This window comes from Pseudoalteromonas sp. BSi20429 (genome assembly GCF_000238895.1).
In the GTDB taxonomy this organism is placed as follows: Bacteria; Pseudomonadota; Gammaproteobacteria; order Enterobacterales; family Alteromonadaceae; genus Pseudoalteromonas; species Pseudoalteromonas arctica.
This window is the reverse complement of sequence record NZ_BADV01000036.1, coordinates 57672-115342: the sequence shown is the minus strand read 5'-3', so window position 1 is coordinate 115342 and position 57671 is coordinate 57672. Positions and strand designations below refer to the sequence as shown.

Here is a 57671-nt window from a genome sequence, read left to right as displayed (position 1 = left end):
AACTTACGTGAACGTTTCTTAAACGGTACGTCTGGTTTTAATACAGTTGCCGATCCATGTGTTGTTCCGGAAGATGCTCGTAATATAGACCCATTGAACCCAGGTTCAGCAGCTACATATAATGCAGCTGAAGAAACACGTGATACAGCGGTACTAAACGCTTGTCAAGCATCAGGTATTGATCCAACCACTCTTGGTTTAGGTCAAGGTGGGACTGATTCATATACTGCTACTTATAGCGCTGAGATTGAAACTGGCGGTACAACTGAGCTTAGTGCTGAAACATCAGTGGCTAAAACATACGGTTTTATCTTTGAACAACCGTTCACTGATGCATTTGATTTAACAATGTCATTAACTCGTTTTGATATTGAAGTAACAAATAGTATTGCAGAGCCAAGCGCTGGTTACAGTATTGGTCAGTGTTATTCTGCTGATGGTAATGATGCTTTCTGTAGCCGTATCGGCCGTGACGAAAATGGTCAAATTGATTTAGTTGATGCTAGCTTTATCAATATTGGTTTAATCTCTTCTAAAGGTTTTGATTACAATATCTACTTTGAAACAGATACGGTAATTGCAGAAGAAAACTTAGGTATTACACTAGACCTTCAAGCTACGCGTATGACAGAGCAAGTTTTTGATGTACTTGGTACTATTGATGACAATATGGGTGAGCCAGATTCACCAGAATGGCGCGGTACAGCACGCTTACAACTTAAATATTCTGATTTTAGGTTTAACTGGGAAACACGTTTCATCGGTAAAGGTCGTGAAGATGAAGATGATTTAGGTGAATTCGAAGAAGGTACTGCAGGTTGTCGTGGTTTAACTGACGCAAATGGTGCTCCACTTAAATGTCGCCCTGTTGGTTTCACTGATGACTACTTTGTACATAACATCGGTATGACTTGGTCTAACGATGCGTATAAAGTGAACTTTGGTGTACGTAACGTATTTAATGAAGCTCCACCAAAAGTAGATCCAAGTGGGTCTTTCTCAAATACTAACATCCCTCTAGGTGTTGGTTATGATACTTCAGGACGTAGCCCATACATCAGTTTTACAGCTTCTTTTTAATTAGAATTGGCTGAGTATATATTCAATCCAGATGGCCTAAAATTTTAGGCCATTTTTTTTGAGGGAATAAAAAATGAAACTTAAAAAAAGAATGTTAGTAGGATTTACCTTACTAAGCCTATCTTCTTTCGCTAATAGCGAAACTGAAGATGCGACACAAGTGAGCAGTATCGATGCTTTCTCAATGTCATCGGCTATCCGTAGTGTTGTAGCATCACCTGATGGTAAGAAGCTTGCTATTTTAAGAGCGACTACCAAAAATGGTGACTATATAATTGAGATAAGAGATCCAAATAACCTAGAAGCAGCCCCCGTAAGGTTGGGCGCTGATAAAATGCTGATATCTTCCATCGTATGGTTAAACGATGCAAAAATTGGCGTTATGTTTAGACAAATACTAGAAGATGGAAGCCGCAAATACTGGGTTAATAAGTTTGCAATAACTGATGCAGATGGTAAAGGCGACTGGTTATTACCATTTAAGAAAAAGCGAAATGTTCAATTTAATATAATAAATATACTTCCAGACAAAAAAGATGAAGTACTTGTAGAAGTTGATATTAATAATAACTACATTCCAGATGTAGTGAGATTTAATATTAACACTGGACGAAGCGTTACTGTAATGCGCGGAAATGAAAAAGTATCAGGCTCGTTTGTTTCTGACTACGATGGTGAAATAAGAATAGCCCAAGGTTGGAATAAATCTGATAACGCAATCGATTATTATGCCCGAGATAAAGGCAATGATGATTGGAAAGTAATTAAGCAAGTTAGTCCTAAAAAGCGTGAAAACTTTGAGATATTAGGATTTGCAAAAGGTAATCCTAACGAAGTTTATGTTAACGCCAACTTAGGCGAAAATACGACTGGCATTTATATTTACAATATTAAAACAGGTCAGTATTCTGAACGTCAATTTGGTCTTAAATCTGTAGATACAGACGGTGTTATACTTGATACCGACGGTACTTTACAAGGCTTTCGCTATACAACCAAGCAGCCTAAGTTTTATTTCACAGACCCAAACCTTCAAGCACTTAACGAATCTGTTGCTTCTTTATTTAAAGATAAATTTGTACAAATCATTAGTAGCTCTGATAACGATAACGTATTAGTGGTCAGAGTATCTGCTGACGATAACCCAGGCAGCTATTACATTGTTACTAATAAGCAGAAGCTGACTAAAATTGGTGACCGACTTCCGTTTATTGATAAAAGTAAATTAGGATCCGTTAAATATATCTCTTATAAAGCAAGAGATGGACGTAAAATAAAAGCATATGTAACTATTCCTGCGACTAAAGGTCCTTACCCTGCGATAGTACTTCCTCACGGTGGTCCTTGGGTGCGTGACTCTGTTGTATTTGATGACTGGGCGCAGTTACTCGCCTATCATGGTTACGTAGTTATTCAACCAAACTATCGTGGTTCTACGGGGTACGGTCTGGAGCATTGGATAGCCGGTGATAATAACTGGGGCTTGAAAAAACAAGATGATTTAGACGACGCCGCACAATATTTAATAGATAAAGGTTTAGCAACAAAAGATAAGCTTGCTTTATTTGGTTGGAGTTATGGTGGTTACGCTGCATTTGCTGCATCTATGCGTGAAAACAACATATATAAATGTGTTGTTGCCGGTGCAGGGGTAAGTGATTTAAGCCGTATTAATGCAACTCTTAACGAAAATCGCTTTTTAAGTATTTTACAACGCCCTACGATTACAGGTGTATCCCCTGTAGAGCAAGTAAATAAAGTAAATATTCCTATACTGGTTGTGCATGGTGATATCGACAGTCGTGTTCCAGTAAAACACAGTAGAGACTTCGTATCTGAGCTTGAAAAGTACAAAAAAGACTTTAAATATATTGAGCTTGAAGATGCCGATCACTTTTCTGATACGCTTTTCTACGATCATAAAAAAGAATTTTATACCGAGTTGTTATCATGGTTTGATAATAAGTGTGGCCTCAAATAATGTAACTAAAAAGTGACACTCATTTTATTTGAAGAGCATTCTTTTGTTTTAATATTAAGTGAGTACATAACAAAAAGGCTTCTAAATTTATTTAGAAGCCTTTTTTAATAACTACAGCATGCTTTATATTAGTCTTTAAGCGACTCAGCTACCACCGGATAATAGTCCCAAACTTGTTTATCACTGAGTGAGCGTACAAGCTTAATGTATTCTGCATGTGTCCAAGCTAGAGGTGTTGCTGAGTTTGTGCCCTCGCCTAATTCATAACCTGCTTTATTTACGCCAACGCCATCCCATACTTGCTCAGGTAGCATCATGCCGCTATTGGCAAACTGCTCTAAACCTTTTACGTAACTATTTTTAATGTCCGCTTGTTTTGCATCATCTAGCGTATTATTTGCGTTTGCGGCCGCTATTTCATAGTGTCCGCGTTCGCCTGTAAAAAATGGCCATACACGACCACGTTGGCCTGGCGTGTTGCTCCCGCTTTCGGCGTAATTAGTACCTGTGGTCTCATCTTCGCCGTAACCGTCGTTGCCATAACGGCGATAGCCTGCAAATGTGCCGCTACCATCGGTAAAGGTAAAGCTGTATTTAACTTGTAAGTTATCTTCAAGCGTTTCGTCGTCATACTCAGGCAGGGTTTTAACTATACTTGAATCGTTGGCACTTCTTACTCCATAGCGGACTAATTCTAAAAAACCACCGTCTAAAATCTGCTTTTTGTTAAAACCTTTACGGCCATTGTTGGCGTTAATTTTAGTATTAGAGTTAGCGTCGGTGTCTTGACCTATACGAATAAAATACTCGCCATCGGTGCTATCACCTTTTAAATTACCTTCGGTGGTAAACATATGCGATTCTATATTACTGTTGTACTTTTTAGCCGTTGCTAAATAACGATCTGCATTTTGAGTATCACCACTGAGTGTTGCTATGTCACTGGCTGTTATAAGGCCAGCAACAACGGCAGCCGTTGTAGAAGGAGAATAACCACTTTGCTCTTCCCAGCGCTCTTGCTGTGTTGCAGGTGGAGTGATTTGCATGTCGTTCCATAAAATTTTAGCTCTTCCGCCATCAACTAAAAAGTCAGCTGCCGGTTTTAGCATGCGTGCGTACCAATCTTTAAGTTCGTTATCACTTAGTACGTTTGCTTGATGTAACTTCCACGCAAGCATAATTGGCATAGCTGTTTGATCTAGCTGTACCCCTACCCATTCAAGTTCGCCATCAACATGTGTTTTTTGTAAAAACCATCCTGTATCACCATTGTTACCGGGGGTTTTGCTAGTAACTTGTACTTTTTCAAGGTATTCGAAGGCCGTTTTTGCAGTGGCGGTATCGCCTAAGGCCATAAATGCCATAGCTACTTGATAAAAATCACGAACCCATACCGCTTTGTAACCAGTCGAACCCTCTTTGGCTGAAACAGTTTCACCCCAAGGATTAGAAAGTGAGGCAATGAGCGCACCCGCATTAGTTTTGTCTTCTTGCGCTTTTAGTACCATTGCACTGGTATAAAGTAGCTTACCGTCATCGGCTGTTTGCTTAACCATTGTATTTAATGGCTCAAGGCTTTGTAAATAATCTTCCCAGCCTAGCGCTTCACCTTTACCGTTGTAGGCATCAAGCACATTTTGATAACCTTTAGATAAGCTCTGTGCACCTTGTTGCTGGCTTTGCTGCTGCGTTTTACCAAAGCTTAGTGCTAAATCAAATGTGGTATTACTATCGATAGTACCAAGCTCTGCCAGCAGAGTGACGTTACCGGCCTTATCGCCTGTGTTTGAATATTTTTTGCTTAGTGTGTGTTGTTTTTTAAGTGAGGTGATGCCATCGCTCACACCTGTAAAGCCTACACTTTGCATTTTGAATGACGTAGATGATTGCAACGTTAAAAAATTATCATCTTCCCATGCTACTAAGCCTTGCTCAGTGGTTTTTGCAAAATCACCTAAGCCGTTGTTGTTTATATAAGGGTTAACAGCAACATACGCTTTCACGCCTTTAAGTGATGTATTAAAAATACTGCGTACAAACAATGTTTGTCCGTCAGGGTCGGTGAATATGTGTTTTTCGAGGGTAAAACGCCCTTTCTTATCTGTACTTGTTACTTTGTAAGCAAGCGATAGTGGTCTGCCTTTATCGTCTTTATGTAAGTAATCAATTGTAACGTCTAAGTCGTCAGCTTCAGTGACTGTAAAATCTTTACCGGTTACTACAAACTGCATATCTTTAATTTGCGCTTGGTGAATGAGTCCAAACATAGTTTCGGTGATCATACCTTTGGCAATTGAAAACCATACTTTTGATACTTCACCTGTCGCAGCGTTGTTATTATATTGGCCGTTTTGGTATTGCTCAAAAGAAGTACCAATTCCGGTTTTACCCGCGTAAGCCCAATATGGTTCAGCACCTGGTGCGCCAGGAGCGGCTGAAACTGTAGCGTCAATATTCTCGTTATTCGTATTTTGTGCACCACAGGCTGTTAAGCCCAAAGTTAAAAGAGCGGTAGTAATAAGGTTATATTTTTTCATTGTGTGACCCTTAGTTTGAATTTTTAACGCGCATTACAGCAATCGCAGCAACAACGAATGATGCAGCACCAATTAATAATGCGTAAATAGGCTGGTTAGAAAATACGTGGCGTAAAATAAGCCCTAAAATACTAGCGGCAAGCAATTGCGGTATAACAATAAAGAAGTTAAAAATACCCATATACACGCCCATTTTATTACTCGGTAGTGCATTACTTAACATTGCATAAGGAAGCGATAAAATAGAAGCCCATGCAAAGCCAACGCCTATCATTGGAATAAGGAGCATTTTTGGATCTGTTATAAACATAAAGCTCGCAAGGCCCAATGCGCCTAGTAATAAGTTAAAGCAATGTGCGCCTTTTAAGCCCATTTTTTTAACTAAAAATGGAATACACATAGCGGCAATAGCCGCAAAGCCATTGTAAGCTGCAAATAAAATACCAACCCAATCAGCCCCATCGTTAAAGGCTTTACTTGTTGCATCACTGCTGCCGTAATGAAAGCTTGTTACTGCGGCTGTGGTGTATATCCACATAGCAAATAACGTAAACCAGCTAAAAAACTGCACCCAAGCAAGCTGCTTCATTGCCTCTGGCATGGTAAATACATCTTGTACTACTTGGTAAAAACCGCCTTGTATTTTGTTAGCAGCCTTTAATGCGCTTGCTATCCACTGCACAATACCAAACGCTAGTAAGCCACCAGCAAGTAGGTATAACTCTTTTTCAAGCGATAAACCCATTACTAATGCAAGGGTTGCTAAACCTAGCACCACAAAAATAATGGCACCTTTATTGAAGTTGATATCTACTAATACTGTGTTAGTTGGTTTGGCAGTGTGGTTTTCAAAAGCAGCTAATTGCTCAGGGCTATATTCTTTGGTTCGCATAACTGTCCAAAGAACTGCGACTAGCAATACGACCCCACCCCAATAAAATGAATATTTAACAGATTCAGGAATTTGCCCTAGCGCAGCGGTATTACTTACATCAAACCAATTGGTCATCATCCATGGTAGCGCTGAGGCTAATACCGCACCAATACCAATAAAAAAGCTTTGTAACCCGTAACCTGTAGCGCGTTGTTTTTCTGGCAGGTTATCGCCTACAAGTGCTCTAAAAGGTTCCATAGTGACATTGATTGAGGCATCCATAATCCATAACATACCTGCAGCAATCCAAAGGGTTGGTGAATGCGGCATGATAAAGAGTGAGATAGTAGTAAGTACCGCCCCTATGAAAAAGAATGGACGACGACGACCAAAACGCCCCCATGTTTTATCACTCCAATAACCAATTATTGGTTGCACTATTAAGCCCGTTAGCGGTGCTGCAACCCATAAAATAGGAATATCATCCACTTGTGCGCCTAGGGTTTGAAAAATACGGCTCACATTGCCGTTTTGTAGTGCAAAACCAAATTGAATACCTAAAAAGCCAAAGCACATATTCCATATTTGCCAAAAACTTAGATTTGGTTTGTTGCTGTCATAATTATTATTTTGATTATTCATGATTAGCCTTATTAGTTAAAACTGCGCTACTAAATGCATCTAGCGAAAGCATAAGCTTTGTAACTTCTTTGTCAGTGATGATCTTTACCGTATTTTGTTCAAGTAAGTCGTGTAGCGGTTTATTTCGCTCAAAGGTATTTGCTTGCTCTGGTGTTAAATTAATTAATACCGTTTGTGGCTCCTCACTAAAATTACTAAAAACATAAATAGATTGCTGTCCCAGCGAGCGTACAAAACCAACAACGCGTTCGCTATTGCTAAGTGAAAGCTCTGACATGGTTCCACCTACAACAGCGGGCAAACTATTGAGAGCCATTATTGATTTATAATAATCACGAAGTGATGCTTGCTCGCTCGATAAGTTAGCGCCGTCGAATTTGCCGTTGTTCATCCATGCTTGATGCGCTGGTACACCAATATAGTCAAAAATACTGGTGCGAGTAGATGTGCCAAAACCTGCGTTTTCAGATCCGTCCTCCCCCACATCTTGGGCAAAATATAATAAAGTAGGTGCGCGACTCATTAAGCTAGAAACGACCATTGCTGGTTTCCCCCAGCGTGCATCACCTGCAAAATCAGGGCTCGCAATGCGTTGTTCGTCGTGATTTTCTAAAAAGTGCAGCATGTGCGCTTCAATATCAGCCACTTGGCTTTGGGCTGCAAAAATAGTATTAGCCGCTTGCTTACCCTGCATAATGGCTTTTAATGTGTCGTAAAAGCCGACTTTGTCATACAAGTAATCCATTTTTCCTTGCTGAATATACGCTCTGTACATTTGTGGGTTGTAAACTTCAGCCAATAAAAACGCATCGGGCTTTTGCATTTTTATTGATGAATTTAAAAAGCTCCAAAATTCAACCGGCACCATTTCGGCCATATCGTACCTAAAGCCATCTACGCCTTTATCAAGCCAGTACAAAGTGATGTCTCTAAATTTATACCAACTATTAGGAAGCTCTTTATTTTGCCAAAACGCATAATGAGCGCGATAATCTTGGTTTTCTAGCTCTTTAGGTAATACAGGAAAGTCATAGCTGCCATCAGGCTTAACGCCATAATTCACTCTTACGGTTTCGTACCAATCGTTAATATCTGGCTTGGGTGCACGCGCGCCATTCCCCGTCCATTTCGCTGGCGTTTCATCAAAAAAACCGTCAGCTAAAGGGTGAGTATTACCCCCTAAAACTGTATAGCTTTGTGATGTTGGAACCTGAAAAGACTGACCTGGTACATAATAAAAGTTATTATTTTTATCGTACTCTTTGCTGGTGTCGTCTTGCTCACCAAAGTCTTTTATTCCTTTGGGTTTTGCTACTGATTTATAATTACGAGCCACATGGTTAGGTACAATATCTATAACCACTTTCATGCCATGCCCATGAGTACGCTCAATCAGATCACTAAACTCACCCATTCTATTGGTCACATTTATGGCTAAATCTGGGTTTACGTCGTAGTAATCTTTTATTGCATAAGGTGAACCTGCACGGCCTTTAACTACATCAGGGTCGTCTTGCGTAATCCCATACTCGGTATAATCGCCCACTAGCGCATGATGTAAAACACCGGTATACCAAACATGGGTTGTCCCCAATTCTTTAATACCTTTAAGTGCAACATCGTTAAAGTCGGCAAATTTACCTACGCCATTTTGCCCTTTTGTACCCCAGGGCACATTCGCGGTCTGTGTGTTACCAAATAAGCGTGTAAATACTTGGTATACAACAGGCTTTGTTAACTCATTTTGCGCCTGTTTAGCGGCTTGCTGTTGTTCGATTTCATTATTGTCTGAGCACGCACTTGTTATAAGTGCGCTACACAGTAATGCGGGTACATAAACTGATTTTTTCATTGTGTGTCTTTTTGTCAGTAGTGTTATAGCTTTATACTAAAGATATCTGCAGCAAGCATACAGTTGCTGCATACGTATTCACTTAAACATTCACGGCGTATTAATCACTAATACCGTAGCAGCCATTGGCTCTAAGTTAATACTGTTAGTTAGTTTAAAAGTGTGTTGTGTGAATAATGCCTGCGCATTGGCATTTTTTGGTATGGCTTCTTGCATGTAATCAAGATTATGCTTTTGTTTTACTTTGTTTTTATTCATAAAAACTAATACTGTTTGCGTATCACTAACACGAGCATAACTATAAACACCATTATTCGGACTGAAATGAACGAGCTTACCCTTTGCAAGCGCCGGGCTTTGCTTTCTAAAGTTAAGTAGCGTGCTTATAGTTTCGTGCATATCGCGCTGATCTTTACTTAACCCGACTCCAGTAAACGCATTAGCGTTTTGATTTTTGAACCCACCAGGAAAATCAATGCGTATATCACCATGATCTTTACTCGGCGTATTATCCAATAATATTTCGGTTCCATAATATATTTGAGCAATGCCGCGCGTTGTTAAAAACAAAGTCATCGCCATTTTAGTTTTAGCTAAGTCTTGCCCAAGCTCCGTATATACACGGCTCATATCGTGGTTATCAGCAAACACCATAATGTTATTGGTGTCTGGGTATAAAAAATCGTTAGCCAATGACTGATATACTTTAACCCAGCCTGTGCTCCAACTTTCATCTTCATTTAAAGCTCGAATTACCGCCTCTTGCAACGAAAAGTCCATCACACTGGGTAAGCTTGACACATACCCATCTTGATTTACTTTACCGCGCTGCCAATACGACGCTATTGCAGGGTTTGAAGTCCACTCTTCGCCAACAATATTAAAGTGTGGGTATTCATCCATAATGGCCTTGGTCCAATCACTTAAAAATGCTTTGTCTGAATAAGAATAGGTATCTACACGAATACCGCTTAAATCTGCGTATTCAATCCACCAAATTGCATTTTGAATTAAATACTCATTTAATAATGGTTGGCGCTGGTTTAAATCGGGCATGCTAGCGACAAACCAACCATCGCTAAACTGGCGTTTATCGTAGTTACTTGCGTGTGGATCTTGAATTGTTTGGCGCGCATGGCTTGTGGCATTTTTGCCATTTTCAAACTGCCCATTAAAGTTAATCCAATCTTGAGTTGGTTTATCCTTCATCCACGGGTGCTCAGCACCAAAGTGATTAAGCACCATATCCATAACAAGCCCAATGCCCTGCTCTTTAGCCTTTATTGATAACGTTTTGTATAGGTTATTCGATCCCATTCGCGGATCAACGTTGTAAAAGTCTGTAATCGCGTAACCATGATAAGAGTAATCTGGCATGTTGTTTTCAAGCACTGGAGTAAGCCAAAGCTGTGTTACACCTAAATTATTTAAATACGGTAATGCGTTAATAACACCTTGAATATCCCCTCCATGTCGCCCGCCTTTAAAACCTGGATTTACAGCTTCTAGCATGCTTTTAACGGTGTCATTTGTGGAGTCGCCATTTACAAAGCGATCTGGGTTAATTAAATATAAAGCATCTGCACTTGTGAAACCTTGGCGTTGCGCGCTATTTTTATCTCGGGTAAATAAAGGAAACTCAAAGCTATGCGCTGTATTAGTGCTGTTAAACTTGAGCGTTCCTGCTTTGGCGTTATCGCTAATATTTAAATGAAGGAAAGCATAATTAGGGTTGTCGGTACGTGTTACGTTATTAAGTTCAACCCCTTTATACTTATCTAATTTAAATTCTTCGTTAGCTATATTTTGCTCATGCACGAGTACTGTAATGTTATTTTTATTCATTCCGACCCACCAATTGGCAGGCTCTACATTAAGTGCATAACTAAAGCTTGGTAAGCTACATGCGCTTACTAGTAAAAGTGTGTTTAAAAATCGCATTGTTATACCTTTTTAATGCTGGCTAAAAAATTCTGGTGAGTTGGTAATTGCGTTACAGTTGAGCTGATCAACGTTTTTAAAGTAGAAAATAAATCGCTCAGTTGATCATCACTTAGTGAATCAACAATACTGTTATAGTCATCAGGGATAAGCCCTTGCCCTATCATGACTTGCTGCCAAGCAACTTCGGCGAATAGTTCATCATCTTCACGTATTACTTTGCCTGTGTGTTTAAATAAATTCAGTTTATGGGTAAGGGAATTTGGTATATCCATTTGTATGCATTGACGCCAAAACGGGGAGTCTTCTCGCTCGGTGAGTTTATAATGCAAAATAATAAAATCACGTATGTGCTCTAATTCAATAACGCTTTGTTTATTAAACTCCGTTACTAACGCATCGCTAATACCGTTGTGTGGAAATAACTTAATTAAACGCGTAACCGCAGTTTGAATTAAATGAATACTGGTTGACTCTAGCGGCTCTAAAAAAACACTTGAGAGGCCAACCGACACCACATTTTTATGCCATTGCTTTAAACGCCGACCTGTTTTGAATTTTATAATACGGGGCTCTGTAATTGGCTCAGCGGGTAAGCTTTTTAGCAGTAACTGCTTAGCATCATCATCTGACAAGTATCTACTGCAATAAACAAGGCCATTACCAATACGATTTTGCAGTGGTATTTGCCATTGCCAACCAGCACTATGTGCAATAGATCGCGTATAGGGCTTAAGCTCATGAGTACTTTTTGTTTGTACGGCTACTGCACTATCGCATGGTAAGTAATGAGACCAATCAATAAAACCTGTATTTAGTGTTTGTTCAATTAATAGTGCACGCAGCCCGGTGCAATCTATAAATAAATCCCCACTAATTTGACTGTCGTTATCCAGTGCTAGGCTTTTAACATTGCCTGTATCGCATTGTTCAACGTGGCTTATTTTTGCATCTATGTGTTTAACACCGCGCGATATAGCCAACTTTTTTAAGTATTCAGCGTAAAGCGTCGCATCAAAATGATATGCGTAACTCAGCCCAGGTAGTTGGGTATTAGGAATTGTATTGAGGGGTGCAAATTTATGCTGTTTAGCCGCTTGGTAATTGAGTGAAAAATCCCATAAGTCGTCTTCGCAACCCGTAATTTGACCTTTTAGCCAAAAGTTATAAAAATCGCAGAAGGGAAAGTTTTTACCGAACGAGCCAAACGCATGCATGTAGCTATGCCCTGGCGTTTTCCAGTTTTCGAACTCTATACCTAATTTTATTGAAGCATTAGTGGCATTAATAAAATCTTGCTCGTTTATACCCAGCGCGTTATTAAGTTGAATAATGGGCGGTATCGTTGCTTCACCCACTCCTACCGTACCAATAGCTGATGATTCTATTAGTGTGATATTAATTACTTTACCTAACACTTTATTAAGCAGTGCTGCTGTTATCCACCCTGCGGTACCACCGCCTGCAATTACGACATGTTTTATTGGTTTCATATTATTGCCCACGCTTTAATACAGCGCTCAATAAACTTAATTAAGCGAATTGGTATTAATCAGTGTTTGATAAACTAGCTATAAAAAAGCCCTTGTAAAACAAATCACAAGGGCTTCTACACACAACTTTTATTATAGCTTGTAACTAAAGCCTAACAAGTAAGTACGACCGTAATCTTGGTAGTCACGTACTTGTAGAGCATTATCGCCAGAAAGTGACGTAAACGGTTCTTCAGTTAAGTTTTGTACTTGAAACTGAACAGATAAACCTTCAAGGCTTTCAATGCCGGCCTCAGAGAAGTCATAACCTGCTTGAACATCCCAAATAGTTTCACCTAAAATATCAACTTGTTCAGTGTTAAAACCTAAACCATATACATCACCTTTAAAGGCACTGCGTTTGCGCATACTGGTACGTAATTGCATACCATGCATTTCGTAGTAAACTGTTAAGCTTTGAATTTTATCCGAAAGACCTGGTAGCTCGTAATCGTTACCGTTTTGATCTTCAATATCAGACTCAATACCAGTATGGCTGGCAATTAAACCAAAACCTTCAAGAGATGGATGGAATATTTTAAATGGTAACGCTAGTGAAAGCTCGTAACCATATAAATCGCCACCGCCGCCATTTATTTTACCGCTGCCTGTACCTGATGATGTTGCAGGAACTTCACCTGTTGAAGGGTCAGCTACACCTGACATATCAATTGCATACGTGCCGTCAAAAATCCACTGAGTTAAATCTTTATAGAAAAACGCAGCAGAGAAGTAACCTTCATCGCTAAAGTAATTCTCGTAAGTAAAATCGTAGCCGGTTGCTTCTTTAGGTTCTAAATTTGGGTTACCACCCGATACAGACCAATAGTTGCCATTTTCATCAGGTGTTTGATTATATGAAGCATTAACTGATGAATTCATTTCATCTAAGCGTGCACGAGAAATTGTTTTAGCAGCACCAAAACGTATCGTTTGTTGCTCATCAATCGCAAGTGACAAGTTTAAGCTAGGTAATACGTGCGAGTAATCATGACTTATGTTTGTAGGTGATGTAACAACCACACCATCAACAGTACTAAATGCATTACCTTGTGATGATTGATCAGTTTGTACATAACGCACGCCCACGTTACCCGTTAATGCAAGGCCGCTTACTTCAGCATTAATATTAGCTTGAACAAATGCAGAAGTAATTTCTTCTTTTACAGTCCACGATTTAGTCGCATGACTTGTATTTGTTAAGCTCTCTGCCAGTAAGTCGTAATAACCGTCGTTAACTAAGCCATTTACGTCATAAGCAATCATATCGCCCATGCCTATAAAACCTAAATCAACACTTCCGTTACGGTACTGTTCTGGCACATTAAGCATGCCTGGGTTATCAAGCGAAAAGCTAGATAACGTCATAAAGTAACCTTCTGAATCTTTTGTTTTCTCACGTTCTTTGTAAGACATACCAAATTCAATAGAACTTATGTACTCGTTTTCTAATACCTTTGAAGCCGCTATTTTTAATGTTGATAGCTCATCTTCAATGGTCGGTGCATTAATAAAACCATCTTGCGCTTGGTTTTCATACTCAGTACCAGTTAAACCATATTTATCGTTAAGTGCAGAGCTTGCACCCCACGATAGCGGGCCACCTAACTGTATTAAACCATAATCGCTATAATCTAAGTCATGAGTAAAACTTGCGCCGGTATTTCCACCATTAAATGTATAACCTAAGTTATCTGCAACACCGCGAGCATCACCACGCCCTGTACCTGAGTAACTCTCAACACTCCAGATTTTACGGTCTACTTGTGAATAACTTGCATCAAACTCTACTGACCACGAATCGTCAATATCATATTTAGTATTAAAACCAAAAGCTGTAAGTTCCGCTTCGCGTTCTTCATAATCGTTTCGAACTACTACACGTTGGCCTTGTGTTACTGCACTTGTTATAAAGCCAGATGCTTCATCAACTACAACACTATTTGCATCAATACTACCTTGACCCCATGCAAATGGAACTTCAATACCGCGTAGAATTTTTTCATCTGTAAAATCTACATATAACGCATCAAACGTCATGTTTAGTTTATCTGTAGGGGCGGCTTCAAGTACTAGCATTGCCGAATCACGCTCAAGGGTTGATGAACGTACAAATGGTTTAGCGCCACCTAAAATTGAATAATCGTTACCATTTTCAGTGAATTCTGGGTAGCCCCACGAGTTCCAACGTTTTTCTTGATTTGGTGAACTCATTGTATTTAAAGCAAAGGCAACACCAATTGTATCGTCAGCAAACTGATCGATGTATGAAATAGTGCCTCGGTAACCGTCATCATTACCGTCTGGATTTAATTTACCAAAGCTGGTTTGCTCATACTGCCCATTTACTTGCACAACACGCTCGCCTTTACTTAAAGGGCGCACGGTTTGCATATTAATAACACCGGCAATACCTTCAGCATCAATACTTGCATTTGGCGTTTTATAAACAGTTACACCGCTCATTATTTCTGATGGGTAAAGGTCAAACTCTACGCCGCGGTTATCACCAATCGATACCTGCTCACGACCGTTAAACGTTGTGCCACTTTCATTCTCGCCAAAACCACGAATAGAGACACGACTTGCTCGCCCGTCTAAGCGCTGGGCGGTTAAACCGGGTAAACGCGCAATCGATTCAGCAATTGAAGAATCTGGCAATTTGCCAATGTCTTCAGCCGATATAGATTCTACAACCTGTGTAGAGAAGCGTTTTGTGTTAATAGACTCAACCACACTGCCACGAAAGCCTTTAACTTCGATAACTTCTACATCATCTTTTTTTATTGTATCTTCTTGAGCAGCCTGTGTAGCAAAGCTTGATAAGCCTGCAGCTGTTAATGCCAAAGTTAATATACTTGGTTTGAACATAGACATAATGTTTTCCCGTTACCCATATTGTGATACCCGCGTTCAATGTTTAAGTGATAGTTAAACAAGGCGAGCTAATTTTGTTGTCAGGATGAATATTAACGCCAGATTTATTTTATTAACAACTTTATGCATACGTATTCAACAATCTCAATATAGCCTAACATTAACATAAATTACACACATATAATTTTAACTATATGATTTCATTAAAAATAAACAAAACATAAAACACTAAAAGAGCATGATAGATTAAATCTATTCTGTAGAAAACTAATAGCCTTCCTACTTGAATGTAAACAAGATGAAATTAATTAGCGCTGTTATATAACGTTTAAACAATTGCACATTCACTAAGTGTTAAATTGGTCAGACCATTTTTAGTAAAACCAAGGGTATATTTCCTTTATAGTACAAACTGTTAGGTTAAATTTAACTAAAAAATGAATGAATAACATAATTGGTAAACATTAAACACACAAAACGAACACCGCCAAAGAGGCGCTAAGCGCTTATTTTAAATAATTTTATTGCATTATTTTTAGTGCATACGTATGCAGACTTTTTACAGAATTAAAGGCTTCACGTATGCTTTTTGAAAATAACGTGATTAATCGTAATCACAATAAAGAATAGTCTAAATACTGTGTGGAATGACGGAGAAAAGCATGACCAAAAAGCAGTGGTATAAAGGTGCGGTTATTTATCAAGTTTATCCGCGTAGCTTTCAAGATAGCAACAACGATGGTATTGGTGACTTAAAAGGGATTATTAATCGTATTGATTACATTAAAAGCTTAGGCGTTGATGCAATTTGGATTTCACCTTTTTTCAAATCGCCGATGAAAGACTTTGGCTACGATATTAGTGACTACCGTGACATTGACCCGCTTTTTGGTGATTTAAACGATTTTGATGAACTTATTAGCCAAGCCCACGATCGCAACATTAAAATTATAATTGACCAAGTACTAAGCCATACATCAGATCAACACCAATGGTTTACAGATAGCCGCGAAAATCAAAATAACGATAAAGCGGATTGGTATGTTTGGGCTGAAGCTAAAGGTGACGGCACAGCACCTAATAATTGGCTGTCTATTTTTGGTGGTGGCGCGTGGCAGTGGGAACCTCGCCGTGGGCAATATTATTTGCATAACTTTTTAACCGAACAACCCGATTTAAACTTTCATAATCCTGACGTAAGACAAGCTGTACTTGATAACGTAGAGTTTTGGCTTAAAAAAGGCGTTGATGGCTTTAGATTAGATGCTATTAACTTTTGTTATCACGATGCACAACTTCGCGATAACCCAGCTAAACCAAAAGATAAGCGCCAGGGTCGTGGTTTTAGTGAAGATAACCCATACGCATTTCAGTATCATTACTACAACAACACTCAGCCAGAAAATATTGAGTTTATGCAAGACATTCGCACATTACTTAATAAATACCCAGGTACTGTATCGCTTGGCGAAATCTCATCAGAGGATTCATTGGCGACAATGGCACAGTACACCCAAGGTGGCGATAAGCTGCACATGGGATATAGCTTTGAGCTCTTAACAAATGATTATTCAAGTGAATATATTAGAACTACGGTTCAAACTCTTGAACAACGTATGACTGAGGGTTGGCCGTGTTGGGCATTTAGCAACCATGATGTAGAGCGCGTAGCAAGTCGCTGGAGCGAAAATGGCGAAATAAACCCTCAGCAGTGTAAAATGTTAACCGCCCTACTTGCCTCCCTTCGTGGCAGTGTATGTATGTACCAAGGTGAAGAATTAGGTTTAGGTGAAGCAAGTGTTGCCTTTGAAGACTTACAAGACCCATATGGCATAACATTTTGGCCTAATTTTAAAGGGCGTGATGGCTGTAGAACGCCAATGCCTTGGGAGCAAGCTGATTCACCTCATGCGGGTTTTAGTGACGTAAAACCTTGGCTACCTGTTGATGATGCACACAAACAGCAATCAGTCGCTGTGCAAACTAATGATAGCAACTCAATTTTAAACGCCTATCGTGAGTTTATGGCGTGGCGCAAAAGCCAAACTGTTTTACTAGAGGGTGATATTGAGTTTATTGAAACGCCTGAGCCTGTGCTTGCTTTTTATAGAACGCTTGGACCGCAAAAAATGCTGTGCATATTTAATCTAAGCTCTCAACAAACAAGTATTGATATGCCAACATCAATCGTTAAAGAATATAATGAGCTTAGCCACCACAGCGTAAAATTAAGCCAAGAGACACTAACGCTTGAGCCTTTCGCTTGCTTTTATGCAAAGTGTTAATGACATCAATAATTACACTTAATATTACAGCTAAGCTCTAAACATAAAAAGCCCAAGTAAATTACTTGGGCTTTTTTGTGCATTTAATTTTCTAATGACTTTGGGTTTTACTGTTTAAGTAGTCAGTTAAAGCAAATAAAACGCCTGACATTACAAACGTAACATGAATAGTCACTTTCCAAAGTAGCTCATCACTTGGATATGCGCCTGAGTTTATAAATACTTTTAATAACTCAACAGCAGAAATAGCGACTATCGCACTTATTAATTTCATCTTTAGACCTGAAAAACCAACCTTTCCCATCCAAGATGGTCTGTCTTCGTGATTATCAATATTAAGCTTAGAAACAAAGTTCTCGTAACCGCTAAATGTAATGATCAGCAATAACCCCGCTAATAATGCCGTATCAACTAAAGTTAGAATACCGACAAGTAACTCTTGATTGGTTGCTGTAAATGTCGCAATACCCATTAAATAAAGCTGCTTAAAAAACTTTATTAACAACAGTACAACTGCAAATAGTAAACCCACAAAAAATGGGGCTAGTAGCCAACGCCCTTTAAAAATAAAAGATTCTAATGCATGCTCTACTTTATTAGCTTGGCGTGGTTTTTTATTAGGGGTGTGTGATGACATTGATTTGTCTTTTAATTAAAAAAAGCGACCTTAGCTTATAAACCACTGCAACACAATGCTGCGAAATCCTGACAAGTAAATTACTCATCCTCACGATAAAAAAATTTCGTTATCTTTTATTTCGTTTTCGTTTAAAAATCAGTATACCAACAGAGTTGTTCTGGATTGGGCACTACTGATTTAAACCTAATCTTAAACTGGGTAAATCAGTCATCACACCATTTTTTTAGGAATAAACGAATGAAAAAAGCATTGCTAGCATTAATCGTAGCTCCACTATTTGCAGTATCTGCGACTTACGCGGTAGCAGACGATGCGCCAACAGCTTCAGCCGAAATGGTAAAAGAATACACAGAAATGTGTGTTAACTGGGCTAAAGATGATGACGTAAGCAATGAAGAGCTAAATGCCTACGTATTAAAATGCGTAAATGATGAGCTTGAATCTGAAGGCTATAAAAAAGTATCTTCTGTTAAGATTTAATCATACCAATTGCATTAAATTAGTGATCTATTTTAGCACTAAGAAAATAGCTCAATAGCAAGTGAAATAGCATGACATATAGTTGTTTTATATGAATGTTTTTTAACGCAGTGAATAGGTTATTTAGTGCAATATAATGACCATTTTTTAATAAAATTGGTATCTCCAATACGCTTAGTTGAATGTACTGCTAATAAAGCCGTTGCGAAAACATTTAACTAGGCACAAAAAAACCGGAATAGACACAAGCTGTGCGTTCCGGTTTTTTTATGGTTTTTTAAAACCTATAAAAAGTTATGAATAAACGATAACGTGCTTATTCATCTTCTTTTTTAGCTTTCGCTTTAGACTTTGCTTTAGCTGGTGCCTTTTTTGCAGCAGCTTTCTTTTTAGGTGCTGCCTTTTTCTTCGCTTCTTCTGTCCATTTACCTGCTTCATAATGAGCAGTCCACCCAGTAGCTTTACCGTCAACTTCAGTCATAACATACTGAGCTTTATTTTTACGGCTGTAGCGTACAACAGCAAGATTACCATCAGGATCTTTAGCAGGTGCATCTGCTAAGTAATAAAACTTAGGCGAGATACGGTCTCTAAAGCGTTTTAACTCTTCTACCTTAGGTGCACGTGTTTCACGAGACTTAGGAAAAGTATTTGCAGCTAAAAATATACCAGCGGCGCCATCACGTAATACAAAATACGCATCTGACTTTTCACACTCTAATTCAGTAATGTGAACAGGGTCTTCTTTTGGTGGAGCAGCTTCGCCGCTTTTAAGTAGTTTACGTGTGTTTTTACACTCGTCATTATTACAGCCAAAATACTTACCAAAACGACCCGATTTAAGTTCCATGTCAGAGCCACATTTATCACATTCGATAATTGGTCCGTCATAGCCTTTAATTTTAAAGGTACCTTCTTCAACTATATGCCCTTTACATGCCGGGTTATTACCACACACATGTAATTTACGGGTTTCGTCGATTAGGTATGAATCCATTGCAGTTTCACAAATAGGACAACGCTTCATCTGCATTAACTTTTCAGTTTCTACATCTTCTACATCAGCTGCAACTGCTTCATCACCCGACACCAAGTTCATTGTTGTAGTACAACGCTCTTTTGGCGGAAGGCTGTAACCAGTACACCCTAGGAAAACACCAGTTGATGCCGTTCGTATACCCATTTTTCGGCTACACGTAGGACATTCAATATCGGTTTCAACCATCTCGTTAAGACGCATGCCACCGTTCTCTGGCTCGTCTTTAGCAACAGTTAATTGCGTTGAAAAATCAGCATAAAACTTATCAAGAACTTGAGTCCATACACGCTCGCCTTCAGCGATATCATCTAAACGGCCTTCCATTTTAGCTGTAAAATCAAAGTTCATTAAATCAGTGAAATTTTCAACCAAGCGATCGGTAACTATTTCACCCATTTTTTCAGCAAAGAAACGGCGGTTTTCTACACGTACATAACCACGATCTTGAATCGTTGATATAATTGACGCATAAGTAGATGGACGACCAATACCGCGTTTTTCAAGCTCTTTTACTAAACTTGCTTCACTAAAGCGCGCTGGCGGTTTAGTAAAATGTTGCTTAGGATCAAGTTCGATTAAAGTAAGGACTTCACCTTCTTTAACAGCCGGTAGTGATTGATCTTCTTCGTTTTTCTTACGTATTGCAGGTTGTACTTTTGTCCAACCATCAAAGCGGAGCACACGGCCTTTCGCTTTAAGCTGGAAGTCGTTAGCTGCAACAGTTAGTGTTGTTAAATCGTATTCAGCAGGTACCATTTGGCACGCTACAAATTGACGCCAAATTAGCTCGTACAGCTTTTTAGCATCGGCGTCTACACCTTCAACATGACCAGATAACACGGTAACGCTTGAAGGACGTATTGCCTCATGCGCTTCTTGTGCATTGCCTTTAGAGCTGTAGCTAATTGGATCTTTTGGTAAGTATTTAGCACCAAATTCGTTTGTTACATACTCACGACACATTTCAACGGCATCTTTTGAAAGATTAGTTGAATCGGTACGCATATACGTAATATAACCGCCTTCATACAAACGCTGAGCAAGCATCATGGTCTTTTTAACGCCATAACCTAAACGTGTGCTTGCCGCTTGCTGCATGGTTGAAGTAATTAATGGCGCACTTGGGCGACTTTTACTTGGTTTTTCTTCAACGCTAATTACTTTGTATTCTGCATTCTCAAGGCTTTTAACCGCTGCGCTAGCCTGAGCTTCATTTACAGGCTTAAAAGGCTTTCCTGCTTGTTTGGCTACTTCTAAACGTAACTCAGACTCAGTATTTTTAACGTCAGCGTGAATATCCCAAAATTCTTCAGGGATAAACGCCTTAATTTCACGCTCACGCTCTACTAATAAACGTACCGCAACAGACTGAACTCGTCCTGCAGAAAGTCCGCGGGCCACTTTAGCCCACAATAAAGGTGATACCATAAAGCCAACAACACGGTCTAAAAAGCGACGTGTTTGCTGAGCGTAAACCATATCAGTATTAAGCTCGCCAGGTGTTTCAAACGCTTGCTGTATTGCGTTTTTAGTAATTTCGTTAAAAACTACGCGCTTATACTTAGCAGGATCACCACCAATGATTTCTTGAAGGTGCCAAGCAATTGCTTCCCCTTCTCTATCCAAATCCGTTGCGAGATATATTTGGTCTGCATTTTCAGCCAGCTTTTGTAATTCTTGAACAACTTTTTCTTTACCAGGCAGTATTTCGTAATGCGGATCCCAGCCTTGGTTTGGGTCTATACCCATACGCGCGACTAAGTTTGTATAATCTCGTTGCTTTTTATACGCTGCTTTCTCTTCAGGTTCCATTTTACGAACTTCTGCTGGCGTTTTAGTTGCCGGCACTTTAGCTTTGCTCGAACCTGAAGTAGGTAAATCTCGTACATGCCCAATACTGGACTTTACGATGAAGTCATTACCTAAATATTTATTAATTGTTTTAGCCTTAGCAGGAGACTCTACAATTACTAGCGATTTGCCCATAGTTGCCTATTTCTAACCAAATATTGAAAATGTGTTTTGCCGACATAAGCGGCGCGAATATTTATAGGTATATCTACAAACACTAGTTGTTACAAGCTTTTAATACAAACTTTTCAGTATTTACTGAATAAACGAACAATTTTTGTCGTTAAATTAAACAAACTAGTGTTTTTAGATTAATTGATGTGGAATATATAGAACAGAAACAAAAATGCCAACCTAAAGGTTGGCATTTTTAAAATAAAGCCTTATTTACTATCGTAAATTTCGATTCCTTTGGAGACTGTTTTAGTGCCACCAGCCTGAGTAGTAAACTCAAATGTTATTGAAAGTACACCGTCAAATTTATCATTACCATCCGCTTCACGAGAAATACGAACATCTGAATACATTGGTTTATCCGTATTCGTACTTGGAATAATAGCGTTATTTTCGATAATAGATAAGTCGCCATTTGTAGAGGCTATAGATACAGTTGTACCCGCTGGTAGTGGATTACCAAACTCATCTGTGTAGTGAATACGAACTGTAATACCAGATAAGCCAACTTCCAATAGTTGAGGATCAGTTTCATCTGGATCCGTTTCATCATATTCAGGGTTATCTGCAAAAACATTTGATAAATCAACTGCTGATATATCACAACGCTCAGATACATCGGATGGCTCAAGTACTGCTGTAACTGAAACAGAGCAATCTGCTGGTACATAAACAGGATACGGTGCATCAAGAATATCCGTTGTTTTCAACACAGAAAAACGAACATATGGGTTATCTCCAGACATAACCAATTCAATTTGTTTACGCACTTCAATTAGCTCACGAGAACACTCACCTGCATTTTCAGCAGCTTCGCTACATAATAAGCCATTATATTTGCCATCAGCAAAGTCATAAATACCGTCATTATCTAGGTCTCGCCATGTTTCATTATGACCACCTCGTGAAATTAACTCAGAACATTCATCCGTAGACGGGTCATAATTTGAAGCATCTGCATCACTACAGTTTGCTTTATCGAAGGCAGCATTTTCATTGTGATCTATAAATGCTTCAGGTAAATCGTAACTAGTATAATATTCACCAATATCAAACAAGCCATTGGTGCGCTTAACATCATCAGTGGTTTGCTCATCTACAAAGTTCTCTTGTCCTTTAGTGACAGCGAGAACACTTACACGCCCTCCCATAACAACGCCATCAGCATTATTTTTAGCGCGTGTAATACCATTTATACAAGGAGCTGCAATACCAAAATATGGGTCACAATTTATAATACCTGTTTTTGGATTAATACCTTCAGTAGTTGTTGCGTCCCCGTCAATATCGCCAATTCGGTTACCCCATTTGTAATCATAAAATGGACGGTCTCCTTGAGAGCGCCAGGTTACAACACAAGTAGCATCGTCAGTTTTACAAGTAACTTCATTGCTAGATGAGCCAATGACACCAGCTTCAGCTAAAATAGTTGCCTCTACACCGTCACCGTTATAATTATTAAATTGGTCACCAAAATATACCGTAATATCATTTAAAACACCGTTATAATTAAGTGAGTTAGTATTGAACGTATTTGGGCTTGCATCAAAACTGTTTTGGTCTGTTACGCCCGAAGCTAAAGTTAACTGAGCCGATACAGAACTTATCTGCTCGCTTAATGGTACTAAAGTAAGTGTTCCGTCTGGACAAATTTCATTGCTTGGTTCTGATGTACACAGTTCTACATCATCAACCCAACACGTTAAATCATCACCTTCAGGTAAATTATTAACATCTTCTTTAGAAATAAAACACGCTTTTACCACTAATGGACCAGGCACTATGCCAGATTCAACCGTTGTCTGAACAAAGCCTTCATTATTTGTATCACTTGTTCTAAGTGACAGTTTAGCTGCCCCCACTGAATCTGTTAACTTGAAATCAATACGTTGCTGCGTGGATGCAAGTCCATCCGCATCTATTAACTTAAATCTAACGATCGATTGAGTCGGGGCGCCGCCTTCACCTGGAGGTAATGCAATAAATGTTTCACTGACATCAACAAACTGTATTGATTGTACCGCTGATGTTTCCACAGGAATAATCGTAGTAGCAGTAAAGTTTTTACCGCCTGTCTCAACCGTGATATTAATATCATCGTCAATACTACAACCTGTAGCTCGGTATGTTGATGTTGCGATACCACTTGATGATTTTACTGATGCATCAATTACTGAGTCGCCGCTAATTACACAAGTTGAGCTGAATTCAACATCTGTTGGAGTTAAGTATAAATTACCATCTTCATCTAAAAGTGTTACTTCAATAACGGTACTACCACCTGCTTTTAAAGGAATAACATTTCCTGAAGAATCTTTATTTAGCCCGTTATCAACCTCTAGGGTTAAATCAGCAATACCTACAGCAAAATTAGTTGAATTACTTTCACCTACAGACGTTACAGTAACAGTACCTGCGCCACCAGTATTACCAGGTTGCAATTTTAGTAGAGCAATACCAAAGTTATCGGTAAGGGCTGTCCCAGATGAAGGGAGAACAGAACCTAAATTTGTTGAAATATTAACAAGTGAATTTTTACTACCTTCACCACTTTGCTCATCAATGACTTCAACAAATAATTCACCTAGTTCTGATGAAGAGATAGTATTAGCTACCGTACAACCCGATGCTGCTTGTGTAGGGTCAAGTTTTACGCTAGAACGATTATCGTCCCAGCCTGCGTTACAGCCTGTTAAGAGCTTTACTGATATAGAGAATTGTGCCAAATCAACTGGTGCAGAATCACCTGATGAATAAAATACAGCTGTATTACTCACTTCTGTTGAGTTCGTAGGATTATAAGTTGCAACAACTTGACCTGCGCCTTTAAAACTACCACTAGAGAGAGTTACTTTTGCTTCACCCGCTGAGTTTGTAATTGCAGTTCCTAAGTCTGGCGTTATTTTACCTGTGAAGTTTGTAGTAAAAGTAACAAGCTGCTCGCTAAGTGCAACTCCATCATTTTTTAAAGTCGCTGTAACCGTTCCTAAGTTGTCAGTTGTAACCGGGTTTGTATCCGAATACTTAGCACCATTTTCATCGACAATATTTACTGTTAGAGTTGTTGACCCACTAACACCAGTATCATCACCCTGCCCACCGCTTGATTGAAAAGCAAAAGTACTTGTATAAGATTCACCATCGACTGTATAAGTAGCAGTTACTTCTCCAGCACCGGCTTGAGCACCGGCTGTAAGTTCTACCGTTGCAATACCATCATTTTGAGTTAATGCACTTGATGGAGACAGTTCACCAATCTCATCTTCTAATGTAAACGTAATGCGCTTACCCGCAGCAATTACCCCGTCTTGAGTAAGAATTGCACGTAAATCTAAAGAGGAGGTAGCGGTAACAGAATTTGACTCTGTTGCGTCTGTTTGAGAATACCCCTTTAATGAAACCGAGTATGTAGCAGCCTCTGTAGTGGAATCACCATCACTTATAGAACCGTCTTTTTCAAGTGACCCACCGCCACCACAGGCTGTGAGTAAAAAACTTAGCAATGAAATGCCGAGCAGTCGCATTAAAGGCATGAACCTCTCCCTAGCGTTGTTATTATAATTAAAATTAATTTACACTTAATATTAACCTATAACTTAGTCTAAAATCACAGTTTTTTATTACTTTTTTGTGCAAAATATTTTTAAATAAATACTAACTTTTTCTGTAGTAAATATTTCCTTGCTGGTAGTCTATGGCAAATTTATAAAATGTAGATCAGGAAATATGTCAAAAATCCGTTCAATGAGTTTAACCACTCGCATCATGATTGGTATGGCGCTTGGGGTTACAGTAGGTTTTATATTTCAGGCTATATTAGCTGGTGAAGACGATTATCTAATACCACTTGGGTTATTCTCTTTGCCAATTAAAGCCTTTTTTGTTGATGGTATTTTCCATGTTGGTGGTCAAATATTCATTGCCAGCTTGAAAATGTTAGTTGTGCCTCTTGTTTTTGTATCGCTTGTTTGTGGTACCTGTAGCTTAAGCGACCCTAAAAAACTAGGCCGCCTAGGTGGTAAATCTATTGGTTTATATTTATTAACTACAGCTATTGCTATAACAGTGGCGATTACACTTGCCTTATTATTTAGCCCTGGTGAAGGTATAAGCTTGCCATCTAATGCAACCTACGATGCTAAAGAAGCACCTACCCTTGCCCGTGTAATTATAGACATGTTTCCTACAAATCCTTTTGAAGCAATGGCCAAAGGCAATATGCTTCAAGTTATTGTGTTTGCACTTTTATTTGGTGTAGCAATGGCATTAAGTGGTAAAGCAGGAAAACGCGTTGCTACCGTATTTGAAGATTTAAACACTGTGATTTTAAAACTAGTTACGCTTTTAATGAATATTGCCCCTTATGGCGTGTTCTTTTTAATGGCAAAACTGTTTACAACAATTGAGCTTAACTTAATTGTGAGCTTAGCGAAGTACTTTGGCGTTGTAGTACTTGCACTGTTATTACATGCTTTTGTAAACTACACATTGCTTTTAAAAATATTAACGGGCTTAAACCCGCTTATTTTCTTAGCAAAAATGAAGCACACATGCTTATTTGCATTTAGTACCTCGAGCTCAAGCGCAACTATGCCTATTACACTTGAAACTGCTACTAAAAAGTTAGGTGCTAATAACTCGGTTGCCTCATTTACTATCCCACTGGGTGCTACCATTAACATGGATGGCACTGCCATCATGCAAGGTGTGGCTACCGTGTTCATTGCACAAGTGTTTAGTGTCGATTTGACAATATCTGATTATTTAATGGTTATATTAACAGCAACACTTGCCTCTGTAGGTACAGCAGGCGTACCTGGTGTTGGTTTAATAATGCTGGCAATGGTACTTAACCAAGTTGGCTTACCTGTAGAAGGGATTGCAATTATTATCGGTGTAGATAGATTACTTGATATGACACGTACAGCAGTTAATGTAACCGGCGATTGTATGGTTACCTGTGTTGTTGCCAAGTCTGAAGGTGAGCTAGATGAGAGCATCTTTAACGACCCTAATGCAGCTAAAGACTTAGAAGATTATCATAAATCTATTGACTCATAAGCTACATTTATACAGCTATAAAAAAACCTTGATGCAATCCATCAAGGTTTTTTTTCGAGTAAAAATAATTAAACTGAATCCTAAAAAAGATTCTAATCTAAGGATTTAACGACTTAAACTTAGAAAGTAAGTTTATTCCCACTTTATTAACACCACTACTCAAGCCAAGAGCTAGCTTATCGCTCAACCCTTTTTTAACTTTGTATTTAATCTTATAAATTTGGCGCTCATGTTGCTGCTCTAGCAATGCATCATCACTTGTTTTTATAACATCTACCAAGCCTTTATCAATCGCTTGAGTTGCAAACCAATGCTCACCTGTCGCAACTAAGTTTATATCTAAGCTTGGACGTTGAGTGCTTACAAACGTTTTAAATAAATCATGTGTTTGTTCAATTTCTTCACGAAATTTTTCACGGGCCTTATCTGTGTTTTCACCAAATAAAGTAAGTGTGCGTTTAAATTCACCTGCTGTTATTTGCTCAAATTCAACATCATTTTTCTTTAATATTTTATTAAAGTTAGGTATTTGAGCTATCACACCAATAGATCCAACTATTGCAAAAGGCGCTGCAAGTATCTCGTCCGCGACACACGCCATCATGTAACCGCCACTTGCTGCCACTTTATCAATTGCAACACTCAGAGGAATACCCGCACTTTTAATACGCTGTAACTGAGATGCAGCAAGTCCGTAGCCATGTACAACACCGCCACCACTTTCTAAACGAATAAGTACTTTGTCTTTACTTGGATCGGCAATAGAGATAATAGCCGTTATTTCTTCTCGTAAGCTTTCTACTTCGTGAGCGTCCATACTACCCACAAAGTCAATTACATATAAACGAGGTTTAGGCTCATCTTTATCTGCTTTTTTACTCTTTGATTTAAGTTGTTTTTGATGCGCTTTAAGCTCTTTTTTACCCAACGTATTTTGTAAAAAACTTTCTTTAAGTTCAACTAGCTGCTCTGATATATCGTCAATTTGTATTTCACCTTTTTTGGCCTTTGGCTTAACTGCAGCGCCAACTATTAGCATTAAAATAACTGCTATAGCGATAACAAAAGTAACTGTTTTAGCAAAAAACAAACCGTATTCGTATAAAAATTCCAACTGGTTTCTCCATTTATAAATTTCAGCTAATTTAGCATGCTTTAAAGCAAAAAAAAGCCACTTTTCAGTGGCTTTTAAAGGTTAATTATTTTACTGGTTATTAATCAGTCACAACCTCAGGGTTGGAAACTAATAACATCCGTCCGCGAGCAGCTAAGTAAGTAGCTACTTGCAACTGCATTTCTGCATTAGCGGCCGCACTGCCTTCAACAGTTGCAGCCTGTGCAGCATCTTGAGCTGGTGTTAATATAGAACCATGATGCCCTTTAGTAAATTTAACTAAGTAGCTTGCTGGTGTTTCACTCAATGCTTGCGAAGAACTTACTGTCTCAAGACCCATCAAGTTAGCTAATGGAATTGTGCCAGAAATAGGATTATTAGCTGCCATTGGTGGTATCACTTGGTCAGGCTTGTTATCAACACCATCACCCACAACAACATTAGTATAAATAGGAGTACCTAATGCTTTCACAGTGGCTGCGTAGTTCGTTGGGTCGCCACTATCTAGCGCAGTTTGCGCCGCAAAAGCAAACTGTGTAAATACACCTTGAATGTTAGTAAGTTTAGTCGTTTCACCCGCAGTGGTAAGTGATGCAATATATTCGTTGTAGCCACATGTCAAGTAAGCTTCCATGTCTGGTATTAATGAGCCACAGTTAGAAACTGCATCTCCTTGTAAGTATGCAGTAAATTCATCAGCTTCTGTTGTACCCGCTTGTGAAAGTACTGAACCTTGAATAAATGGACCAAACGCAGCAGATTCAAGTAAGAAGCTTGCTATACCGCCACCACCACTTGCAAGCGCTACCGTGTTTACATTAAATAGCGGATCAAGCGTTTCTGCCATTGGCGTATTAGCTTGAGCAATAAATGCTGGAGCAACAATAGAACCTAGCGAATGCCCAATGTAGGTAACGTCTTTACTATTAATAGTTGTATCGTTAATAAAGTTTAAGCCTAAACGAAGGCCTAATAAATCAGCAGCCGATTGACGTAAGCTATCACGTGCAACAAGTAATGAACTTAAGTTCATGTAACTAAGCACAGAACCCGTTGTTGCATTGAAGTCGTCTGTTCCATCACCATCAACATCTATTCCGCGCTCACCATGTCTTGGATGGTCAATAGCAACCGTTGCAAAGCCTTGAATAGAAAGCTGCGCAGTTAAAGCAAGCATACTTTCTTTTTGTGTTGTAATACCGTGCTGCATAATCACAACAGGCCATCCACCTTCAGGCATTGCGATAGGATCTAATTGTAACTGTGCACGGACACCATTAATTATCGGTAAAATAGGTTTAGTAACTTGCACTGGCACATTTGCCATGCTTTGTACTTTTGGAATTGAGTTGTATTTTGTTAAATGACGTGTGCTATCTAGTCCTAAGTCACGTAATTGCCCGTCACTTAATGCAGAACATAAACCATCATTTTCACTAATAGGATCTGTCGGAAATGCATCGCCTGCAACGGCCTTATAACCAATTATTGCCACCGCGTTATCACACATACCTTGCCAATATGTATCACTTAAATCACTAATATCAGTACCCGTTGGCGTACCTAAATACATCGGTAACATAATGCTACCTTTTTGATATTGCACACCAGAGAAAGCAGCAGAGACTTCTACACCCTGAGAAGCAAATACTTGTTGTACATTTACCATAGGCTGTTCAGGAACTTGAAGCGCAGGAGTTGGTAACGCAGGCTGTTGCAAGCTTGCAGCTAGTAACTTTTTAATTGTCCCAAGTACAGGACCTGCTGATTGAATAGTCATCGCACTAGAAAAAATAATATCTTCTTTTGTGATATCTCCTGAACTTACAACTACATTTTCGTAACTGTTAACAGCACCCTGCAAACCAAGTTGAGCTTCTGTAATTAATGGCGCTTCTTGTTTAACCAGCCCATAAGTCGAAGAAGGCTCAATAGAGCGCCCTAATGAATCTTTAAGACCAGTAGTTAATACATTGATGTATGAGCTACCTGCGGTAAATGGTTTTAAAGGAATAATTGCAACGCCATCACCTGAAGCTTGAGTAACAAAGTCAACACCAAAAGTAAGCTCACCGACCAATTTACAAGCAGTTCCGGCAGCTACAACTGAACATTCTGCATCAGTTAAACTTGCACCCATTACAACTTCAAAAATTCTTACTGTACCAGGGGTCCCAGCAGACGCTTCATCTAAACTCACATTTGGTGGGAATGTTAAATCGATTTTATAAGGAACCTGCGAAGACCAACCATCAAGTGCACCTAGTGCAAGTTGAGGGTTTGCATAAGCTGCGCGCGAAATAGACACATTGTTGTCATCTAATTCACCAGGAATATTAAGTGTACCGTCTTGAGTTCCACTCATTAATAAATCATTAGGTACCGATAAGATACCTGCTGCTGGATCAAATGTAACTGTTGCTGTTGGGATAACTGGTGCTGTGTCGTTTTTGACATCTGTTAACGTTTCTCCACCGCCACAACCTGCTAAAGCAGCTGTAACCGAGAGTGAAAGTAGCATTTTTTTCATATTGTTGGCTCCGCACGTATTTTATTTTTATAGTGTGTTTAATCAGTGTATTAAGTTAAAACAATGTAATCAGGTTATTAATGAGACATTAGACCAGTTAAACTTAACGTAAAGTTTCTATTTTCGCCACCTAATTTTACAATAAATTCGATTACTTCACGTTTCGCTATGTTAAAATCAAAAAAATTATATGAATTGGTACTTTTATGCACACATATCAAGCAGCTGAAAACGCACTTAAAGATAAAGTTATTTTAATAACAGGCGCCGGTGATGGTATTGGCCGAGTTGCAGCAATTACGTATGCAAAATACGGCGCTACAGTTATCTTATTAGGAAAAACAACTAATAAACTTGAATGTGTTTACGATGAAATTGTTAATGCTGGCTACCCTAAACCTGCAATAGTCCCTATGGATTTAAAAGGCGCAACGAAGCAAAACTACCGTGACCTTGCTGCAACAATCGAATATCAGTTTGGACGCCTTGATGGGTTGCTTAATAATGCAGGTATTTTAGGGTCACTCGGTCCGCTTGAACATTTTTGCTCATCTACGTTCGAAAACATAATGAAAGTAAACGTGACTGCACAAGCAATGATCACTAAAGCACTTTTTCCTGTTCTTCGTAAGTCTGATAATGCATCGATAGTATTTACATCATCAGGTGTAGGCCGCAAAGGTCGTGAATTTTGGGGGCCTTATGCCATCTCAAAATTTGCAGTAGAAGGTATGATGCAAACATGGGCATGTGAAGTAGGTAAAACGAATATTCGTGTAAACTGTATTAACCCAGGCGCTACTCGCACTTCAATGCGAGCTGCTGCATATCCAGGTGAAGATAGAGACGCACTTGCTACACCAGAGGATTTAATGCCTACATATTTATATCTGATGAGTGACGATTCAAGTGAAGTGAATGGCGAATCGTTAGATGCTCAAGTAAAAAAGTAATTTAGAGTTTAAATAATTTAAAAAGCACATTAAAAAGCCGCAATTAGCGGCTTTTTTGTGTTCAATAAATAACTAATTGATTATTTACGTTTAGTCGGCTTAACACGCTGATTGTGTTTTTTAACTGCTTTACGAATTTGGTTAATTTTGGCGCGTTTATCTTTGCGTTTTTCAGGCATAACAGAAAGCTTAGTTTGTGTTTCGCGGCCTAATTTAACGGTTTTACGCAAGTAGTTTACTGTTTCTAAATCATACTCCATCCAACCACCTTGTGGCACGCGCTTATCAAGCTCTAGTTTACCGTAACGAATACGAATAAGACGAGATACTTCTGCATCTTGAGACTGCCATAAACGACGAACTTCACGGTTACGCCCTTCATTTAACGTTACGTTAAACCAACGGTTAACGCCTTCGCCACCCATAGGGGTTACAGTCGTGAATTTGGCTGGACCATCTTCAAGCTCAACACCACGTAGTAAGTTTTTAACCGTCTCGTTGGTTACTTCACCAAATACACGTGCAGAGTATTCACGCTCTACTTCATAGCTTGGGTGCATTAAACGGTTTGCCAGTTCACCATCGTTTGTAAAAAGCATTAAACCCGATGTATTAACATCTAATCGACCAACCGCAATCCAGCGATCGCCATCAATACGCGGAAGTCGGTCAAATACAGTACGACGCCCTTCAGGATCTTTACGTGTGCTTAACTCACCTTCTGGTTTGTTATACATAATCACACGACAGATACGGTCTGCTTTTTCTTCGATTTTTACACTGTGTCCGTCAACACGAATCAAATCGGTTTCTTCAACACGGTCACCTAACTTTGCCACTTTACCGTTTACACTAACGCGGTTTGCGTCAATGTATTTTTCCATTTCACGGCGTGAGCCTACGCCTGCACGGGCTAAGACTTTTTGTAACTTTTCACCTTGTATAATACTCATTCGGATGGTTCTCTCACAGAAGGATCGCTCAATAACTGGTTAATTTTACTTTGCTGCTCTGTTGGCAACGCAGGTAAATTTTCAAGTCCAGTTAACGAAAAATAATCTAAAAATTGCTTAGTAGTTGCATATAAAGCCGGCTTTCCCGGAACCTTTTTATGCCCTACCACTTTAACCCACTCTCTTTCGAGTAAGGTTTTAATAATATTCGAACCCGTAGTAACACCTCTTACTTGCTCAATTTCGCCGCGTGTAATGGGCTGCCTGTATGCAATAAGTGATAATGTTTCCAGTAAAGCACGCGAGTATTTTGGTGCGCGTTCTTGCCACAAGTTATTTAACCAAGGGCTTAAACTACTGCATGCCTGAAACCGATACCCACTACCAACTTCAACTAAGCGAATACCACGAGTTTGAAAATGTTCTTGTATTGTATCTATTGCGTCATTTATTCGCGTCATAGAAATAGCTAAATCTATTAATACGATGTCTTTAAGGTGGCGTTTACTAACAGGCTTATCTGCAACAAAAATAGCTGCTTCAATGATCTCAACTAGTTGTTCATCACTAATTCGCCGACCCGCCATACACACTCTTAACAAATAAAAATACACAGCTATCTATTATGACAGAACAACACCAAACTAGGAAAATATATCTATCAAATAACTAAATTTAAAACACAAAAAAGCCAGTGACTAGCACTGGCTTTAATCTTACTTACTAAAATGGTAACTATTAGTTACTTTTAAAAGCTTCTAATGCATCATCTTCAGCTACTGCGTTACCGTATTTTTTAATGTAACCCATAAACTCGCTTTTACTGATGCGCTTATCTTGGTTTTTATCCATGTAACCAAAATGATTTGAAATATCATCATCGTTACCTTCAACTACCGAGATATAGCCATTGCTGTCGTTATCTAAGCTTGAAAAACTGCTTTCAATTTTATCGAATTTAGCAATTTCAGCTTTAAATGCCGACTCACTTACTTCAGAATCAGTGGCTACTTTGCCATTATTAAGCTTCATATAAGTGTTAAATTCTTTGCGGCTAATTTCGTTATCCATATTGGTATCAATATTTGAAAAATGGCCCCAAATGCTATCGTCATCAGCTTCAACTTTTGAGATGTAGCCATCGCTATCATTATCTAAACTTGCAAAGTCACTGTCTATTCTTTCAAGACCTTGATTAGATGAACAAGCCGCTAGGCTTAATGATGCTAAAATAGTGGCTGCTAATGTTAACTTTTTCATAAGACGTATCCTTCGTAATTAATTAAATGTCACTTTAACTAATACAAATCCAATGCCAATAATAGTTAACTTATAATAATCAATAACTTAATCTCGATCGGTATATTTATTAAACAGTTTCAATAAGTTAAGCTTGCAAGCTTTGCAAACAACCTTGTAATTTTTGCAAAAAAATACCCGGTAAAAACCAGGCATTTCAAATTTACTTATTATAGTTAAGCTAATAATTAGATTGCTGCGTTTTGGTAGCGTTTAACAAACTCAGTAACGTTTTGACCATTACATTTTAATGAGTTTAGGTTACCAATTTTTTGACGAACAGGTGCTAAACCTTGTTTTAAAGCCGTCATACATAATTGAGTTTCTTGTTGAGCGTCTTTTGCAAATACTTCTACTTTCTCAACTGATGCGTTGCTTAATGTCGTTTTTTTAGCAATATCACGAATATCTTCACCATTACATAAAATGCTTTTAGAAAAACGAGATAGGTAAACACCGTGCTGGGCAGCTTCTTTACGAGCAACGCTAAAGCCTTCGTTTGCACTTAGTACACATAACTTAGACTCAATTTTGTTATCTTGGCTAAAGTAAGTATTGCTTTGAGCTGACGCAGTTGCAGATGCTAGTAAAGCAGTGGCTAAAAGTAGTTGAGTTTTCATGAGAGATCCTATTTGAACGAGCTAAACAAGTGAATTTCGCGCATTATATATTCAATAAAGTTAAGTTCAATTGAATTTTTTATTTATTTAAATAATTAATATTGTATTCACAATGTTTAAACTTTACCCATCATTTGATCAACATTTGCGCAGCTATTATCTCAATTCAGTCATGTTATGTACGCGTATTTACTGATACAATTTAATCTATTAAATAGAACCAATTTTAAGGTAAATTTTATGAAAGTGATTTCTTTCAATATCAATGGTCTGCGTGCTCGTCTTCACCAATTACAAGCAATTATCGACAAACATCAACCAGACGTTATTGGCTTGCAAGAGATTAAAGTTCACGACGAAGCATTCCCATTAGAAGATGTACAAAAAATGGGATATCACGTCTACTTTCATGGTCAAAAAGCGCATTATGGCGTAGCTATGTTATGCAAAAAAGAGCCTAAATCGGTCTTAAAAGGTTTTGCCACCGATACAGATGAATCGCAAAAACGCATGATAAGCGTCACTGTTGAACAAGAAAGCGGTCGCAACCTTACTGTCATGAATGGTTATTTCCCACAAGGTGATAATATTAATCACGAAACTAAATTCCCTTATAAACGTCAATTTTATAAAGATTTAATGACACACCTTGAAACCAATCACACACCCGATCAAGATGTCATCGTTATGGGTGATATCAACATATCACCTACCGATTTAGATATTGGTATTGGCGACGTAAATGCTAAACGTTGGTTAAAAACGGGTAAATGTTCTTTCCAACCGGTAGAGCGTGAATGGCTTGCAACATTACTCAATTGGGGTTTTAAAGACACCTTTAGAGAGCAAAACCCCGAAACAGACGATCAATACTCGTGGTTTGACTATCGCTCTAAAGGGTTTGTAGATAATCGAGGACTTCGTATAGATGTAGTGCTTGCAACCAATGAGCTTGCAGCACGCTGCATAGATACAGGTATTGATTACGAACTTCGCGGTATTGAAAAACCGTCAGATCATGCCCCTATATGGTCAACATTTAAGTAATTATTATGCTCAGCCTAACAATGCAGGGGCTACTTTGGGCTCTTGTAATTATTATTGCTCTATTAAGCTTTGATAAAAAAACATATAAAACATTGCTTAATACGCCAGTCCGTCAAACTGGCGTACTTGCGTGTGCGTTAGTGTTTGCAGTGCTTTGGCGAATAAAGGCTGGCATTTTAACTGGCCTTGATTTACACATACTAGGTGTTACGGCTGCTACATTAATTTTAGGCTGGCGATTGACTATTTTAAGTAGCCTACTTGCCACAGCCCTACTCGCTGCCTTTGGTCAAATTGAACTTGAGCTGTTATCAGTACAACTGCTTATTGGTGCGTTTATTCCTATTTTATTGAGCTATCTTGGCTTTATAATTAGTTACCAATATTTACCTCGTCTATTTTTTTGTTTATATATTTGTTTGTGCGTTTATAACCGCAGGATTTATAGCCTGTATAAAAATAGGCCTAGGTGCTTTATTTTACTTAGCTATAGGGCAATACAATTGGCAAGAACTTGCAGATAACTACGTTTATTTAAGTGCCATAATTTGGTTTCCTGAAGCAATGCTCAACGGCATGGCTATAACAATTATGATCACCTATCGCCCGCATTGGGTAAAAACTTTTTACGATAAGGACTACCTAGGCTCATGAGTCTTGAATATCAATGCCCGCTGTGTAACCTAGCACTTTTGAAAACTGATTCAACACTTCGTTGTGCTAACAACCACAGCTTTGATTTTGCTAAAGAAGGCTATGTTAATTTATTGCCTGTGCAACAGAAAAATTCAAAACAACCGGGTGATTCACTTGAAATGGTACAAGCCAGACGTGCATTTTTAGAGCGTGGGTATTATCGTTTTTTACAGCAAAGCCTTAGTGATATAATCAGTAATATAAGTGCGAATACTATTATTGATTTAGGATGCGGTGAAGGGTTTTATACCCAAGCAATCGCGAATAAAACAAATGCTGTTGTATACGGTGTCGACATTTCAAAATCAGCGGTTAAATATGCAGCAAAGCGCTACCCTAATTGCCATTTTAGTGTGGCATCAATCAGCCAAGCCCCCTTTAAAAGCCAATTTGCTGATGTACTTGTTAGCGTATTTGCACCTTTATTTGAGCAAGAGCTTGAACGCCTAGCAAATCAAAACGCAACATTAGTGGTTGCAAGCCCAGGACCTTGTCATTTAAAAGAGCTAAAATCGTATATATATTCAGAAGTAAACGAACATACTGAAATAGCCACTCCAAAAGGGTTTCAAAAATCAGAGCAGATCCTTTTAACAGAGCATGTAGCGCTTAGCTTTACTGATATTAAAAACTTAATAATGATGACGCCATTTGCATGGAAATTTAGACCCGAGCACTGGACAGCACTCGAAGAAAAAGGTGAACACACTGTCACCTTATCATTTTATATTACTCAGTTTACCAAAATAGATAATGATGTAACTCTCTAAAATTGCTCTTTAGTAAACGCCCTGTCCATTTTATCAAACATATCTTTAAGTAAATTGGCAAGCTCCATATAACGGGGCTTGTTTTCACTTAACTGCGTTTGATATCCATTAGCTGCCATTTTAGTGTACAGCTCGTTATACCATTTTTGCATCGCAGGCTCTAAAGGCGTTTGCGCTCGCTTACCCAACCAAAATAAACCTTGTAATGGTAACGATATAAAAAATAATGCACTTGCAATGGCTTGCGGTAAAAAATCAGAACCCAAGTAATTTAGCTGAAAAAACAATGTTAGCATGGCTAAGATTGGCATTACTGTAATGGCAAGCTCAGTCGCTCTAATTACTCTAAACTCTAAAAATAAGGGCGCAAGCTCTTTGCGCATTGGCCATTTTTTACCATACAAACGGCCAGTTTGTAGTTGTGACATCACACTTTTTTGCATCATGACTCCTCACAGATACTGCTTTTAAATACAATGGAAAAACGAGCTATACGCAAAGTGTAACACAAAATGAAAGAGTTACACTTTCTCAGTAAAACAGCTTAAATTTACCTTTTAATGGCGAACAATCCTAACTTAAACATCTTAATTAAGGTAAAGTAATTAACATTGCGTTAACCACTTTGCAATTGAACATTCAATTGTTTTAGCTTTATTTAATACCGTAAGTGTAACGATTACGTATTAACGTTTACTTACTAAATTTGTTTATGGAAATTGAATCTATGCCAACAACCCCTCCTGAATCACAACACGTTTTAGTTTTAAATTGTGGTAGCTCTAGCTTAAAGTTTGCCATTATTGATGCGAACGATGGTCACGAAATTATTTCAGGTCTTGCTGAACGCTTAGGCGACAAATCGCCCTCTATTAAATACAAATTTAATGGTACTAAAACAGTTATCGACTTAGCGGCTAATCAAGCACATGCTGAGGCTATAAATACGCTTGTAAGCTTAATAAAAGATCACAACTTAGAAGAGCAACTTATCGCAGTGGGCCATCGTGTTGTACATGGCGGCGAGCACTTTACGCGATCGGTATTGATTGACGAAAAAGTAATTGCAGGCATTACACAGTCGGCAACGCTTGCGCCGCTTCATGGGCACGCTAATTTACTAGGTATATCGTCGGCGCAGGCATCGTTTGAAGGTTTGCCACAAGTCGCGGTGTTTGATACTGCATTTCACCAAACTATGAATGAAGTTGCCTTTCTTTACGCTCTTCCATATAAGTTGTACACCGAGTTTGGTGTTAGGCGTTATGGTTTTCACGGCACAAGTCATTTTTATGTTGCAGGGCAAACAGCAAAGTTACTTGAGCAACCTATCGAGCAAAGCAATTTTATTAGTGCCCACTTAGGCAACGGCTGTTCTGTATGCGCTATTAAAAATGGTAAGAGTGTTGATACCAGCATGGGACTAACGCCTCTAGAGGGGCTGATAATGGGCACACGTAGCGGCGATATTGACCCTGGTTTATTTAACTTTTTAACCACTCAACTTGATTACACAGCCCAGCAAATTGATAACCTACTAAATCAAAAAAGTGGCTTGTTAGGTATTAGCGAGCTTTCTAACGATTGCCGTATCATTGAAGAAGCCGCCATGACCGGGAATAAAAAAGCGATACTCGCAATTGAAATGTTTTGCTACCGCCTTTCAAAACAAATCGCGGCGTATATGGTGCCATTACAGCGCCTTGATGCTGTTATATTTACTGGTGGTATTGGTGAAAACTCAGATATTATTCGTGAAAAAGTAATTACACAACTTGCCTTTTTAGGCATTAATTGTAATCCGCAAGCCAACCTCAATGCGCGCTTTGGTCAAGAAGGCGTTATTAGCTGTAAAAATTCACACGTCAAAGCAGTTGTAATGCCAACTAATGAAGAATGGGTTATTGCCCTTGATGCTGCAAATATTGTAAAGGAGCTTTAGTATGGCACGTCGTATTATGTTAATTCCTGTTTCTACCGGTGTGGGTTTAACGTCGGTATCAGTTGGTTTAGTGCGTGCACTTGAACAAAAAACAGTTAAAGTTAACTTTTTTAAACCAATAGCTCAGCCACGTTCAGGTGAAACAGGCCCTGAAAAATCAACACAAATAGTTACTCAAGGCTCACCTATTAACCCACCAATGCCTTTTGCACTTGATTATGCTGAGCAAATGATTGGCGACGGTAAAGGTGATGACCTACTAGAGGAGATTGTTGAGCGATTCGAAAGTAAAATAAACGACGACGAAGTCGCTATTATTGAGGGTATGGTACCTACTCGTCGTCAACCTTATGCTGGGCGTGTAAACCGCGAAATTGCGCAAACACTCGGCGCCGAAATTGTATTTGTACTTACCCCAGGTAATTACACCATTACTCAAATAGAAGACCGCCTTGAAATTGCAGCAGGTAACTACGGTGGTATCGATCACCCTCGCGTACTGGGCTGTATTTTTAATAAAGTAAATGCGCCACTTGATGAAGAAGGTCGTGCACGCGCCGATTTAGTCGATGCCTATAAACCTGAAGAGCTTGAAAACGAGTTAAATCGTTTAGCCTCCCTGCCTATTTTTAAAAAAAATCCGTTTATGTTACTTGGTGCAATCCCGTGGGATTTTGACTTAGTAGCGCCGCGCGTAAAAGACTTAAGCGCATACTTAAAAGCCACGATTATTAACGAAGGCGATATGCTTCATCGTCGTCTGCGCCGTATTACTTTTTGTGCTCGTACGGTTTCAAATATTTTAAATTATTTTACGCCAGGCGCTTTATTAGTAACACCGGGCGATCGCTCTGACATACTTGTTGCTGCGTGCTTATCTGCTATGAACGGCACTAAACTTGGCGCTATATTACTCACCGGTGGTTTTGAGCCAGAGCCACGTATTATGGCCTTGTGTGAGCAAGCCATGCAAACCGGCTTACCAATACTCGCAACCGATGCAGACACGTGGCGTACATCATTACTACTGCATAACTTTAATATGGAAGTACCAAATGATGATGACCAACGTATTGAAAAAGTAAAAGATCACAACGCAGAGCATATCAATTCAAGCTGGCTAGATACTCTAGCTAAAAGTGTAGGTAAAACTCGTAAGTTATCACCACCCGCATTTCGTTACTTACTTACCACTAAAGCGCGTAAAGCAGGTAAAACCGTGGTTCTACCAGAAGGTAATGAACCTCGTACAATTAAAGCGGCTGCTATTTGTGGTCAACGCGGAATTGCTAAAACTATATTACTAGGCGATCGCGAAGAAATAATGCGTATTGCACAGCAGCAAGGTATTGAGCTAAACGAACATGTAAGTATTATCGAGCCAAAAAGTATTATTAATGATTATATTGCGCCTATGGTCGAAATTCGTAAAAGCAAAGGCCTAACTGCCGTAGTAGCACAAGAGCAACTACAAGATAACGTCGTACTGGGTACAATGATGCTTGAGCAAGGTAAAGTAGACGGTTTAGTATCGGGTGCAGTAAACACTACGGCAAATACAATTCGCCCACCACTGCAATTGATTAAAACAGCACCAGGGTCATCACTAGTATCATCTGTATTTTTTATGCTACTGCCTGACCAAGTATTAGTTTACGGTGACTGTGCGATTAACCCAGACCCTAATGCTGAACAACTTGCAGACATAGCGATTCAATCTGCCGACTCTGCAGCTGCATTTGGCATAGAGCCGCGTGTTGCCATGATCAGCTACAGCACGGGCACTTCTGGTACAGGTGCCGATGTTGAAAAAGTACGTGAAGCCACAAAAATAGCAAAACAAAAACGTCCTGATCTAATTATCGACGGCCCACTACAATACGATGCCGCTATAATGGAAAACGTAGCACTTAAAAAAGCACCTAACAGCCCTGTAGCCGGTAAAGCGACTGTATTTATATTCCCAGATTTAAATACGGGTAATACCACGTATAAAGCAGTACAACGTAGTGCCGACTTGATAAGTATTGGCCCTATGCTGCAAGGTATGCGTAAACCTGTAAACGATTTAAGCCGTGGTGCATTAGTTGATGATATTGTGTATACAATCGCCTTAACTGCCATTCAGGCAGCTCAAGCAGAAGCGCTAATTACTCATTAAACGTAACGTGTGCTTTTTATAGCCTAGCTATTATTTATTTAATAATTAACTAGTTAGGTTATTTATACCCTACAACCCCCATACTTATCCACAGAAATTGTGGGTAAGTTTTTACTCCCTTCTTTTATCTACTTATTTACTGCTGAGTTAGTCGTTGTTACACCTTTAATTTAAAGCCAATAATCTATACTATAAAGCTATCAATATTGCTGTTCGCAGGCTTTTAATGTCAAAACAAACATTACAATTACACAGCACCATTTTATCTATACACAGTTTAGATGTAGATGCTGACATACCTGCGGCACTTTTAAAGCAATCTTTGTTTTTTATTTCTAAAACCCATGATGAACTTTCAATTGTATGCCCAAGCGATTTTGAAGTAAAAAGCCTGGATACCGAACCCGACTGGCAAGCTTTAGAGGTTGTAGGTCCACTTGGCTTTTCGTTAACCGGAATTATGGCTAATATTTCAGGGGTATTAGCGCGCGCTAAAATTTCTATCTTTTCAATTTCAACCTACGATACTGATTATATTCTCATAAAAAAACACACTGCAGAAAATGCTATTTCCGCTTTAAAAAAAGAGGGTTATAACGTGGTGGTAAACTAACTTATGAAAGCTCAAAAAATTGACTATTTAGCTCAAAATAAAACGCCTCTTAATGCAATAAATATTACCAGCCCATTTACAGGTAAAGTAATTGAACTGAAAGAGCACCCAGAACCTTTTTTTCGTTTTGGCACTCTGGGCCCTGGTATTATGGTGCAACTAACAAGTCATAAAATTTTAGCACCGTTTGATGGAACTTTATTACAAGTAAAAAATGCAGGTACTGAGTTTATTCTACAAGCTAATAATGGTCTAAAAGTCTTGATTAACTTAACTATTTTTGATTCACAATCAATTACGCATACCCATATTGCGCAACTCAATGGTAGCAAAATATGCAAAGGTCAACGCCTTGCTTATTTTGATTTACGAGAACTTGATACTCCAATGCTTGCTAGTTTAATTTTACTAAACGGCCATAACCTTGGCACATTTCATTACTCGCATTCGCATGTAAATGCGGGTGAAGACACCCTATTAACTATTATTAAGAAGAACTAGATTTATGATCACTCTATACGGCATTAGCAACTGCGATACGATAAAAAAAGCTAAAAAATATTTAACCGATAACAACATCGAATTTACGTTTCATGACTACCGCAAAGATGGTGTAAATGAGCAAATGGTGAGTGAATTTGCAGACAAGCTCGATTGGGAACAACTCGTTAATAAACGTGGAACAACTTATCGCGCATTAACTGATGAGCAAAAACAGAGTCTAACTAAAGAAAGTGCTATCCCATTGTTGGTTGAACAACCTGCCATGATCAAACGTCCAGTACTGGTAAACAATGGCAGTTACCATTTAGGTTTTAAAGCAGCCCAATACGACGAGATTTTTAAATAATGACTAATGACGTAATTCAACTCGCCCAAGCGCTAATCCAACGTGAATCGGTAACGCCCGAAGATGCTGGCTGCCAACAAATGATGAACGATCGCCTTGCTGCGGTTGGTTTTAATATAGAATCATTATTTTTTACCGACACACTTAATACTTGGGCTAGAAAAGGCACACAATCGCCGCACTTTTGTTTTGCAGGTCACACCGACGTTGTACCAACAGGCCCTGAAAAAAATTGGCAACACCCGCCGTTTTCAGGATTAATAAAAGATGGCCTACTGCACGGGCGTGGTGCTGCCGATATGAAAGGCTCATTAGCCGCAATGCTAGTAGCAACAGAGCGTTTTGTTACTAAACATCCAGATCATAAAGGCTCTATTTCTTTTTTAATCACTTCTGACGAAGAAGGACCGTTTATAAACGGCACAACACGTGTAATAGATACACTAGAAGCCCGTGGTGAAAAAATAGATATGTGCCTAGTAGGCGAACCCTCATCACGAGATGTATTAGGCGATGTTGTTAAAAATGGCCGAAGAGGCTCACTTACCGCTTACCTAACGGTTAAAGGCGTACAAGGTCATGTTGCCTACCCACATTTAGCACAAAACCCAATTCATCTAGCAACGCCTGCACTTACTGAGCTTAGCCAAACGGTGTGGGATAGCGGAAATGAATACTTCCCTGCTACCAGCTTTCAAATTTCAAATATTAATAGCGGCACAGGTGCAGGTAATGTGATCCCGGGTGAACTAGAAGTACAGTTTAACTTTAGATTTAGCACGCAAGTAACACATGAGCAATTACAGCAACGAGTGAACGATATTTTACAAAAGCATGACTTAAATTATGAATTAAGTTGGATAGTAAATGGCTTGCCTTTTATTACCGAGCACGGCCCGCTTGTTGATGCCACAGTTAAAGCGATTAAATCAGTAACCGGTTTAACCACTAATCTAGAAACTACCGGCGGCACATCTGACGGTCGCTTTATTGCGCAAACAGGGGCTAAAGTAATTGAACTTGGACCACGTAACGCCACTATTCATAAAATAGATGAATGCGTAAGTACCGATGACTTAATAGCCCTTGCCGACATTTACGAGCAAATACTAGAGCAACTTTTAGCCTAATGGATGTAACTAAACCAACACCAATAATGTGTATCACAGGGCAAAGTGATACACATTTAACTGATATACAAAATCATCGCTTGCACAGCGCTATTATCAGCGACTTTTTAGCGCTGCAAAGTGCAGCACAAAAAGCAGGATTTGAGCTTACTATTGCCTCAAGTTTTCGCGACTTTAAACGCCAGTCAATTATTTGGAATAATAAGTTTTTAGGTATTCGACCTGTTTATAATAAACAGCAAAAGGTTGTAGATTTAACTAAATTAAATGATGTAGATAAATGCATAGCAATAATGCTCTACTCTGCATTACCTGGGGCAAGCAGGCACCATTTAGGCACCGATTTAGATGTGTTTGATAAAGCTGCGGTAAGTGATGATTATAAACTAAAGCTAACACCTGATGAATACCTGCAAGGTGGGCCGTTTGCGCCTTTAAGTAATTGGCTTGATACTAACTTAGATAAATTTGGCTTTTATCGCCCTTACCAGCATGATTTAGGTGGTGTCGCACCTGAGCTTTGGCATATAAGCCATATTAAGCAATCGCAATTATTAGTGAATAAGCTTAGCGAACAAGTACTTTTTGAATGCATAAAAAACAGTGAACTACAGGGTAAGCAGGCAATACTTGATAACTTACCCGCTATTTATACACGCTTTGTAACGAACGTTAGTCCGCCATAAAGAACTTGTTTAAGTGGTATCACACCTTCTTTTTATTTAAGATAAATACCAGCACAGCCCCTAATATTAACGAGCTTGCTACTATAAATTCCATTGTTACCTGCTCTGATAAAAACAAGACCCCGGCAACGGCTGCAAGTACAGGTACACAAAGCTGCACAACAGCAGCTTGGGTACTTTTAAGCAGTGGCATAGCCACATACCAAACACTGTAACCAATTCCAGACGCTATCGCACCCGAGGCACATGCAAGCAAAACCCCTTCAATACTCATATTTTTTAAATAACTCATACCAACAAGTAATAAAATAGGGATAGCCACTAAGCTTCTTATAAAGTTAAACCCGGTAGTACGCAGTGGCGATACGCACACTTTACCGCGAATACTGTAAATACCCCATGCCACACCACTGAGTGCCATGAGTGATGCACCTAATAATGAAGGTACAGCAGCAGATGGCAGCATTAAATATACAAACCCACCTAGCGCCACTATAAACGCGCACCACTGAAGCACACTCAACTGCTCTTTTTGATATATACCCCAGCCAATCATAGTGAGTTGCACGGCTGAAAACAAAATCAGTGCACCGGTGCCTGTATCTAGCTCTACGTATGCAATCGAAAAACAAAGTGCATAAACTAAAAGGCTTATACTGCTTCGCCAGCTTCCTTTATCACTTAAAATAGCGGGGTTAAATGTGCCTTTTCGTTTTAAATTATGAGTATAGATAGCCATTATAATACCCAAACACGCAGCACCACTGAGTAAGCGAATAACTGTAAAGTTCCAAGCATCTATATAGCCTTCGGCTAAAGCCATTCTGCAAAAAAGAGAATTTGCAGCAAACGCAATTAAAGCAATGATTGTGTACAACGTAGCTTTCAAAAAAATTCCTTAGCAATAAAAACAAATTACAGCGTTATTTCAATTAATTAACCTACTAAGCTAAAAACATTGTCATAAGCGCCTATAAAACCGCTTAATGAGCAGCACATTTAAACAGGATTGGTATAACTGTGCAAAGAGAGTATTTAGTTTTTATAAATTAGATCATTTATACTCAAATCTTAGCCGCATTTGCAAAATACGGTGTCTACAACACAAGATATCCTTTTAGTCTTTTTCGTATACGACTTAGTGAATAGCAATTACTTCATTTAAAAAATTCATTTATCATTACGCTTTAGGGATCATTGTATTCAATAAGACCAATAAAGTACCTTAAGCATTTCAATATTGTTACCCAACAAGAAAATTCACACTTTGTTCACCAATGTCATTTTATATTTCTTTATTAGCAGGCAGTTTTATTCTACGATTTTTTACAATATTTCACACATTTAGCTAAAAATAATATGTTAATGTATACAGGTAAATTGAGAGGAGTGCGCAGTGCGCCTAAGTATAATTTTAAGCTTTTGTTGTATTTTAAGTGGGTGTAGCACAATGGGCTTTAATGACCTATTTAATGACTATGCCACGCAAATGACACCAATAAGAAATGCGATCGAGAAAAACAATATCGAAGAAGCGCAATCCCTTATTGCCGATAATAGCACCATGCACAGCAGCTACTTACTCAACCAACTTGAGCAAGCTCGCTTAAACGACTTAGCCAATATGCCACAAGAGGCACAAAGTAAATTTGAGAACGTGTATACGCAAATGCAAAAAAAACGTGAAGCCGCCAAAATACAAGTAAGTGCGGGGCTTGAGCAAAGCAATGCGTTATTTACTAACGACTCAGCCATAACTTATGTGCCACCGGCTTACGAAATGAGTATGCTTCATAGTTATAAAGCACTTAACTACGTGTATAAAAATGATGTAGAAGGCGCTTTGGTCGAAATTCGCCGCGCTAATAAAGTACAAGTTGATGCACTAAGCGAAAATAAAACAGATGGCGACTCAACAGTTAAGGAAGCGCAGCAACACTACCCTAGCATGGGCAATGTAACCAGAGACGTGAAAAATGGCTTTCAAAATGCCTACACATTTTATTTATCTGCTTTACTTTACCAAAGTGCTAAACAGTATGACGATGCTTATATTGATTATAAAAAAGCACTGACTATACAACCTAACAATATTTATTTACAGCAGGACGTAATGCGCCTTGCTAAAAAACAAGGGTTTGACCAAGACCTAAGTGAATTTAAAAAACGTTTTAGTGATGCACCCACAATTTCTGCAACGCAAGGCGAAGTAATTGTTTTATTTGAACAAGGCTTAGTACCAAAACAAGATGAATTTAAACTGCGCTTACCAATTTATTCATCACGCGGCGATGCACGCTTTTACAGCCTTGCAATGCCAGTATATAAAGATAATGCCTATGTGCGCCGCCTTAATAATATAAACATAGATGCACAAAGCTTAGGGCTGAGCCCATTAGTACACATTGAAGCACTTGCAGCAAAAACATTAGAGGATCAAATACCTGCAAAAGTAGCTCGCCAAGTGCTTAGGTTAGTAGCTAAAGAAAAAGTGCGTGCAGAGCTTGCTCGCAGTGCCGGTGATGTAGGTAACATACTTGCTAATATTTATAATTTGGCGTCTGAGCAAGCTGATACACGTAGCTGGCTTACGCTTCCAAATCAAATAAGTGTTGCAAGGCAAAGCCTAAATACAGGTGAGCATTCTCTGCATATAGGCACACAAGCACCTATAAATTTTACCGTTAGTAAGCAAGGGTTAACGTTAATTTACTTAACCTCCGTTAATAACTACTTTAATTACCACGTAGTTCAACTTTAGGAGCCATCATGAAATACATAGCGCCATTATTAGCAGTCTTAATGCTCAGTGCATGTTCCAGCAAACCGGTTACATCGGGTATTTCTGTTGAACAAAATAAAAATCAGTTTAATGAGCAATTACGTGTAGATAACCCAGAGCTCGGTAAAAAGCTGGCCATTACTGATGTTAAAACACGTCAAACCAACCAGTTAACCGATGTAGTAGTGACACTTTCGAGCCAGTATAAAAAATCACAGTATTTGCAGTATCAATTTAATTGGTTTGATAAAGACGGCTTTGTTATTAAAGGCAATCATTCACCTTGGCAAGCACTCACCTTATTTGGTTTTGCAAAAACACAATTACCGGGCTTAGCACCTAGCTCTGATGCGGTTACCTTTTCTTTAGCAGTAAGAGAAGTGTCTACCGAATCACAAGAATTTAAAGATTAAAGGAAACAACCATGATCATCAGTAACAAATTTAAAACAGCATCAACTTACGCTTTAGTTGGCCTAAGCGCTTTAGTATTAAGTGGCTGTGCTAATAAAGCCGTAGTAAGTTATGGCGATGCACAAGCAGTAGAAACAACAGATATTAATTTTGGTTCTACCGACTTACAAAAAGTAGCGAGCCAAATGACCGACTCATTACTCAGCTCACCCGTTGTTGGCACAATGACCGCTAATAAACGCCCTGTAGTATTTGTTGAGCGTATTAAAAACAAAACTAGTGAGCACATTGATACTGAATCAATCACCGATTCAATCTCAACGCAAATGCTACGCAGTGGTAAGTTCCGTTTTGTAGATATGACGCGTGTTGAGTCAGTACGTGAGCAATTAACGTTTCAAAACGAAGATGCCCTTGTTAACCCTGCAACAGCCGTTGCATTTGGTAAACAAATTGGCGCGCAATATATGTTATACGGAAATTTATCGAGCATCGTTAAATCAAATGCCGATAAATCAGACGTATACTATAAATTTACGATGCGTTTAATGGATATGGAAAGCGGCCTAGTTGAATGGGCAGACGAAACTGAAATTCGTAAAACTAAAGAAAAATCAACCTTTGGCTGGTAGCTAATACCAATCGGCTTATATATGGGGTCTATTTAACGTTAAGAAAATTACGCTAGTACTAGGCAAAAGTTTTTGTATCTAGTTGTTCTAAATAAAAAATTTTAACGACGTTATAGCGCAATTTAATTCGTTAAATTGATCAAAGATTTATGCAGGTTGGTATAAAAGGAGCAAGTTATGAAAGCAATTACTGTAATTATGTGCGCTTTACTTACAATAAGCGCGCCTACGTTTGCTAAATACGAGCGCAATAAAGCAGTCCCTGTGCAGCAAGTTTTATTTGGTGACGTAAAATCGGTACGCAATATTACCGAACAAGAAATCATTCAAGACAAAAACAACGGCTGGAAAACCTTCGGCGGTGCATTACTCGGTGGCGTAGTAGGCAACCAGTTTGGTGGTGGTAGCGGCCGCACAGTAGCAACAATATTAGGTTCGGTAATTGGCGGCAGTGTTGCACATAATGGGCAGCAGCAAAGTCATTATCAGCAGAATCACTTTGTAGAGTTATTAATACAAGTTGAAAATGGCGACCAGTTTATGGTTGTTCAAGATCAGGACCAATCAATGCGTTTTAGCAAAGGCGATAACGTAAGATTAGTGTACTTGAACGACAACACAGTGCGTGTAGATAAAGCGTACTAGGACGTGCTGAACTTTGGTGGTTGAATTTACAGCAGAATGTTTGGTATTTAGACAAGGCAGAGCCTATGAACTATGGTTGTTCCCTATAAATAGGCGATAACGCAGCATAAATGCCAAACATGCGCTGCCCGAAGGGTTCTGCCTAGCGGCAATTAACTCTTTGTTGCCTACATGGATGTAGGTAAGGGGCGTGAGCAGGACGCGGAAGCTTTGCTCGGTTTTTACTTATTCTTACATGGATGTAAGCCAGTAGGGTAACGCAGGAGCAGTTACCGAGCCCACTAGGTTACAAACCTCGCGTCGCGATTTAATCGCCCCTAGATTGAACAAATTTCAATCCACAAAGATCAACACGCCCTGTTAATATATTCATGACTAAAATAAAAAACGAGCCAAATTTGGCTCGTTTTTTTATTATTTTTTAATAACTATACTTGGCGATAGTCTTTAAAAAAGCGCTTCATTTTTAACATCGCATCCGATAAATCATCTTTGCTTGGTAAAAAGACCAACCTAAAATGATCAGGATCTGGCCAATTAAACGCCCTGCCATGCACAAGTAATATTTTTTCGGCTTTTAGCAAATCGTACATCATCTTTTCATCATCTTTGACGTTAAAAAGTGCTGTATCTACTTTGGCAAATGCATAGAGCGCGCCTTTAGGTTTTTTACAACTAATGCCTTCAATATCATTTAATCCACGCCATGCAATATCACGCTGCTCATATAAGCGCCCACCCGGGTTTATTAGACTATCAATTGATTGCACGCCGCCAAGTGCTTGTTGAATCGCATACTGCGCAGGTACATTGGCGCACAAACGCATAGATGAAAGTATTTCTAGGCCTTTGCGTAAATCATCCATTACCGAGGTACGACCACTCAAAACCATCCACCCCATTCTCAGCCCCGCTGCACGGTATGTTTTTGCTAAACCATTAAAAGTAATAATAGGCACATCGTCGCAAAGTGAGCCGATTGAAGTATGCGTTATACCATCGTATAAAATCTTTTCGTAAATCTCATCGCTCAATAACAGCAGTTTATGTTCACGCGCTATATCAATTAATTGCATTAACAAATCATCACTGTAAACCGCACCAGTAGGATTATTAGGATTAATTAATACCAGAGCTTTAGTTTTAGACGTGATTTTACTTTTTATATCTGCAATGTCCGGAAACCAATCTTGCTCTTCATCACATAAATAATGTACCGGATTACCACCCGATAACGTGACCGAAGCAGTCCAAAGTGGATAATCTGGAGCAGGAATAAGCACTTCGTCGCCATTATTTAATAGCGCTTGGGTGATCATCTGAATAAGTTCGCTTACGCCATTACCAATATAAATGTAATCTACATCTAAATTATGTAATCCACGTTGTTGATAGTGTTGATAAATAGCCACGCGGGCAGAATAGAGGCCTTTAGAGTCACAGTAACCTTGGGCTGAATATAAGTTGCGGATAATATCGCGGTGCATATCTTCTGGCATATCAAAACCAAAAGCAGCCGGATTACCTATATTCAATTTTAATACTTTTTGACCTTCGTCTTCCATTTTTTTAGCTTGCGCTAAAACCGGCCCACGAATGTCATAACATACACCTTCTAATTTGTGACTCTTTTTAATATCAGACATTTTTACCTCGACTAGTGAGTCTTTAGACTAACCTAGTAAAGGCGCAAAATGCCAGTGTATTTGATTACTTAGTACTGAAATAAATTCACGTTTCGGTTTCAATAATTAACGAGATGCTAACCATTCATTTAGCTTAGCTTGAGAGCCTGTTACTTGAGCCATTAAGCTATTAGATGCGTCGATGGCTTCAGCTAAGTTATCTAGGTTTAAATTTTGTTCAATAACGCGAGATACTTCAGCAAGGCTTGAAGCACCAAACTGCGCAGCGTTAGATTTTAAGCTATGAGAATGACGAATCGCCGCTTCTCTGTCTTTTCCAATGGTTGCTAAAACTTCAGAGCCTAAACGCTCAAACTCCGAGCAGCAAAAATCAAGTGTATCAGCAAACTGCTCACCCAATAACGATTCCATACTCTCTAATGCTGATGTATCAATATTTATTTCTGTCATATTTTAAGCCCTTAAAACAATCCATGTAAATTACAGTTTAATAGTACTACTTTATATTGATGCGTAAAAAAAACCAACTTAATTACCTTATAAATGTATAATTGTGAGGATCATACTGGCAACAAAAAGTTTATTAAATGGCACGCACACTTTGTAATCATTGTAACTTTGCACTTAACACCTGTATTTGCAGCGCAATTACAAATATAAACAACAAAGTTAAGGTTATTATTCTACAGCACCCAAGCGAAGAAAAAATAGCAAAAAATACCGCTAAACTACTCAATTTGTGTCTAACTGATTGCCAAATAGTCAAAGGCGAAAATAATGACGACTTTTCTATTCTTAAATCACTGCCAGTAAGCTCAACTGTTTTGCTCTACCCTAACGAACACGCTGTAAATTTAGACGATAGCGCTGAGCAATCTAATATAAAAAACATCACCCATTTAATCGTGGTTGATGGTACATGGAAAAAAGCCTACAAAATTTTGCAGCTCACCACATTGCTAAATCAATTCAAAACGGTCAGTTTTAAACAGTTACCTAAAAATCGTTATGCTATTCGTAAAGCCCCTAGGGCCGATAGCCTATCCACACTTGAAGCCGTAGCGCATAGTTTGTTTTTAATAGAGCAGTTAAATCCTGCACCACTTTATAATGTGCTTGATGAATTAATACAAAAACAAACCCATCACATGCCCGAGCACGTAAAAGCACGTTACTTAGATTAAATTCGTTACTATATGAAACTTGCAATGCGTAACTACCCTAACAGGCTAAAACGTGGCTTTACTCGCCAAGGCCCCAACTATCGCTTTGACGACCAAATCGACTTTAGCGATATAAGAGATACCTTTGGCTTTAGATCAATGGTCGTCGGTAAATGGGTAACTAAAGAAGAGCGCTACATTAGCGCTAATTTAATTTACGATGCACTGGCCGACCTTGCACAAATACTGCATTTACCGCCCAAAGCAATTGGTCTTCGTGGCAAACTTAATTTTGCATTTGGTCATGGCGGTCAAAAAGGTGTACAAGCGCATTATAATGCGGCTTCTCAAACGCTTGCTCTTGCAAAAAATGCAGGCGGTGGTGCACTTGCTCACGAATGGTTTCATGCGTTTGACCATCATATAAGCGAGCATTTATTTGCAGCAAAACCACGATTTAGTTTTGCCTCAAAATTATGGCTTTCAAACACGCCTAATTTATCGCACCCACTTAATAATGCTTTGAACAGTTTTTATAAAAATGTATTTTTAGATGAGCACGGCGTTGATGCAAATAGCTTTGTACAAACATGCATAGAACACGATAAAGCACAAAACATGAATTATATGAGCATGCCAGAAGAACTTGCTGCACGTTGTTTTGAAGCCTGTATTGAGCGGCATTCAAGTATAAAAAATAGCTTTTTAGTGGGGGGCTTACAAAGTAGTAATTTAATATACCCAAACGCTGAGCATATTAATAAAGCAAATGAAGCGCTTAACCAGTACTTTGAACTACTGGGTTACGCGCTTCATAAAATAGACGAATAAAAGCTTTATTTAGTGGTTACTTATCGTCACTAATGCGACTTGCTACTGCGCTGTTTTGATCTTTATATTTTGCATCTTTACGGATGTTGTATGGGTTTTCACACGGGCCCGATAGCATTTCAAAGCTCATAGCACCAATTTTCATCAGTGGACGAAGCGCCAGTGGTAATTTACCTGAGTTGTAAAACTCTAAAACAATATTACCGCTCCAGCCTGGGTCAATTCGGTGCGCGGTTACATGTACCATTAAACCTAAACGCGCAAGCGATGAGCGTCCATCTAACCACCCTACTATGTCTGCTGGCAGAGTTACTTTTTCGTGTGTTATAGCAAGTGCAAGTTCACCTGGGTGTAAAAAGAATGCTTCACCTTCATCAAGCACTATTTCTTCACTCATGATTGATTCCATAGCTTTATTTAGCTGATCTTTTGGACCGCTTAAATCGACGTATGCCGCGTTGTGTGCATTAAAAGTTCTGAATTTATTACCTAATCGCAAATCGGCAGTTACACCTGAAATCATGTCACTTGTTGGCGCAGGCTCAATAACAATGCGACCATCGCTTAGGTATTCATTAATATGTGTGTCTGAAAGTCTCATTATTTATTAATCTTCTGTAATCACAATTTCAATTGCATTGTGATGCTGTTGATAATAGAGCGTGCTGGCTATAAGCCTCGCTGCTGCGCTGTATGTTTTGCTTATCGCCGCGTCGTTATCGTTGGCAATAAGTTTTCCTTGCTCAGAATACTCACGTATATCTATTGCAAGTGGAATATGGCTAAGTACAGGTACGCCGTGCTTGTGCGCCAGTTTTTGTGCACCGTCTTTACCAAATACGTGGTTAGCTTCACCGCAGTGGCTGCAAATGTAATAACTCATGTTTTCAATTAAGCCCAGCACTGGCACGTTTACTTTATTAAACATAGCAATGCCTTTTTGCGCATCGGCTAGGGCTAAGTCTTGCGGTGTAGTGACAATAACAGTACCGCTCGCTGGTACTTTTTGGCTCATTGTTAGTTGAATATCACCGGTGCCCGGTGGCATATCCACAATTAAGTAATCAAGCTCACCCCAATCAGTCTCGTTAAGCAATTGGCTAAGTGCGCCTGACGCCATTGGTCCGCGCCATACAGTGGCGTCATCGCTTGGGACTAAAAAGCCAATTGACTGCGCTTTAATGCCGTTTGCATCAAAAGGCTGTAGCTGTTTGTTATCTTTAGTTACGGGCTCTGCGCCTACCAAGCCTAAAAGCATTGGAATAGATGGGCCATAAATATCAGCGTCTAAAATACCCACCTTTGCGCCTTCGTTTTTAAGGGCGCCCGCCAAGTTAACGGCAGTAGTCGACTTACCTACTCCGCCTTTGCCTGAGGCAATAAGCACAATATGTTTAATCGCCTTAAACTTAGCTGCCTCTTTAATGATAACCTTGGCGCTAATTGTTACAGGCACATTTAAGCTTTCACTTACGTGTTGCTCAACTAAAGGCATTTCTGATTGCCCAGCAAATGGCAGGGTTAATTTAATGTGTAGTGATTTATCGTCATTTTGAGTAATAGTATCAATGAAGCTTTCGTCAATACCGACGGCAAAAGCCGCACTACGATATGCCGCTAAGGCAGTAATAATCGGTTGTTTTTGCACCGATTTAGAAGAGAATAGTTTCGACAGTCCAAACATAGCAATTAAATAGCGTTTCTTTGATGAAAAGTGCCACGGAATTATGTAACATTCAGGGCATTAACACCAGTCAATTAATAAAAATCCATAAGCTGTGCGCACTCTAAGCAGATAGCTTGTAGATAAATTAATGATAATTGCCGTTTGTATAATAAAAACGGCGTTTTATCCTCAATTCGGAATGATTATGACGCAGCGAAAGATCCTGATTACCAGCGCATTACCTTATGCAAATGGCCCTACTCACTTAGGTCATTTATTGGAATATATTCAAACTGATATTTGGTCACGTTTTCAAAAACTACAGGGCCACGAAGCTTATTATGTTTGCGCAGACGATGCCCACGGCACGCCAATTATGCTTAATGCGCAAAAGCAAGGGATCACGCCTGAAGAAATGGTAAAACAAGTGAGCATAGAGCGCCAACGCGACTTCGCTGACTTTAATATCAAATTTGATAACTACCACAGCACGCATAGCCAAGAAAACAAAGAATTAAGCGAACTTATTTATAACCGCCTAAACGATGCCGGTCATATTAAAAAGCACACTATTTCGCAATTATTCGATCCAGAAAAAGGTATTTTCTTACCCGATCGTTTTGTAACTGGTACTTGCCCAACGTGTAAATCTGAAAACCAAAACGGCGACAGTTGTGATTCGTGTGGTGCTACATACAGCCCTACCGAACTCATTAATCCGCGTTCTGTAATGTCAGGTGCAGAGCCTGTACTTAAAGATTCTGAACATTACTTTTTTGACCTGCCAGCATTTGAAGGCATGCTAAAAGAGTGGTTACACTCGGGCACTATTCAACAAGAAATGGCTAACAAGCTAGACGAATGGTTTACCGATGGCCTGCAGCAGTGGGATATTAGCCGTGATGCGCCTTACTTTGGTTTTGAAATTCCAAATGCACCGGGCAAATATTTTTACGTTTGGTTAGATGCACCTATTGGTTACATGGCGAGCTTTAAAAACCTATGTGATAAAAAAGGCATCAACTTTGATGAGTTTTGGGCTGAAGGTTCAGACGCTGAGCTTTATCACTTTATTGGTAAAGACATTATCTACTTCCACAGCTTATTTTGGCCAGCAATGTTAGAAGGCGCTAACTTTAGAAAGCCAACTAACGTATTCGCTCATGGTTTTGTTACTGTAAATGGCGAAAAAATGTCTAAATCAAAGGGTACGTTTATTAAAGCGCGTACTTATTTAGATAACTTAAACCCAGAGTACTTACGTTACTACTACGCAGCAAAATTAAGCAGCGGTATTGTTGATCTTGATTTAAACCTAGAAGACTTTGCACAACGCGTAAATTCGGACCTAGTAGGTAAAGTAGTAAACATAGCGAGCCGTTGTGCTGGCTTTATTACTAAAAAGTTTGATGGCAAGCTAAGCAGCACTATTATGCAACCAGAGCTGTTAGCAGAGTTTCAAGCGGCTGCACCTAGCATTACAACACACTACGAAAACCGCGATTACAGCCGCGCAATTCGCGAAATAATGGCGCTTGCCGACAAAGCAAACCAATTTATTGATGGCGCAGCACCTTGGGTATTAATTAAAGACGAAACTAAGCAACAAGAAGCACACGAAGTGTGTTCTCTTGGTCTTAACTTGTTCCGCGTTTTAATTACTTACTTAAAACCAGTGCTACCAGAAATGGCCGACAACGTACAAGCATTTTTAAATGACGACCTTGCATGGGACGGCGTTCAAAATGCACTCGTAAGCCACCCTATCAATAAATTTAAACCGTTAATGCAGCGTGTTGAAATGGATAAAGTAAATAAAATGGTTGAAGAATCTAAAGAAAGCTTAGCGCCAAAAGTAACTATTGACCCTAACAGCCCACTTGCAAAAGAGCCGATTAGCGACGAAATAGAATTTGATGACTTTGCAAAAGTAGACTTACGCGTAGCTAAAATTGCTAAAGCAGAGCACGTAGAAGGCGCTGATAAACTACTTAAGCTAACACTTGATTTAGGCGGAGAAACTCGCCAAGTGTTTGCAGGTATTAAATCAGCTTACGCACCAGAGGATCTTGAAGGTAAGTTAACCGTTATGGTCGCTAACCTTAAGCCTCGTAAAATGCGCTTTGGTATGTCGGAGGGCATGGTATTAGCAGCAGGTCCTGGCGGAAAAGAAATTTATATTCTTAACCCAGATGACGGCTCAGAGCCTGGTATGCGCGTAATGTAATATTACTCATACAATAAAAACCGCTGATACATCAGCGGTTTTTTTATGGGCTTCCCTATTTGCTTTATAAGCATTATTTAAATAATATCAGTGTATTAAAATATTTTTTAGATCAACAACCATGACCAGCAACCTTGATACCCAAAGACTAAATACCAGTGCGCTAATCAAGCAATATAAGTTACTCGCAATCTTACGCTTAAAACAACAAAGCGACGTAGCTCCATTAATTGATTGCTTAGTTAATGCAGGCATAAACGCGCTCGAAATCACTTCAAACACGCCTGGCTTTGAGCAAGAAATAACAAAAGCACGCGCAGCTCATAAAAACGCACTTATTGGTGCAGGCACAATAATTAACACCACCCTTGCTCAGCAAGCAATTGATGCAGGCGCGCAGTTTATTGTAACGCCAAATACCAACAAATCGGTTGTTGAACTTGCCCACCAGCACGGGTTGCCAGTATTAATGGGCGCACTAACACCTACCGATGTTGCAAATGCAATTGAGTATAACGCTGATATTATTAAGGTATTTCCTGCTGGCAGTATGGGCGTTGGTTACTTTAAAGCATTAACCGGCCCATTTTCAGAAGCACAACTAATGCCTGTTGGTGGTATTACTTTGGATAATATATCTCAGTGGTTTGACGCAGGTGCTTGCGGCGCGGCAGTAAGTGGTGATTTTTGTAAAATAGTCAACACAGAACAAGAACGCAGTGATCTTACTAAGCTTGTAAAAAGCTATATAAATAAACTGCCTAAATAGGCAGTTTATTTTATTTATAAAATAGCCAAATGTGCGCTCATAAAATTTGATTGGGCGCTATACAAAATTAATTACTACTAATTAATTCAGCTTTTTCAATACGCGATCTTTTCTTGGTAGGTAATAATTATCGTAATCAAGTGACACTATAACGCGCTCTGCTTTTCCTAATAACTCGTTACGCGGAATTAAACCTATTACACGCGAGTCAGCGCTATTGTCGCGGTTATCGCCCATTGCTAAGTAATAATCATCAGGAATTGTAATTGCATCAAACCCCGATAAACGTGAAGGAATATTTGCCACTCTTATCGAATGTTCTAATCCGTTTAAATCTTCAATTTTATCAAGCGAGTCTATGTTGCTTCGCTGATCTGCATAATTAAGTTTTTTACCATTAATAATGAGCTCATTATTTTCAAGCGCAACGGTGTCTCCTGGCACACCAATTACACGTTTAATTAAACGGTTATCGGCAGCCTGTGAGTCAAAAACAATAATATCACCAGCTTGTGGGTCAGCTAATTTAAGTAATTTTATGTGCGTAAATGGGACGCGAATATCGTAGGCCATTTTATCGGTAAGTATTCTGTCACCTTCTTGAATTGTCGGTTTCATTGAGCCTGTTGGCACTTCGTACCAATCGGCAACAGCGCTTCTAAATACGCTCATCAGTGCAATAAATAC

45 protein-coding genes and 1 pseudogene (2 of these 46 cut by a window edge) are annotated in these 57671 nt (G+C 39.1%); 24 read left to right on the top strand and 22 right to left on the bottom strand.

Annotated features, from left to right (window positions below):
• Both P20429_RS11485 and P20429_RS11490 read left to right on the top strand, forming a co-directional pair.
• Positions 1-1080 carry the 3' end of a TonB-dependent receptor gene (locus tag P20429_RS11485; protein WP_007582608.1) on the top strand. The gene continues 2106 nt to the left of window position 1, outside the view, so the window shows 1080 of its 3186 coding nt (coding positions 2107-3186); its start codon lies beyond the left edge, outside the window; it ends in the stop codon at positions 1078-1080.
• 73 nt (positions 1081-1153) lie between these two features.
• A complete protein-coding gene (locus P20429_RS11490) occupies positions 1154-3061 on the top strand; it encodes a S9 family peptidase (protein WP_007582607.1) in 1908 nt (635 codons plus the stop codon).
• Between the two features lie 128 nt (positions 3062-3189).
• On the opposite strand, the gene P20429_RS11495 is transcribed toward P20429_RS11490, so the two are convergent.
• The 6 genes from P20429_RS11495 to P20429_RS11520 form a co-directional block, all read right to left on the bottom strand.
• Positions 3190-5598, bottom strand: a complete 2409-nt coding sequence (locus P20429_RS11495) for a glucan 1,4-alpha-glucosidase (protein WP_007582606.1) — start codon at positions 5596-5598, stop codon at positions 3190-3192.
• A 10-nt stretch (positions 5599-5608) separates the two neighbouring features.
• Positions 5609-7114, bottom strand: a complete 1506-nt coding sequence (locus P20429_RS11500; RefSeq protein ID WP_007582605.1) for an MFS transporter — start codon at positions 7112-7114, stop codon at positions 5609-5611.
• Positions 7107-8966 carry an alpha-amylase family glycosyl hydrolase gene (locus P20429_RS11505; protein ID WP_007582604.1) on the bottom strand — a complete coding sequence of 620 codons (1860 nt, stop codon included), beginning with the start codon at positions 8964-8966 and terminating at the stop codon, positions 7107-7109. Before P20429_RS11505 ends, P20429_RS11500 begins: the two co-directional genes overlap by 8 nt.
• 90 nt (positions 8967-9056) lie before the next feature.
• Positions 9057-10907: a glycoside hydrolase family 13 protein gene (locus P20429_RS11510; RefSeq protein WP_007582603.1), complete on the bottom strand. Its 1851-nt coding sequence runs from the start codon at positions 10905-10907 to the stop codon at positions 9057-9059.
• 2 nt (positions 10908-10909) lie between these two features.
• Complete coding sequence (locus tag P20429_RS11515; RefSeq protein ID WP_007582602.1) at positions 10910-12400, bottom strand: tryptophan halogenase family protein; 1491 nt, start codon at positions 12398-12400, stop codon at positions 10910-10912.
• A gap of 132 nt (positions 12401-12532) precedes the next feature.
• Positions 12533-15316 (bottom strand): TonB-dependent receptor, encoded by a 2784-nt coding sequence (locus P20429_RS11520; RefSeq protein WP_007582601.1) that lies wholly within the window; start codon positions 15314-15316, stop codon positions 12533-12535.
• Between the two features lie 662 nt (positions 15317-15978).
• Between P20429_RS11520 and P20429_RS11525 the strand changes: the two genes are divergently transcribed.
• Positions 15979-17601, top strand: coding sequence for an alpha-glucosidase family protein (locus P20429_RS11525; protein WP_007582600.1), 1623 nt, complete (start codon positions 15979-15981; stop codon positions 17599-17601).
• Positions 17602-17692: 91 nt separating this feature from the next.
• Here the strand turns inward: P20429_RS11525 and P20429_RS11530 are convergent, their stop codons facing one another.
• The gene (locus P20429_RS11530) at positions 17693-18238 is read right to left on the bottom strand and encodes a TIGR00645 family protein (RefSeq protein WP_007582598.1); all 546 of its coding nucleotides are present in this window, start codon (positions 18236-18238) and stop codon (positions 17693-17695) included.
• A 240-nt stretch (positions 18239-18478) separates the two neighbouring features.
• On the opposite strand from P20429_RS11530, the gene P20429_RS11535 reads away from it, so the two are divergent.
• Positions 18479-18721 (top strand): hypothetical protein, encoded by a 243-nt coding sequence (locus tag P20429_RS11535; RefSeq protein WP_007582596.1) that lies wholly within the window; start codon positions 18479-18481, stop codon positions 18719-18721.
• A 316-nt stretch (positions 18722-19037) separates the two neighbouring features.
• Here P20429_RS11535 and topA read toward each other — a convergent pair whose 3' ends face one another.
• Both topA and P20429_RS11545 read right to left on the bottom strand, forming a co-directional pair.
• Positions 19038-21746: a type I DNA topoisomerase gene (gene topA, locus P20429_RS11540; RefSeq protein WP_007582594.1), complete on the bottom strand. Its 2709-nt coding sequence runs from the start codon at positions 21744-21746 to the stop codon at positions 19038-19040.
• Between the two features lie 248 nt (positions 21747-21994).
• On the bottom strand, positions 21995-25318 hold the full coding sequence (locus P20429_RS11545) for a hypothetical protein (protein WP_007582592.1): 3324 nt from the start codon (positions 25316-25318) through the stop codon (positions 21995-21997).
• Between the two features lie 193 nt (positions 25319-25511).
• Here P20429_RS11545 and P20429_RS11550 point away from each other — a divergent pair, with 193 nt between their 5' ends.
• The gene (locus tag P20429_RS11550) at positions 25512-26846 is read left to right on the top strand and encodes a dicarboxylate/amino acid:cation symporter (protein ID WP_007582590.1); all 1335 of its coding nucleotides are present in this window, start codon (positions 25512-25514) and stop codon (positions 26844-26846) included.
• Between the two features lie 97 nt (positions 26847-26943).
• Here the strand turns inward: P20429_RS11550 and sohB are convergent, their stop codons facing one another.
• Positions 26944-27960, bottom strand: coding sequence for a protease SohB (gene sohB, locus P20429_RS11555; RefSeq protein WP_007582588.1), 1017 nt, complete (start codon positions 27958-27960; stop codon positions 26944-26946).
• Positions 27961-28060: 100 nt separating this feature from the next.
• A complete protein-coding gene (locus tag P20429_RS11560; protein WP_007582586.1) occupies positions 28061-30490 on the bottom strand; it encodes a VolA/Pla-1 family phospholipase in 2430 nt (809 codons plus the stop codon).
• Between the two features lie 206 nt (positions 30491-30696).
• On the opposite strand from P20429_RS11560, the gene P20429_RS11565 reads away from it, so the two are divergent.
• Positions 30697-31443: a YciK family oxidoreductase gene (locus tag P20429_RS11565; protein WP_007375386.1), complete on the top strand. Its 747-nt coding sequence runs from the start codon at positions 30697-30699 to the stop codon at positions 31441-31443.
• Positions 31444-31523: 80 nt separating this feature from the next.
• Here the strand turns inward: P20429_RS11565 and rluB are convergent, their stop codons facing one another.
• The 4 genes from rluB to P20429_RS11585 form a co-directional block, all read right to left on the bottom strand.
• Positions 31524-32396 carry a 23S rRNA pseudouridine(2605) synthase RluB gene (gene rluB, locus P20429_RS11570; protein WP_007582584.1) on the bottom strand — a complete coding sequence of 291 codons (873 nt, stop codon included), beginning with the start codon at positions 32394-32396 and terminating at the stop codon, positions 31524-31526.
• A complete protein-coding gene (gene scpB / locus P20429_RS11575; RefSeq protein WP_007582582.1) occupies positions 32393-32983 on the bottom strand; it encodes an SMC-Scp complex subunit ScpB in 591 nt (196 codons plus the stop codon). Before scpB ends, rluB begins: the two co-directional genes overlap by 4 nt.
• 151 nt (positions 32984-33134) lie before the next feature.
• Positions 33135-33656, bottom strand: coding sequence for an EF-hand domain-containing protein (locus P20429_RS11580; protein WP_007582579.1), 522 nt, complete (start codon positions 33654-33656; stop codon positions 33135-33137).
• Positions 33657-33883: 227 nt separating this feature from the next.
• The gene (locus P20429_RS11585; RefSeq protein ID WP_007582577.1) at positions 33884-34315 is read right to left on the bottom strand and encodes a hypothetical protein; all 432 of its coding nucleotides are present in this window, start codon (positions 34313-34315) and stop codon (positions 33884-33886) included.
• 240 nt (positions 34316-34555) lie between these two features.
• On the opposite strand from P20429_RS11585, the gene xthA reads away from it, so the two are divergent.
• From xthA to P20429_RS11595, 3 genes and pseudogenes are all read left to right on the top strand, one after another.
• A complete protein-coding gene (gene xthA, locus P20429_RS11590; protein WP_007582575.1) occupies positions 34556-35362 on the top strand; it encodes an exodeoxyribonuclease III in 807 nt (268 codons plus the stop codon).
• A gap of 5 nt (positions 35363-35367) precedes the next feature.
• Positions 35368-36016: pseudogene (locus tag P20429_RS19385) on the top strand (energy-coupling factor ABC transporter permease).
• Positions 36013-36828 carry a putative RNA methyltransferase gene (locus P20429_RS11595; RefSeq protein ID WP_007582571.1) on the top strand — a complete coding sequence of 272 codons (816 nt, stop codon included), beginning with the start codon at positions 36013-36015 and terminating at the stop codon, positions 36826-36828. Before P20429_RS19385 ends, P20429_RS11595 begins: the two are co-directional and overlap by 4 nt.
• Here P20429_RS11595 and yfbV read toward each other — a convergent pair.
• Positions 36825-37271, bottom strand: coding sequence for a terminus macrodomain insulation protein YfbV (gene yfbV / locus P20429_RS11600; protein ID WP_007582569.1), 447 nt, complete (start codon positions 37269-37271; stop codon positions 36825-36827). The two genes, P20429_RS11595 and yfbV, sit on opposite strands and share 4 nt — an antisense overlap.
• 284 nt (positions 37272-37555) lie before the next feature.
• Here yfbV and P20429_RS11605 point away from each other — a divergent pair, with 284 nt between their 5' ends.
• From P20429_RS11605 to P20429_RS11635, 7 genes are all read left to right on the top strand, one after another.
• Positions 37556-38770 carry an acetate kinase gene (locus P20429_RS11605; protein WP_007582567.1) on the top strand — a complete coding sequence of 405 codons (1215 nt, stop codon included), beginning with the start codon at positions 37556-37558 and terminating at the stop codon, positions 38768-38770.
• A gap of 1 nt (position 38771) precedes the next feature.
• Positions 38772-40931, top strand: coding sequence for a phosphate acetyltransferase (gene pta / locus P20429_RS11610; protein WP_007582565.1), 2160 nt, complete (start codon positions 38772-38774; stop codon positions 40929-40931).
• A 226-nt stretch (positions 40932-41157) separates the two neighbouring features.
• On the top strand, positions 41158-41544 hold the full coding sequence (locus P20429_RS11615; RefSeq protein ID WP_007582563.1) for an ACT domain-containing protein: 387 nt from the start codon (positions 41158-41160) through the stop codon (positions 41542-41544).
• Positions 41545-41547: 3 nt separating this feature from the next.
• Complete coding sequence (locus P20429_RS11620; RefSeq protein WP_007582561.1) at positions 41548-42045, top strand: PTS glucose transporter subunit IIA; 498 nt, start codon at positions 41548-41550, stop codon at positions 42043-42045.
• A gap of 4 nt (positions 42046-42049) precedes the next feature.
• The gene (locus P20429_RS11625) at positions 42050-42394 is read left to right on the top strand and encodes an ArsC family reductase (RefSeq protein WP_007582559.1); all 345 of its coding nucleotides are present in this window, start codon (positions 42050-42052) and stop codon (positions 42392-42394) included.
• The gene (gene dapE / locus P20429_RS11630) at positions 42394-43524 is read left to right on the top strand and encodes a succinyl-diaminopimelate desuccinylase (RefSeq protein WP_007582557.1); all 1131 of its coding nucleotides are present in this window, start codon (positions 42394-42396) and stop codon (positions 43522-43524) included. Before P20429_RS11625 ends, dapE begins: the two co-directional genes overlap by 1 nt.
• Positions 43524-44210: a M15 family metallopeptidase gene (locus P20429_RS11635; protein ID WP_007582554.1), complete on the top strand. Its 687-nt coding sequence runs from the start codon at positions 43524-43526 to the stop codon at positions 44208-44210. The genes dapE and P20429_RS11635 overlap by 1 nt, the downstream gene beginning before the upstream one ends.
• A gap of 19 nt (positions 44211-44229) precedes the next feature.
• Here P20429_RS11635 and P20429_RS11640 read toward each other — a convergent pair whose 3' ends face one another.
• Positions 44230-45099 carry a DMT family transporter gene (locus tag P20429_RS11640; protein ID WP_007582553.1) on the bottom strand — a complete coding sequence of 290 codons (870 nt, stop codon included), beginning with the start codon at positions 45097-45099 and terminating at the stop codon, positions 44230-44232.
• A gap of 507 nt (positions 45100-45606) precedes the next feature.
• Here P20429_RS11640 and P20429_RS11645 point away from each other — a divergent pair.
• The 4 genes from P20429_RS11645 to P20429_RS11660 all read left to right on the top strand — a co-directional run bounded on the left by P20429_RS11645 (position 45607) and on the right by P20429_RS11660 (position 48682).
• Positions 45607-46971, top strand: a complete 1365-nt coding sequence (locus tag P20429_RS11645; protein ID WP_007582551.1) for a COG3014 family protein — start codon at positions 45607-45609, stop codon at positions 46969-46971.
• An 8-nt stretch (positions 46972-46979) separates the two neighbouring features.
• The gene (locus P20429_RS11650; RefSeq protein WP_007582549.1) at positions 46980-47405 is read left to right on the top strand and encodes a YcfL family protein; all 426 of its coding nucleotides are present in this window, start codon (positions 46980-46982) and stop codon (positions 47403-47405) included.
• An 11-nt stretch (positions 47406-47416) separates the two neighbouring features.
• Positions 47417-48037 carry a penicillin-binding protein activator LpoB gene (gene lpoB / locus P20429_RS11655; protein WP_007375407.1) on the top strand — a complete coding sequence of 207 codons (621 nt, stop codon included), beginning with the start codon at positions 47417-47419 and terminating at the stop codon, positions 48035-48037.
• 177 nt (positions 48038-48214) lie between these two features.
• Entirely contained in the window at positions 48215-48682 is a 468-nt protein-coding gene (locus tag P20429_RS11660; protein ID WP_007582547.1) for a glycine zipper 2TM domain-containing protein, read from the top strand.
• A 428-nt stretch (positions 48683-49110) separates the two neighbouring features.
• Here the strand turns inward: P20429_RS11660 and P20429_RS11665 are convergent, their stop codons facing one another.
• A complete protein-coding gene (locus tag P20429_RS11665) occupies positions 49111-50328 on the bottom strand; it encodes a pyridoxal phosphate-dependent aminotransferase (RefSeq protein WP_007582545.1) in 1218 nt (405 codons plus the stop codon).
• A 105-nt stretch (positions 50329-50433) separates the two neighbouring features.
• On the bottom strand, positions 50434-50778 hold the full coding sequence (locus P20429_RS11670; protein WP_007582543.1) for an Hpt domain-containing protein: 345 nt from the start codon (positions 50776-50778) through the stop codon (positions 50434-50436).
• A 137-nt stretch (positions 50779-50915) separates the two neighbouring features.
• Between P20429_RS11670 and P20429_RS11675 the strand changes: the two genes are divergently transcribed.
• Both P20429_RS11675 and P20429_RS11680 read left to right on the top strand, forming a co-directional pair.
• Positions 50916-51512, top strand: coding sequence for a tRNA-uridine aminocarboxypropyltransferase (locus P20429_RS11675; protein ID WP_007582541.1), 597 nt, complete (start codon positions 50916-50918; stop codon positions 51510-51512).
• Between the two features lie 24 nt (positions 51513-51536).
• On the top strand, positions 51537-52322 hold the full coding sequence (locus P20429_RS11680) for a CLCA_X family protein (protein ID WP_033026658.1): 786 nt from the start codon (positions 51537-51539) through the stop codon (positions 52320-52322).
• 16 nt (positions 52323-52338) lie between these two features.
• On the opposite strand, the gene dcd is transcribed toward P20429_RS11680, so the two are convergent.
• On the bottom strand, positions 52339-52923 hold the full coding sequence (gene dcd / locus P20429_RS11685) for a dCTP deaminase (RefSeq protein ID WP_007582539.1): 585 nt from the start codon (positions 52921-52923) through the stop codon (positions 52339-52341).
• A 6-nt stretch (positions 52924-52929) separates the two neighbouring features.
• A complete protein-coding gene (gene apbC, locus P20429_RS11690; protein ID WP_033026641.1) occupies positions 52930-54006 on the bottom strand; it encodes an iron-sulfur cluster carrier protein ApbC in 1077 nt (358 codons plus the stop codon).
• Positions 54007-54193: 187 nt separating this feature from the next.
• Between apbC and metG the strand changes: the two genes are divergently transcribed.
• Positions 54194-56215, top strand: a complete 2022-nt coding sequence (metG, locus tag P20429_RS11695; protein ID WP_007582537.1) for a methionine--tRNA ligase — start codon at positions 54194-54196, stop codon at positions 56213-56215.
• A gap of 121 nt (positions 56216-56336) precedes the next feature.
• A complete protein-coding gene (locus tag P20429_RS11700) occupies positions 56337-56984 on the top strand; it encodes a bifunctional 4-hydroxy-2-oxoglutarate aldolase/2-dehydro-3-deoxy-phosphogluconate aldolase (protein WP_007582536.1) in 648 nt (215 codons plus the stop codon).
• An 81-nt stretch (positions 56985-57065) separates the two neighbouring features.
• On the opposite strand, the gene lepB is transcribed toward P20429_RS11700, so the two are convergent.
• A protein-coding gene (gene lepB, locus P20429_RS11705; RefSeq protein WP_007582535.1) for a signal peptidase I crosses the window boundary here: on the bottom strand, positions 57066-57671 show its 3' portion. Its footprint extends 45 nt past the window's final position; the window shows 606 of its 651 coding nt (coding positions 46-651); its start codon lies beyond the right edge, outside the window; the stop codon is at positions 57066-57068.

Bases quoted from the DNA above. Each gene is read 5' to 3' on its own strand.
- pta (WP_007582565.1), top strand. From the start codon at position 38,772: ATGGCACGTCGTATTATGTTAATTCCTGTTTCTACCGGTGTGGGTTTA.
- scpB (WP_007582582.1), bottom strand. From the start codon at position 32,983: ATGGCGGGTCGGCGAATTAGTGATGAACAACTAGTTGAGATCATTGAA.
- P20429_RS11670 (WP_007582543.1), bottom strand. From the start codon at position 50,778: ATGACAGAAATAAATATTGATACATCAGCATTAGAGAGTATGGAATCG.
- dapE (WP_007582557.1), top strand. From the start codon at position 42,394: ATGACTAATGACGTAATTCAACTCGCCCAAGCGCTAATCCAACGTGAA.
- P20429_RS11680 (WP_033026658.1), top strand. From the start codon at position 51,537: ATGCGTAACTACCCTAACAGGCTAAAACGTGGCTTTACTCGCCAAGGC.
- P20429_RS11530 (WP_007582598.1), bottom strand. From the start codon at position 18,238: ATGTCATCACACACCCCTAATAAAAAACCACGCCAAGCTAATAAAGTA.
- P20429_RS11545 (WP_007582592.1), bottom strand. From the start codon at position 25,318: ATGCCTTTAATGCGACTGCTCGGCATTTCATTGCTAAGTTTTTTACTC.
- P20429_RS11620 (WP_007582561.1), top strand. From the start codon at position 41,548: ATGAAAGCTCAAAAAATTGACTATTTAGCTCAAAATAAAACGCCTCTT.
- dcd (WP_007582539.1), bottom strand. From the start codon at position 52,923: ATGAGACTTTCAGACACACATATTAATGAATACCTAAGCGATGGTCGC.
- P20429_RS11625 (WP_007582559.1), top strand. From the start codon at position 42,050: ATGATCACTCTATACGGCATTAGCAACTGCGATACGATAAAAAAAGCT.
- P20429_RS11490 (WP_007582607.1), top strand. From the start codon at position 1,154: ATGAAACTTAAAAAAAGAATGTTAGTAGGATTTACCTTACTAAGCCTA.
- P20429_RS11665 (WP_007582545.1), bottom strand. From the start codon at position 50,328: ATGTCTGATATTAAAAAGAGTCACAAATTAGAAGGTGTATGTTATGAC.
- P20429_RS11515 (WP_007582602.1), bottom strand. From the start codon at position 12,400: ATGAAACCAATAAAACATGTCGTAATTGCAGGCGGTGGTACCGCAGGG.
- P20429_RS11550 (WP_007582590.1), top strand. From the start codon at position 25,512: ATGTCAAAAATCCGTTCAATGAGTTTAACCACTCGCATCATGATTGGT.
- P20429_RS11535 (WP_007582596.1), top strand. From the start codon at position 18,479: ATGAAAAAAGCATTGCTAGCATTAATCGTAGCTCCACTATTTGCAGTA.
- P20429_RS11595 (WP_007582571.1), top strand. From the start codon at position 36,013: ATGAGTCTTGAATATCAATGCCCGCTGTGTAACCTAGCACTTTTGAAA.
- P20429_RS11525 (WP_007582600.1), top strand. From the start codon at position 15,979: ATGACCAAAAAGCAGTGGTATAAAGGTGCGGTTATTTATCAAGTTTAT.
- yfbV (WP_007582569.1), bottom strand. From the start codon at position 37,271: ATGCAAAAAAGTGTGATGTCACAACTACAAACTGGCCGTTTGTATGGT.
- P20429_RS11510 (WP_007582603.1), bottom strand. From the start codon at position 10,907: ATGCGATTTTTAAACACACTTTTACTAGTAAGCGCATGTAGCTTACCA.
- lpoB (WP_007375407.1), top strand. From the start codon at position 47,417: ATGATCATCAGTAACAAATTTAAAACAGCATCAACTTACGCTTTAGTT.
- P20429_RS11660 (WP_007582547.1), top strand. From the start codon at position 48,215: ATGAAAGCAATTACTGTAATTATGTGCGCTTTACTTACAATAAGCGCG.
- rluB (WP_007582584.1), bottom strand. From the start codon at position 32,396: ATGAGTATTATACAAGGTGAAAAGTTACAAAAAGTCTTAGCCCGTGCA.
- P20429_RS11500 (WP_007582605.1), bottom strand. From the start codon at position 7,114: ATGAATAATCAAAATAATAATTATGACAGCAACAAACCAAATCTAAGT.
- P20429_RS11580 (WP_007582579.1), bottom strand. From the start codon at position 33,656: ATGAAAAAGTTAACATTAGCAGCCACTATTTTAGCATCATTAAGCCTA.
- P20429_RS11560 (WP_007582586.1), bottom strand. From the start codon at position 30,490: ATGAAAAAAATGCTACTTTCACTCTCGGTTACAGCTGCTTTAGCAGGT.
- xthA (WP_007582575.1), top strand. From the start codon at position 34,556: ATGAAAGTGATTTCTTTCAATATCAATGGTCTGCGTGCTCGTCTTCAC.
- P20429_RS11505 (WP_007582604.1), bottom strand. From the start codon at position 8,966: ATGAAAAAATCAGTTTATGTACCCGCATTACTGTGTAGCGCACTTATA.
- P20429_RS11565 (WP_007375386.1), top strand. From the start codon at position 30,697: ATGCACACATATCAAGCAGCTGAAAACGCACTTAAAGATAAAGTTATT.
- P20429_RS11615 (WP_007582563.1), top strand. From the start codon at position 41,158: ATGTCAAAACAAACATTACAATTACACAGCACCATTTTATCTATACAC.
- P20429_RS11675 (WP_007582541.1), top strand. From the start codon at position 50,916: ATGGCACGCACACTTTGTAATCATTGTAACTTTGCACTTAACACCTGT.
- P20429_RS11650 (WP_007582549.1), top strand. From the start codon at position 46,980: ATGAAATACATAGCGCCATTATTAGCAGTCTTAATGCTCAGTGCATGT.
- P20429_RS11605 (WP_007582567.1), top strand. From the start codon at position 37,556: ATGCCAACAACCCCTCCTGAATCACAACACGTTTTAGTTTTAAATTGT.
- P20429_RS11520 (WP_007582601.1), bottom strand. From the start codon at position 15,316: ATGTCTATGTTCAAACCAAGTATATTAACTTTGGCATTAACAGCTGCA.
- P20429_RS11700 (WP_007582536.1), top strand. From the start codon at position 56,337: ATGACCAGCAACCTTGATACCCAAAGACTAAATACCAGTGCGCTAATC.
- P20429_RS11635 (WP_007582554.1), top strand. From the start codon at position 43,524: ATGGATGTAACTAAACCAACACCAATAATGTGTATCACAGGGCAAAGT.
- topA (WP_007582594.1), bottom strand. From the start codon at position 21,746: ATGGGCAAATCGCTAGTAATTGTAGAGTCTCCTGCTAAGGCTAAAACA.
- metG (WP_007582537.1), top strand. From the start codon at position 54,194: ATGACGCAGCGAAAGATCCTGATTACCAGCGCATTACCTTATGCAAAT.
- apbC (WP_033026641.1), bottom strand. From the start codon at position 54,006: ATGTTTGGACTGTCGAAACTATTCTCTTCTAAATCGGTGCAAAAACAA.
- P20429_RS11495 (WP_007582606.1), bottom strand. From the start codon at position 5,598: ATGAAAAAATATAACCTTATTACTACCGCTCTTTTAACTTTGGGCTTA.
- P20429_RS11585 (WP_007582577.1), bottom strand. From the start codon at position 34,315: ATGAAAACTCAACTACTTTTAGCCACTGCTTTACTAGCATCTGCAACT.